This is a genomic window from Pseudomonas sp. TE12234, assembly GCF_054061835.1.
Genome location: NZ_JBSSEP010000020.1, coordinates 55,511 through 112,502, shown reverse-complemented (window position 1 = coordinate 112,502; position 56,992 = coordinate 55,511). Strand labels below are relative to the sequence as shown.

55 protein-coding genes (1 of these 55 only partly in view) are annotated in these 56,992 nt (G+C 58.6%); 27 read left to right on the top strand and 28 right to left on the bottom strand.

Translation table 11 applies throughout. From position 1 onward, the window contains the following. Window positions 1–4: 4 nt before the first annotated feature. The 6 genes from ACVWYU_RS25545 to ACVWYU_RS25520 all read right to left on the bottom strand — a co-directional run bounded on the left by ACVWYU_RS25545 (window position 5) and on the right by ACVWYU_RS25520 (window position 5,480). A complete protein-coding gene (locus tag ACVWYU_RS25545; RefSeq protein WP_457374010.1) occupies window positions 5–724 on the bottom strand; it encodes a hypothetical protein in 720 nt (239 codons plus the stop codon). 75 nt (window positions 725–799) lie between these two features. After that, window positions 800–1,480, bottom strand: a complete 681-nt coding sequence (locus ACVWYU_RS25540; protein WP_457374009.1) for an alpha/beta hydrolase — start codon at window positions 1,478–1,480, stop codon at window positions 800–802. Window positions 1,481–1,781: 301 nt separating this feature from the next. Beyond that, the gene (locus ACVWYU_RS25535) at window positions 1,782–2,120 is read right to left on the bottom strand and encodes a hypothetical protein (protein ID WP_457374008.1); all 339 of its coding nucleotides are present in this window, start codon (window positions 2,118–2,120) and stop codon (window positions 1,782–1,784) included. Between the two features lie 238 nt (window positions 2,121–2,358). After that, on the bottom strand, window positions 2,359–3,123 hold the full coding sequence (locus ACVWYU_RS25530; protein ID WP_457374007.1) for an alpha/beta fold hydrolase: 765 nt from the start codon (window positions 3,121–3,123) through the stop codon (window positions 2,359–2,361). Between the two features lie 259 nt (window positions 3,124–3,382). Beyond that, window positions 3,383–4,489, bottom strand: coding sequence for an alkene reductase (locus ACVWYU_RS25525; RefSeq protein WP_457374006.1), 1,107 nt, complete (start codon window positions 4,487–4,489; stop codon window positions 3,383–3,385). Window positions 4,490–4,724: 235 nt separating this feature from the next. Continuing rightward, the gene (locus ACVWYU_RS25520) at window positions 4,725–5,480 is read right to left on the bottom strand and encodes an SDR family oxidoreductase (protein ID WP_390955641.1); all 756 of its coding nucleotides are present in this window, start codon (window positions 5,478–5,480) and stop codon (window positions 4,725–4,727) included. 313 nt (window positions 5,481–5,793) lie between these two features. On the opposite strand from ACVWYU_RS25520, the gene ACVWYU_RS25515 reads away from it, so the two are divergent. Beyond that, window positions 5,794–6,681, top strand: coding sequence for a LysR family transcriptional regulator (locus ACVWYU_RS25515; protein WP_390959917.1), 888 nt, complete (start codon window positions 5,794–5,796; stop codon window positions 6,679–6,681). A 2-nt stretch (window positions 6,682–6,683) separates the two neighbouring features. Here ACVWYU_RS25515 and ACVWYU_RS25510 read toward each other — a convergent pair whose 3' ends face one another. Next, a complete protein-coding gene (locus ACVWYU_RS25510) occupies window positions 6,684–7,904 on the bottom strand; it encodes an MFS transporter (protein WP_457374005.1) in 1,221 nt (406 codons plus the stop codon). A gap of 224 nt (window positions 7,905–8,128) precedes the next feature. On the opposite strand from ACVWYU_RS25510, the gene ACVWYU_RS25505 reads away from it, so the two are divergent. Next, a complete protein-coding gene (locus ACVWYU_RS25505) occupies window positions 8,129–9,232 on the top strand; it encodes a Gfo/Idh/MocA family protein (RefSeq protein ID WP_457374004.1) in 1,104 nt (367 codons plus the stop codon). A 137-nt stretch (window positions 9,233–9,369) separates the two neighbouring features. Here the strand turns inward: ACVWYU_RS25505 and ACVWYU_RS25500 are convergent, their stop codons facing one another. Together ACVWYU_RS25500 and ACVWYU_RS25495 are read right to left on the bottom strand one after the other, a co-directional pair. Further along, window positions 9,370–9,774: a nuclear transport factor 2 family protein gene (locus ACVWYU_RS25500; RefSeq protein WP_390955638.1), complete on the bottom strand. Its 405-nt coding sequence runs from the start codon at window positions 9,772–9,774 to the stop codon at window positions 9,370–9,372. Between the two features lie 524 nt (window positions 9,775–10,298). After that, window positions 10,299–10,625, bottom strand: a complete 327-nt coding sequence (locus ACVWYU_RS25495; protein ID WP_457374003.1) for a hypothetical protein — start codon at window positions 10,623–10,625, stop codon at window positions 10,299–10,301. Here ACVWYU_RS25495 and ACVWYU_RS25490 point away from each other — a divergent pair. The 3 genes from ACVWYU_RS25490 (at window position 10,624) to ACVWYU_RS25480 (ending at window position 14,110) form a co-directional block, all read left to right on the top strand. Next, entirely contained in the window at window positions 10,624–11,283 is a 660-nt protein-coding gene (locus ACVWYU_RS25490; RefSeq protein WP_090327402.1) for a carbonic anhydrase, read from the top strand. The genes ACVWYU_RS25495 and ACVWYU_RS25490 overlap by 2 nt on opposite strands. Before the next feature lie 574 nt (window positions 11,284–11,857). Further along, window positions 11,858–12,211, top strand: coding sequence for a hypothetical protein (locus ACVWYU_RS25485; protein WP_247256818.1), 354 nt, complete (start codon window positions 11,858–11,860; stop codon window positions 12,209–12,211). Window positions 12,212–12,430: 219 nt separating this feature from the next. Further along, the gene (locus tag ACVWYU_RS25480) at window positions 12,431–14,110 is read left to right on the top strand and encodes a SulP family inorganic anion transporter (protein WP_457374002.1); all 1,680 of its coding nucleotides are present in this window, start codon (window positions 12,431–12,433) and stop codon (window positions 14,108–14,110) included. 26 nt (window positions 14,111–14,136) lie between these two features. Here ACVWYU_RS25480 and ACVWYU_RS25475 read toward each other — a convergent pair whose 3' ends face one another. After that, window positions 14,137–14,580, bottom strand: coding sequence for a potassium channel family protein (locus ACVWYU_RS25475; protein ID WP_457374001.1), 444 nt, complete (start codon window positions 14,578–14,580; stop codon window positions 14,137–14,139). A gap of 903 nt (window positions 14,581–15,483) precedes the next feature. On the opposite strand from ACVWYU_RS25475, the gene ACVWYU_RS25470 reads away from it, so the two are divergent. Further along, on the top strand, window positions 15,484–16,287 hold the full coding sequence (locus tag ACVWYU_RS25470) for a transporter (RefSeq protein ID WP_457374000.1): 804 nt from the start codon (window positions 15,484–15,486) through the stop codon (window positions 16,285–16,287). 331 nt (window positions 16,288–16,618) lie between these two features. Continuing rightward, on the top strand, window positions 16,619–17,020 hold the full coding sequence (locus tag ACVWYU_RS25465; RefSeq protein WP_457373999.1) for a hypothetical protein: 402 nt from the start codon (window positions 16,619–16,621) through the stop codon (window positions 17,018–17,020). A gap of 96 nt (window positions 17,021–17,116) precedes the next feature. Here ACVWYU_RS25465 and ACVWYU_RS25460 read toward each other — a convergent pair whose 3' ends face one another. Beyond that, the gene (locus tag ACVWYU_RS25460) at window positions 17,117–19,399 is read right to left on the bottom strand and encodes a heavy metal translocating P-type ATPase (protein ID WP_457373998.1); all 2,283 of its coding nucleotides are present in this window, start codon (window positions 19,397–19,399) and stop codon (window positions 17,117–17,119) included. Between the two features lie 362 nt (window positions 19,400–19,761). Between ACVWYU_RS25460 and ACVWYU_RS25455 the strand changes: the two genes are divergently transcribed. The 6 genes from ACVWYU_RS25455 to ACVWYU_RS25430 all read left to right on the top strand — a co-directional run bounded on the left by ACVWYU_RS25455 (window position 19,762) and on the right by ACVWYU_RS25430 (window position 24,968). Further along, window positions 19,762–20,538, top strand: coding sequence for an ABC transporter substrate-binding protein (locus tag ACVWYU_RS25455; RefSeq protein WP_457373997.1), 777 nt, complete (start codon window positions 19,762–19,764; stop codon window positions 20,536–20,538). A gap of 91 nt (window positions 20,539–20,629) precedes the next feature. Continuing rightward, window positions 20,630–21,319: an ABC transporter permease gene (locus ACVWYU_RS25450; protein WP_247256812.1), complete on the top strand. Its 690-nt coding sequence runs from the start codon at window positions 20,630–20,632 to the stop codon at window positions 21,317–21,319. Window positions 21,320–21,332: 13 nt separating this feature from the next. Then, window positions 21,333–22,031, top strand: coding sequence for an ABC transporter permease (locus ACVWYU_RS25445; RefSeq protein WP_247256811.1), 699 nt, complete (start codon window positions 21,333–21,335; stop codon window positions 22,029–22,031). 9 nt (window positions 22,032–22,040) lie between these two features. Then, on the top strand, window positions 22,041–23,153 hold the full coding sequence (locus ACVWYU_RS25440) for a succinylglutamate desuccinylase/aspartoacylase family protein (protein ID WP_457373996.1): 1,113 nt from the start codon (window positions 22,041–22,043) through the stop codon (window positions 23,151–23,153). 18 nt (window positions 23,154–23,171) lie between these two features. Continuing rightward, complete coding sequence (locus ACVWYU_RS25435; RefSeq protein WP_090323132.1) at window positions 23,172–23,936, top strand: ABC transporter ATP-binding protein; 765 nt, start codon at window positions 23,172–23,174, stop codon at window positions 23,934–23,936. Between the two features lie 123 nt (window positions 23,937–24,059). Then, window positions 24,060–24,968, top strand: coding sequence for a MurR/RpiR family transcriptional regulator (locus ACVWYU_RS25430; protein ID WP_247256809.1), 909 nt, complete (start codon window positions 24,060–24,062; stop codon window positions 24,966–24,968). 59 nt (window positions 24,969–25,027) lie between these two features. On the opposite strand, the gene ACVWYU_RS25425 is transcribed toward ACVWYU_RS25430, so the two are convergent. Next, window positions 25,028–25,984, bottom strand: coding sequence for an AraC family transcriptional regulator (locus tag ACVWYU_RS25425; protein ID WP_457373995.1), 957 nt, complete (start codon window positions 25,982–25,984; stop codon window positions 25,028–25,030). A gap of 199 nt (window positions 25,985–26,183) precedes the next feature. Here ACVWYU_RS25425 and ACVWYU_RS25420 point away from each other — a divergent pair, with 199 nt between their 5' ends. Both ACVWYU_RS25420 and ACVWYU_RS25415 read left to right on the top strand, forming a co-directional pair. Continuing rightward, on the top strand, window positions 26,184–27,137 hold the full coding sequence (locus ACVWYU_RS25420; RefSeq protein WP_457373994.1) for a hypothetical protein: 954 nt from the start codon (window positions 26,184–26,186) through the stop codon (window positions 27,135–27,137). Window positions 27,138–27,216: 79 nt separating this feature from the next. Beyond that, entirely contained in the window at window positions 27,217–27,639 is a 423-nt protein-coding gene (locus tag ACVWYU_RS25415; protein ID WP_457374023.1) for an MAPEG family protein, read from the top strand. On the opposite strand, the gene ACVWYU_RS25410 is transcribed toward ACVWYU_RS25415, so the two are convergent. Then, entirely contained in the window at window positions 27,627–28,595 is a 969-nt protein-coding gene (locus ACVWYU_RS25410) for a GlxA family transcriptional regulator (RefSeq protein WP_457373993.1), read from the bottom strand. The two genes, ACVWYU_RS25415 and ACVWYU_RS25410, sit on opposite strands and share 13 nt — an antisense overlap. 115 nt (window positions 28,596–28,710) lie before the next feature. Here ACVWYU_RS25410 and ACVWYU_RS25405 point away from each other — a divergent pair, with 115 nt between their 5' ends. From ACVWYU_RS25405 to ACVWYU_RS25385, 5 genes are all read left to right on the top strand, one after another. Then, window positions 28,711–29,712 (top strand): SLAC1 anion channel family protein, encoded by a 1,002-nt coding sequence (locus tag ACVWYU_RS25405; RefSeq protein WP_090323142.1) that lies wholly within the window; start codon window positions 28,711–28,713, stop codon window positions 29,710–29,712. Between the two features lie 65 nt (window positions 29,713–29,777). After that, complete coding sequence (locus tag ACVWYU_RS25400) at window positions 29,778–30,104, top strand: DMT family transporter (protein WP_457373992.1); 327 nt, start codon at window positions 29,778–29,780, stop codon at window positions 30,102–30,104. 340 nt (window positions 30,105–30,444) lie between these two features. Beyond that, on the top strand, window positions 30,445–32,097 hold the full coding sequence (locus ACVWYU_RS25395) for an arylsulfatase (protein ID WP_457373991.1): 1,653 nt from the start codon (window positions 30,445–30,447) through the stop codon (window positions 32,095–32,097). A 96-nt stretch (window positions 32,098–32,193) separates the two neighbouring features. After that, complete coding sequence (locus ACVWYU_RS25390; protein WP_457373990.1) at window positions 32,194–32,922, top strand: hypothetical protein; 729 nt, start codon at window positions 32,194–32,196, stop codon at window positions 32,920–32,922. 47 nt (window positions 32,923–32,969) lie between these two features. Continuing rightward, window positions 32,970–33,668, top strand: coding sequence for a potassium channel family protein (locus tag ACVWYU_RS25385; protein ID WP_247256807.1), 699 nt, complete (start codon window positions 32,970–32,972; stop codon window positions 33,666–33,668). A gap of 46 nt (window positions 33,669–33,714) precedes the next feature. Here ACVWYU_RS25385 and ACVWYU_RS25380 read toward each other — a convergent pair whose 3' ends face one another. Further along, window positions 33,715–34,173: a winged helix-turn-helix transcriptional regulator gene (locus tag ACVWYU_RS25380; protein WP_390959909.1), complete on the bottom strand. Its 459-nt coding sequence runs from the start codon at window positions 34,171–34,173 to the stop codon at window positions 33,715–33,717. A 100-nt stretch (window positions 34,174–34,273) separates the two neighbouring features. Between ACVWYU_RS25380 and ACVWYU_RS25375 the strand changes: the two genes are divergently transcribed. Continuing rightward, window positions 34,274–35,554, top strand: coding sequence for an MFS transporter (locus ACVWYU_RS25375; RefSeq protein WP_457373989.1), 1,281 nt, complete (start codon window positions 34,274–34,276; stop codon window positions 35,552–35,554). A gap of 193 nt (window positions 35,555–35,747) precedes the next feature. Here the strand turns inward: ACVWYU_RS25375 and ACVWYU_RS25370 are convergent, their stop codons facing one another. The 3 genes from ACVWYU_RS25370 to ACVWYU_RS25360 form a co-directional block, all read right to left on the bottom strand. After that, window positions 35,748–36,845 (bottom strand): acyltransferase family protein, encoded by a 1,098-nt coding sequence (locus ACVWYU_RS25370; RefSeq protein ID WP_457373988.1) that lies wholly within the window; start codon window positions 36,843–36,845, stop codon window positions 35,748–35,750. A 310-nt stretch (window positions 36,846–37,155) separates the two neighbouring features. Continuing rightward, a complete protein-coding gene (locus ACVWYU_RS25365; protein ID WP_457373987.1) occupies window positions 37,156–37,569 on the bottom strand; it encodes a cupin domain-containing protein in 414 nt (137 codons plus the stop codon). An 82-nt stretch (window positions 37,570–37,651) separates the two neighbouring features. Further along, complete coding sequence (locus ACVWYU_RS25360; RefSeq protein ID WP_457373986.1) at window positions 37,652–38,413, bottom strand: SDR family oxidoreductase; 762 nt, start codon at window positions 38,411–38,413, stop codon at window positions 37,652–37,654. Window positions 38,414–38,672: 259 nt separating this feature from the next. Here ACVWYU_RS25360 and ACVWYU_RS25355 point away from each other — a divergent pair, with 259 nt between their 5' ends. Then, on the top strand, window positions 38,673–40,268 hold the full coding sequence (locus ACVWYU_RS25355) for a winged helix-turn-helix domain-containing tetratricopeptide repeat protein (RefSeq protein WP_457373985.1): 1,596 nt from the start codon (window positions 38,673–38,675) through the stop codon (window positions 40,266–40,268). Between the two features lie 68 nt (window positions 40,269–40,336). On the opposite strand, the gene ACVWYU_RS25350 is transcribed toward ACVWYU_RS25355, so the two are convergent. The 11 genes from ACVWYU_RS25350 to ACVWYU_RS25300 form a co-directional block, all read right to left on the bottom strand. Next, window positions 40,337–40,915 carry a DUF4337 domain-containing protein gene (locus tag ACVWYU_RS25350; protein ID WP_390955613.1) on the bottom strand — a complete coding sequence of 193 codons (579 nt, stop codon included), beginning with the start codon at window positions 40,913–40,915 and terminating at the stop codon, window positions 40,337–40,339. Between the two features lie 316 nt (window positions 40,916–41,231). Further along, window positions 41,232–41,384: a hypothetical protein gene (locus ACVWYU_RS25345; RefSeq protein WP_390955612.1), complete on the bottom strand. Its 153-nt coding sequence runs from the start codon at window positions 41,382–41,384 to the stop codon at window positions 41,232–41,234. Window positions 41,385–41,598: 214 nt separating this feature from the next. Beyond that, complete coding sequence (locus ACVWYU_RS25340; protein ID WP_457373984.1) at window positions 41,599–42,315, bottom strand: class I SAM-dependent methyltransferase; 717 nt, start codon at window positions 42,313–42,315, stop codon at window positions 41,599–41,601. Window positions 42,316–42,535: 220 nt separating this feature from the next. Continuing rightward, a complete protein-coding gene (locus tag ACVWYU_RS25335) occupies window positions 42,536–43,948 on the bottom strand; it encodes an aldehyde dehydrogenase family protein (RefSeq protein WP_457373983.1) in 1,413 nt (470 codons plus the stop codon). Between the two features lie 4 nt (window positions 43,949–43,952). Continuing rightward, the gene (locus ACVWYU_RS25330; RefSeq protein WP_457373982.1) at window positions 43,953–45,002 is read right to left on the bottom strand and encodes a homoserine dehydrogenase; all 1,050 of its coding nucleotides are present in this window, start codon (window positions 45,000–45,002) and stop codon (window positions 43,953–43,955) included. Window positions 45,003–45,385: 383 nt separating this feature from the next. Beyond that, complete coding sequence (locus tag ACVWYU_RS25325) at window positions 45,386–45,823, bottom strand: Lrp/AsnC family transcriptional regulator (RefSeq protein ID WP_457373981.1); 438 nt, start codon at window positions 45,821–45,823, stop codon at window positions 45,386–45,388. A 22-nt stretch (window positions 45,824–45,845) separates the two neighbouring features. Beyond that, window positions 45,846–47,225, bottom strand: a complete 1,380-nt coding sequence (thrC, locus tag ACVWYU_RS25320; RefSeq protein ID WP_457373980.1) for a threonine synthase — start codon at window positions 47,223–47,225, stop codon at window positions 45,846–45,848. Between the two features lie 16 nt (window positions 47,226–47,241). Then, complete coding sequence (locus tag ACVWYU_RS25315; protein WP_457373979.1) at window positions 47,242–48,132, bottom strand: LysR substrate-binding domain-containing protein; 891 nt, start codon at window positions 48,130–48,132, stop codon at window positions 47,242–47,244. A gap of 60 nt (window positions 48,133–48,192) precedes the next feature. Next, the gene (locus ACVWYU_RS25310) at window positions 48,193–49,623 is read right to left on the bottom strand and encodes an amino acid permease (protein ID WP_457373978.1); all 1,431 of its coding nucleotides are present in this window, start codon (window positions 49,621–49,623) and stop codon (window positions 48,193–48,195) included. Between the two features lie 151 nt (window positions 49,624–49,774). After that, window positions 49,775–51,052: a cystathionine gamma-synthase family protein gene (locus ACVWYU_RS25305; RefSeq protein ID WP_457373977.1), complete on the bottom strand. Its 1,278-nt coding sequence runs from the start codon at window positions 51,050–51,052 to the stop codon at window positions 49,775–49,777. A gap of 179 nt (window positions 51,053–51,231) precedes the next feature. After that, window positions 51,232–51,828 carry an eCIS core domain-containing protein gene (locus ACVWYU_RS25300; RefSeq protein WP_457373976.1) on the bottom strand — a complete coding sequence of 199 codons (597 nt, stop codon included), beginning with the start codon at window positions 51,826–51,828 and terminating at the stop codon, window positions 51,232–51,234. Window positions 51,829–52,281: 453 nt separating this feature from the next. Here ACVWYU_RS25300 and ACVWYU_RS25295 point away from each other — a divergent pair, with 453 nt between their 5' ends. From ACVWYU_RS25295 to ACVWYU_RS25275, 5 genes are all read left to right on the top strand, one after another. Next, a complete protein-coding gene (locus ACVWYU_RS25295; RefSeq protein ID WP_457373975.1) occupies window positions 52,282–53,133 on the top strand; it encodes a sugar phosphate isomerase/epimerase family protein in 852 nt (283 codons plus the stop codon). A 14-nt stretch (window positions 53,134–53,147) separates the two neighbouring features. Next, entirely contained in the window at window positions 53,148–54,218 is a 1,071-nt protein-coding gene (locus ACVWYU_RS25290) for an isopenicillin N synthase family dioxygenase (RefSeq protein WP_457373974.1), read from the top strand. A 46-nt stretch (window positions 54,219–54,264) separates the two neighbouring features. Continuing rightward, a complete protein-coding gene (locus ACVWYU_RS25285) occupies window positions 54,265–55,059 on the top strand; it encodes an ABC transporter substrate-binding protein (RefSeq protein WP_090323182.1) in 795 nt (264 codons plus the stop codon). A 64-nt stretch (window positions 55,060–55,123) separates the two neighbouring features. Beyond that, window positions 55,124–56,671 carry an amino acid ABC transporter permease/ATP-binding protein gene (locus ACVWYU_RS25280; RefSeq protein ID WP_457373973.1) on the top strand — a complete coding sequence of 516 codons (1,548 nt, stop codon included), beginning with the start codon at window positions 55,124–55,126 and terminating at the stop codon, window positions 56,669–56,671. A gap of 42 nt (window positions 56,672–56,713) precedes the next feature. Further along, on the top strand, window positions 56,714–56,992 hold the 5' end (the start) of the coding sequence (locus ACVWYU_RS25275) for an SDR family oxidoreductase (RefSeq protein ID WP_457373972.1). It continues 510 nt past the right edge of the window; 279 of the gene's 789 nt are visible here — the first part of the coding sequence; it begins with the start codon at window positions 56,714–56,716; its stop codon lies off the right edge, out of view.

The following is a 56,992-nucleotide window of genomic DNA, read 5'->3' as shown; positions in this document are numbered from 1 at the left end:
CCGATTAGCTGAAAATGAGCTTGCTGAAGTCCAGCGACACAAGCAGAGGCTCGGGGATTTTTTGCCCAGCTTCGTCGTAGGCGTAGATACGGCGTTTTGTCGGCATCATCAGCCCCTGTACCTCGCAGTAATCACTGACGTAGTTAGCGCCGGTAGCTCCGCCAAGAATGTCGACGGTGTAATCATGGCGGCGCATCAGGCCATCCGGCCCGAAGTGGGTGATCTGCTTGCGGGTATGGCTCTCGATATGATCAGGAAAGGTGACTTCCAGACGCCGCCATACTTCGCCGTTTTCCTTCCATGGCTCGATCTCCCTGGATTCGAAGCCGGGGTAGGTGTAGAGAAAAGGCGAAGTCAGGTAGGTCCACAGCGCTTCGCTGGCAAAATAGGCCACATGCAGCAGGTCCCAAGGGCTTTCCAGGGTATGACCAACGAAGGAGTCGGCGGGCTGGTCGCGTTGTTCGACGATGATTCCATCGAGGGTTTCCAGGGTCAGTTGACCTGGTAGGAGCACGCTGCGTTGGTTCGGTCCGGCGAAGGGGGTGATGCTCAGGCGCTGGGTCTGGGTCTCGATATCCAATTCTTTATCGAACAGCTGACCCGGCTGCTGCTTAAGGTGCCAGATGGCACCATCGATCGAAACGTTGGCTTGCAGTCTTGCGAAGCTATTCCAGCGATCCAGGCCACCGTGGGCCTCAACGGCGAAAGCGAGTAGATCATTCATCAGGCGTGCTCCGAAAAGAGGTTTTATATCGATGCGATAGGGTTCGGTAGTGATTCACCGAGTCGGACCGGCGACTCAGAGTGCGGCGCGAAGCACCAGTTCAGCGACTGCGCCAGGCTGGGAGAGCATCGAGCAATGCCCAGCGTCCACCGTGGCATGCACGGCTCCGATCCTGGTCACAAACATTGATTGAAGTTCAGGCGGGATGGCGTTGTCTTGTGTCGCGAGCAGATACCAGCTTGGCTTGCTGTGCCAGGCGGCCTCGGTGACCGGGGTGGATAAAGCCTCGGCAGAGGTTGGCCGCTGGTTCTTGAACAGGGCAACTTTCTCCTGTTCAGAGACGTCCTGGGCAAAGCCTTCAAAGACACCCGTGTGGGTCAAACTGAGGAAACCTTTTTCGTCCGGGCGCAATTCCGCACTCATTGGTGATGGCGCAACAAGGGCTGTCAGGCCAAGTGCCGACTCGCCGACATCAGGAACGAATGCATTGATGTAGACCAATCCCGCGACGTTCTTGTGGACACCCGCCTGGGTAATCACCGCGCCACCGTAGGAGTGACCAACCAGCAACACTGAGCCGCTTTCTGCATCGAGTGCCTCTGCGACCGCAGCCACATCTTCGCTGAACCTTGTCAGGGGAAGATGCACCACGCTGGTCGCGACACCACCGGCTTCGATCAACGCCCGGGCTTTGTCCCAGCAGTCACTGTCAGCCCAGGCGCCGTGGACAAAAATGGCTTTCTTGATATCGGTCATATTGAACTCCCAACGGGATAGCGATGTTGAAATGGGTGGTGAAGTACCGCAGGAAAGAAGCAGTAACTTCTGGCCGAGGCTCACCGTGAGTAGTGCGGAACTCCAACTGCTCTGCGCTGCTGAAGTATCTTGGGCTGTATCGGTTTGGGACATCAGTCGAAAAACCGTCATTTCAAGCCATTGTGCGTTGACCGAAAAAGTCGCTTTTTTGGGGCGCGAGCCAAAGCGCCGCAGCGACCACAAGTGTCGCTGAAACGAGAGGGAAGGAAGGGATGGAGACTAACGCCACTGTGACGCGGCTTCAGACGGTAAGGCCCTGACAGCTGAATTCCATCCGGTAGACAAACGATGAACGCAGATAACCGATCAGCGCCTGCAAGAGGGCCGATTCAAAGTGCTCGGCCATCGCCAGAGGACAACTCCAATCACCCTGAATCAGCAGGGTGTGACGATCGGTGGGATGCGGAGCGAGCGCATAACGAAAGCAGTTTGGTAGTGCAGCCATGCTGTCGACAAAACCGCTGATCTGTTGGGCGATGTCGGACGGGCGTTCGCGCCGCAACTCAACAACGATGAGGTTACTCGCTTGGGTCTGCTGACCAGCGTGTAGGGCGTCGTTATTCTGAAGATGAGTGATCATCGGTTAGCTCCTGCTGGTTGTTGTCCATGATCGGTATCGGCACCTGACTTCCCCGGCGAATTTACCGGTGTCGGCGGCGCCATTTCCCTACCCTCCTCTTCCCAGTGCCTCGCAGGAGCCTGATGTCTTGCAAGAGTGCCGGGGGGCAAGAGGGCCAGCGGTCTGCCGCACGGCAATAATGCCCTGCTGCGTTTGCAACAAGGCCTTGAAGAGTCATGCCGGGAGTGACGTGGGACTGTTACTTTGGCAGGGCTGCCAACGCCGCTTTTTCGATCACCGCAGCCACTTCCTTCGGGTGCGAGATATACACTGCGTGGCTGGATTTGACTTCTGTCACCTGAGCCGCGGCACGGGTGTACATGAAGCGTTCCAGATCAGGATTTATCGCCCGGTCCTGGGTGGCGACGATGGCCCAGCTCGGCTTCGACTTCCAAGCCGGCGAGGTAATCTTCTGGCCGAAGTTGGCGCCGTTGGTCAGCACCTGAGACAACGCCATAAAGTGGGTGAGCTTTTCCGGCAGGTCGGCGGCAAAGTCGGCGCGAAACTTGTCCGGCGCCAGGTAAACGAAACCGTCCGCCGTCGGGGTAATCGCCGTCGAGGCCGCCGGCATTTTGTGCAGCAATTCGCCCGCCGCTTCACCCGTGTCCGGGGCGATACCCGCGACGTATACCAACGAGGCAACCTTCGGATCGGCACCGGCCTGGGTGATCACCACACCGCCATAACTGTGTCCGACCAATACCGCCGGACCATCCTGCAAGGCCAGCGTACGCTGGACCGCTTTTACGTCGTCATCCAGCGAGGTTTCCGGCTCTTGTACGACCGATACATGAAAGCCGTCCTTTTCCAAAATCTGCGTGACACCGCGCCACCCGGAGCCGTCGGCGAAGGAGCCGTGTACCAGCACAACGTTGTGCATCGCGGTAGCCGGCGTAGCCGCCATGGCGTAGCAAGACGCAACGGTGGAAGTTGCCATTAACAGTGCAGCGGATAGAAACTTCATCGATGATTCCTTTTATCAAGTGTGGGTTAAAGATGTAGCGTGCTTGTTCACGCAGGCGCGTCGAGCGATGACGCTGAATGTGCCATGGGTCCATATTAGGGAGCGGCAGCAAGGCTCACAGGACGAAATACCGGCATTTCGAGCCATGTTTTGTCCTTTTTTGCCGGGCTCATCAGAGCTCGTGTACAAACCAAAAAGCCCCCATGAGGGGGCTTCGTTTGGTCTCTACGCTACAGTCGTTCGCGCTCGGCGAAAGACGTTACGCAGTCGCTTCTTCTTTATAGAACTCGTAGTCGGTGTAACCCACTTCGGTACCGCCAAAGAAGGTCGGACGGTCATACGCGTTCAGCGGCAGGTTGTGGCGCAGGCGCTCCGGCAAGTCCGGGTTGGCGATGAAGTGGCGACCGAAAGCCACCAGATCGGCGTCGCCAGCCTGAAGGATGGCCTCGGCGGATTCGCCGTCAAAGCCACCGGCAGCAATGATCACGCCTTTGTAGTGTTTGCGCATCAGTTGGGCAGCGACCGGCGCCGGGTCGGCATTCTCGTCCTCGATGTTGCCCAGGATGCGCGGCTCGATCAGGTGCAGGTAAGCCAGGTTCAGCGGCGCCAGTTGTTGCGCGACGTAGGTGAACAGGCCTTCTGGATCGCTGTCGCCCATGTCACCCCAGGTGCCGCTCGGGCCGACACGTACTGCCACCCGATCGCTGCCCCACACCGAAATCAGCGCGTTGGTCACTTCCAGCAGAAAGCGTGCGCGGTTTTCGAACGAGCCGCCGTACATGTCGGTGCGCTTGTTGCTGTTGTCCTGCAGGAACTGGTCGATCAAATAACCGTTGGCACCATGCAGTTCCACGCCGTCAAAACCGGCTTTCACGCCACGTTCGGCAGCAGTGCGGAAGTTTTCTACCAGGCCTGTGATGTCTTCGATGGTCAGGGCGCGGTTCGGGGTATTGGGTACCCAACCTTCGGTGGTGTAAGCAACGCCGCCGTGCAGGACTTCCGATGGGCCGACAGGGATGCTGCCTGCAGGCTGCACGTCGACATTGGATTGGCGACCGGCATGATAAAGCTGCAGAAAAATCTTGCCGCCTTTAGCGTGCACGGCGTCAGTAACGTGTTTCCAGCCCGCGATCTGGCTGTCGTCGAACAGGCCAGGTGCGCCGAGATAGCCGTTGCCGTTTGGCGCGGCGATGGTGGCTTCACCGATCAGCAAACCGCCTTCGGAAGTGCGCTGGGCGTAGTACTCGGCCATCAGGGCGCCAGGACGAGCGCCCTCTTCGGCACGCATGCGGGTCAGCGGTGCCAATACAATGCGGTGGGCGAAGGTGAACCGCCCGACTTTAACTGGGGAATGAAGTTTGGACATGGTTGCCTCGATTGAAGTGTATGTGTAGAGCGATTGGATATCTGCCCGGGTCGATAGCCATGTGGGCTTTCGGGGTTGGGGCGCTTGGCATCAGTAAAGGTGATTTTCCGGAGTGAATAAATGGGCCGTGTTTCCCAACACTTCGGACTTTTTGGCTGTAATGCTGGCGATCATGGAGATCGAACTGTCGATGTTCGGATAACGGCGCCCGCACTCATGCAAGCGCCGCAGGTCCTCACTGGGCGTAGAGTTCCAACACCTGCGTGTTGAACTCAGTGACAAAGGCGTGTTCATCCGCCCCGGCATTAGCGCGCATTGGCTTGGCCCGCTCGACCAGAACTTCCACCGCGTCCGTGCCCAGCACCGCTATCGTCTCGGCAATAAACTCATCTAATGGCATCGCCAGTTCGACTTCGGAGCTATTCATCAACTCGGTACGTACCCATGGCGGCGCGATTTCCAGCACCTTGACCGAGGTATCGCGCAGCATGAAGCGCTGAGACAGTGCATAAGAATGCAGCGCCGCCTTGGTGGCGCTGTACACCGCCGTCAGCGCCATGGGCACGAAACCGAGCACTGAGGAGGTGTATGCCACATAGGCGTCATCGGCTTTTTTGAGGTGCTCGATCAGCGCCGAAGTCATTCGAATGGGGCCCATCAGATTGGTGGTAACGGTCGACACCAGCAATTCGTCATCCACTTGGCCGGCCGCAGTGTCCGGCAACATGATCCCGGCGTTATTGATCAGCACATTGAGCTGCGGGAATTCGTTGATCAACTGTTTCGCGACCGCGGTAATACTGGCTGGATCGGTAATATCCAGTTCGACCGCGTGCATGCCCGGGTTGGCCGCAACGACGGCTTCCAGATGGCCCTTGCGCCGACCTGAGATAATCACGTGGTTTCCCAGTTTGTGCAGTGCTTCGGCCAGCCCACGGCCGATACCAGAGCCGCCGCCGGTAATGAAGATGGTGTTTTGAGTGAGTTTCATGGGTGAGTCCTCTGAGATTGCGCAAATGCAAAGCGTGAATGATTGAGAAAAAGGGCGGGTTGCCCGTGCTGTGAATTCAGGGTCTATGCTAGGCACGAACAAAAAAGCACATGGGTCGAAATACCGACGTTTCAGGCCATTCGCTGGCTGCACGATTGGCAAACTCAAATGCAGAGCGTGCAGCCAGACTGGGCCGTCACTTCAGGTTCATGAAAGTTACCGGCCCCCATGAATAGCCGGTGTCCCTTCCCAATTCCCCCGCCCGCCTCTACTCTGCATTGACCTTCCCTGCGCACCGAGCACACCTCAAATGATGGACAGCCTCAGCGGCATTACTGCCTTCATTCATGTGGCCGAAACCCGCAGCTTTACCGAAGCCGGTCGACTTTTGGAAATCTCCTCATCCGCAGTGGGCAAGAGCGTGGCGCGGATGGAAGAACGCCTGGGTGTGCGGCTGTTCCATCGCAGCACCCGCAGCGTCACCCTGACCACCGAAGGCGAGCTGTTCCTGGACCGCTGCAAGCGTATCCTCAGCGAAGTGGAAGCGGCAGAAATGGAATTGCTGGAACTGTCCGCCACCCCGCGCGGCAAGGTGCGCATCAGCGTGCCGATCCAGAACGTATTGATCATGCCGGTACTGGCCGGATTCATGCGTGCCTACCCGGACATCGAGCTGGACGTGGACATGTCCGACCGCATGGTGGACGTGATCGAGGAAGGGTTCGACGCGGTGATCCGCACGGGCGCGCCGCAGGATTCGCGGCTGATGGCGCGCAAGCTGGGGGGTTATCAATTGCAGTTGGTGGCATCGCCAGCGTATCTGGAGCGCCATGGCGATCCGACACACCCGGACGATTTGATCCGCCACGTGTGCCTGCTGCACAAGTTTCCGGCCACCGGGATGATCGAGCGTTGGCCGCTACGCGTCGACGATACGCACATCGAGCCGAACCTGACGCGGGCGTTGACCTGCACCACGATGGACCCCCTAACGTACCTGGCGATCGATGGGGTGGGGATTGCCTGCCTGCCGGATTTTTCAATCCGTCAGCCGTTGGCCGACGGCAGGCTGAAAGTGGTGCTGGAGGACTACACCGACCACACCGGCAACCTGTGGATGCTCTGGCCTGCGTCGAAGCAGACGGCACCGAGATTGCGAGTGTTGATCGACTACTTCAAGGACAACATTCTCAAAGCCTGAACTCAGCGTTGCAGCGCCTCGGCAATCGGCGCTTTGCCGAGACCGAAACTGAGCATCACCGCCAAACCGAGCACACCGATGGCGGCGCCCAGCCACAACGCCGAAGACACGCCGGCGTGATCAACCATCAAGCCGCCAAACAGTGAACCCGAAGCAATCGCCACCTGAAACGTGGTCACCAACATGGCGGAACTGGCTTCCGGCAATTGCGGCGACGTCAGTTGCATCCAACTGCTCACGCCCAGCGGAATTGCGCCGTAGGCAACACCCCACACCAGCACCGCCAACGTCACGCCCCAACCCTGCAACCCGGGCAAGGCCAATTGCGCGATCACCATCAGCAACACCACGGCGCCCAGTGACGCACGCAGGTGCGTGGTGATGCTCCCGGCCATGGCGAAGTTCGCCAGCATGCCGACCAAGCCAAAGCCCAACAGAATCGCAGTGATCGCACTCGGCGAGAAACCCGCGTCATGCCCAAGGAACGGCGCAATGTAGGTGTACGCCGTGAAATGCGCCGCCACCACCGTGCCCAGCAACAACATGCTGCGCCGGGCATTGCTGCGGGACAGAAACGCCAACAGCGCACGCGCCTGCAAGCCCTCGCGGGAAGGCAGCGAGGGTAGCGTCAGCCATTGAGCAACCAGCGCCAGCAACGCCAATCCTGCGGTCACGGCAAACGACATCCGCCACGAAAACAGCGTGCTGACAAACGTACCAAACGGCACACCGAACACCGTCGCCAAGGTAATCCCGGCAAATATCAGTGCCGTCGCTTTCGCCGCTTTTGACTCGCTGACCAACCGCCCGGCAGCCGCAATCGCCACCGCCCAGAAACCACCCAGCGCCACCCCCAACAAGCCGCGCCCCAACAACATGATCGGCAATGACGGTGCCACCGCCGAAACGACGTTGGACGCCACCAGCAACAAGGTCAACAGCAGCAACAGGTGTCGCCGATTCATGCGCCCCGCGCCCAGCATGATCGCCGGCGCCGACACGGCCGCTACCATGCCCGGCACGGTCACCATCAACCCGGCCACACCATCGGTGATGCCCAGGCTATTGGCAATTTGCGGCAGGACGCCGACCGGCAGGTATTCGGTGGTGACAAAGGCAAAAGCGCCCAGGGCCACCGCGTACACCGACAGCCAGTCGCGCCAGGAGGACGGCTGCGCTGGCGCGAGCGCAGCGGTGGCCGGTGATGCAGACAGATCGTTCATGGCAAAGCTCCACAATAATGAGTGGCGCCATACTAGGTATCCGAGCCCTGCGGAAAAACGGTGCGCGGCTCCGATCACTGCGGATCAATCGTTCCGTAATTGAACCGGCGCACAGGCCATTAGCGCCTTTCCTGTCCGCAGTGTTCGGCCCTTTGGCCGGTTTTTCCGCGGGGCTGCGCTCCCTAGACTTCACCTCGTCAGCCAAACCCTACGAGGACATTCCCATGACAACTGCACACTCCCCTATTCGCGTCGGCATCATCGGCGTCGGTAACTGGGCTCGCCACGGCCACCTGCGCGTGCTCACTCTGCTGCCGCAATATCACCTGCAAGCGGTTTACAGCGAACGCCGCGAACGCGCCGAATCCGCGGCCAGTGAATACGCCATCAGCCAGGTCGCCGACTCGGTCGACGCGTTGGTCAACAACCCTGAAGTCGACTTGGTCGTGGTGCTCAACACCGCCCCGCAACACGAAAAAACCGTGCGCGCCGCCATCGCTGCCGGCAAAGACGTCTACTGCGAATGGCCGCTGACCACCACCACTGCAGACTCCGAACAGTTGCTGCACCTGGCCAAGGACGCCGGCGTGCGCCACATCGTCGGCTTGCAACGCCGCCACGCGCCACACAACCGCTACCTGCAAGACCTGATGCAACAAGGCTACGTCGGCAAGGTGCGCTCCGTGCGGATGCACGTCAGCATGAATTACTTCCAGGCCTTGCGCCCCAATGCCCTGCGCTGGACTGCCCCCGAGGAAAACTTCTCCAGCGTCATCGCCATCTATGCCGGACACTTCCTCGACATGCTTTTCACTGCTACTGGCTGGCCAGTAAGCGTCTCGGGGTTGATGGTCAACCAGTTCCCGAAAGTGACGATCAAGGAAACCGGCGAAGTGCTCGACAGCACCGCCCCCGACCAACTCGTGCTCAGCGGCATGCTCGAAGACGGCGGCGTCATTTCGATCCACATCGAAGGCGGCAAACGCAACGGCTCGGGTGTGCAGATCGACATCACCGGCGACCGGGGTGACCTGAAAATCACCAACCGTTCGGCGTTTGGCGATGTCGGCGACGACTATGTCGTCGAGGGCGCGCATGGCGATAACCTGACGCTGGAAGTGTTGCCCGTGCCTGAGAATTATCAGCGCCTGCCGGCCTCGTCATTGCCGTCAGCCGTGCTTGAACTGGCAGAGCTCTATCACGTGTATGCACAGGATGTTGCCGAAGGCACCCATGCGGCGGCGACGTTCAACGATGCATTGCGCCTGCATCAGTTGCTGAATGCGACAAAGAGCGGGACTCAAACTCCCCTGAAATGGATCGTGTGACGACTCATGCTTGTGAAATCCCTCGATATTGAACTATCGAGTATGAAACCTCGTTGGCGCAGCCGGGGCAGACACATACCCGCCCCGAAGCGCCATTTAATCTCAGGGGCCATTGTTGGATCGTCGCAGCCCCCCTTTTACTCAATTGAATCCGGGAAACGTACGCCGAACATCGGTAAGCCGCTGGCAGAACTGACTGTGGTGGCCTCGTCCTGGAGCACGTCCCAGTGTTCGACCAGAATGCCATTTTCGAGACGCACGATGTCTACTGCGATGAGCGCAGTCGGACTACCGTTTCCAGAGAAACGGCCATGAACCATCACTTTGTCATCCTCTGCCATTATTACGCTGGGTTCATAAGTCAGTGTATTGGGCAGACTTTTGATCAAGTCAAATAAACCCTGCCGTCCTGGAGGGATAAGCGCACTGTGCTGAATATAGTCCGCAGACCAATACTCCTCGGCTGCATCGTAGTCACGTTGATTGAATAAAGCATCGAAAGCTTTAAGTACGATAGATTTGTTTCTTACTTCAATATTCATAGTTGCTCCTGATCGTATGTTGAGACTTGGGGAAATAGAACGCAGACCATTCGAGTCCTAATGGGCAGTTACAACGACAGGGTTGGTCTCTCGAGCGCTTTCAAATTCCGACAAGTCCGGTTGTGAAAGGGCGAACAAAGGACAACGCATCAGAGTTCCGCGCGCTGTAGGCAATACATCCTAGCCCTGAGGTTTTAAGCGTATAAGCCGAAAAACCGACATTTCATGCCAAACCGTTCACCCTGACCGAGGACTTTCCATGCGTAAGTCGTCGTTGTTAAGAATGAGGAGCAACCGCAGATCTGAGTCCACGGCGGGCGCTAAGCCGCCTTTCATAATTTACGAGTATTGGTTAAAGGCTTCCTCGTGATCCTGCGCGTGTACGAAACGACAAACGCATTTTTCAATAAAGCCTGAAATCTCGATGATTTGCAGAAACAATAACGGGGGAGATCACACTGCGACATTTCCGCGTTCATAGCCGGCTATCGGACGATCTTTGATGCCAGCCAAGGGTCGATTTTTCAGGACTTCGCGACAAGCAGGAAATCGGCCATAAGCAGCCATTCGCGAAGGGCCACAATGGGTCGATTGCTGCCCATCGCGACAGGCAACAACCGGCCAGATGCGGTCATAGGGTGTTTATAAATACCGCGGCAATTCACCACCTTTCCGGCCAGTGAAAGATAAATGGCAGCTGCCAAGGTGCTTCGCACATCCTCCGCGTGAGTCTCGGCTCGGAGTCCACCGTTGATCGAGTACAGCAAATTGCGCTTGAGGTCTGCGATACTAATGGCCACGGTGGCACGAGTACGTGCCTTCATTCGGCACTTGGGTTTGGAGATTTCCATGCGTGACATTATTGACGGCTTTCTGCGTTTTCAGCGCGATGTCTATCCGCAACGCGTCGAGCTTTTTAAACAGCTCGCGACGACACAAAATCCGAAAGCGTTATTCGTCACCTGCTCGGACAGTCGTGTTGTGCCTGAGCTCCTTACGCAGCGCGAACCGGGTGAGCTGTTCGTGATTCGCAACGCCGGCAACATCGTGCCGTCGTATGGTCCCGAACCGGGCGGCGTATCGGCTACCGTCGAATATGCGGTCGCAGTGCTCGGCGTACAGGACATCGTGATCTGTGGCCACTCGGACTGCGGAGCGATGGGCGCGATTTCACGCTGCACGTGTCTGGACCATCTTCCGGCTGTCGCTAACTGGCTACGTCACTCGGACGCCGCGAAGGCGATTAACGCGGCGCATCAGTTCGACTCGCCTCGCGCGAAGCTCGATGGCCTCGTGCGCGAAAACGTCATCGCGCAACTGGCGAATCTGCGTACCCACCCATCGGTGGCACTCGCGCTTGAGCAGGGTCGAATGAATCTGCACGGCTGGGTCTACGACATTGAGGCAGGTTGCATCGATGCGCTTGATGGCGCGACACGACAATTCGTTTCACTTGCTGATTCCCCGACCACCGTGGCGGTTGCTGCGCGCAACGACAGACAGATGTAATGGCGAAAGGCATGTCAGGGAGGTCGCATTACTCCCTGAACATTTCCACCCCCGCTAAAGCCAGAGAAGTTGCATTGTCTATCGAACAGGTCCGAGGAGTACGCACTTCGATTTTTTGGCGGTGTTTTTAAACCGCCTGGCCCCAAAGCGGTCGGTCACGAATGCAGCAACGGCAAAACGCGCATCGTCGCATCTGTCCAGCGTCAGCAGGATTCGGTCATCGATGACATAAATGGATGTGTATATGGAAAGCATGCCGACTGGAAATTGAACGCGTTGCGTATCAAGAGTTTTTAATTCTTTGGGAACGCATCGATGCGTTTATTGGGAATGTTTGATTTTACTCAAGTCTATGGCACGAATTCGGCACAGACTTCGATGCATGACGATGCCATCCTGCACAACGATCCTCCCGAACAAGTTGACCCAGTTAGCTGAGGAGCACCGGATTAACCGGGTGCTTTTTCATATGTTGTTAGCAGCGATTGGGAAACTCATGTTTGCCGGCTTTGAATTTGCGCAGGATGCTTGAACCTACCACTCTGAAGTCACAGCCTGGAGGAGAGGAAAAATCATGCGGATTTCAATAGGGTGTGTGGTGTTGATGCTGTTGGCGGGGTGTATGGCGCCGACAGTGAATGAGGTGCGTAACGAAGGTCCGCGCAAGGTTCTGTATTCAAAAAAGACCGATGAAGTCCTCGCAAAATGCGTCGAGTCCAAATGGCAGAGCCAAAAGGAAATCGGAGGAGAGCCGGGAGCGTCGCAGCAACCAGGCAAGGATAGGGGCTACACGGTGTTCACCGCTCACTCGGCGTACTTTGTCGATATTCAGCCAGAGGCATCAGGTTCGGTCGCCAAGTACTACGCCCTGGTGGACAACAACTGGTTTTACGAAAAACACCTGAACGCGTTACAGAGCTGTCTGTAATTTTTAGCAGTATCGAAGCTCACTTCGGCGTGAAGTTTTTTGTTTCCGCAAAAGGCGTTTCCGAGGAGAGAGAACGTGAAGGTTCACCAAGAGCATGAGCTGATCAAAGGTCCGCGTTGCACCGGCCTTTCAAACAAGCTTGCGAGTCAGTCCCGCCTCAGCGCGAATGCCAAGCGTCTTTGGGCGTTCTAGGCAACAGAACTCATCAGGAGCGGCCGTGTGAAACTGCATCTGAAAGCCTCAAACACAGCTCGCTCTGACACGGCGTCACTTCGCCTCAACGTCGTATCAGGGCTCACGGCCGCGGCTGTCGTACTGCCCAAGGCAATGGCCTACGCAACTGTCGCCGGCTTGCCTGTTGCCGTCGGTCTGTATACGGCCCTCGTCCCGATGTTGATTTACGCATTCCTGGGCTCGTCGCGGGTGCTCAGCGTCAGCTCCACCGCCACGCTGGGGATTCTGGCTGGTGCACAGATCGGCCTGGCGGTCCCCGATGGGGACCCCGGGAAACTGATCACGGCCACGGCAACACTGACCGCACTGGTGGGCGCCATGCTGCTGTTGGCGCGGCTGATACGCCTGGGATTTCTCGCGAACTTCATTTCCTCCCCGGTGTTGAGCGGCTTCAAAGCAGGTGTCGGCCTTGTGATCGTGTTGGATCAGGTACCAAAACTCCTCGGCATCCACATTGCCAAACAAGGGTTTTTTCTCGATCTCCTCAACATTGTGCATCACGTGCCCGGGAGCTCTCTGATCACGCTCGTGGTTACTGCAGCGGCGTTCCTGATCCTCATTGCAATGGGACGCCTGTGGTCACATTCGCCAGCACCGCTTGTTGTGGTGGCAGGGAGTATCGCCGCCTCATGGTACTTCGGCCTGCAGGCTCTCGGCGTTTCGACAGTCGGCTTGATTCCCCAAGGGTTACCCCCATTCACGCTGCCCGATCTCACATTGGTTGAACAAATGGCACCGGGTGCGCTCGGGATCGCGCTGATGAGCTTTACCGAAACGATTGCGGCAGGTCGTGCCTTTGTCCGGCCAGGCGACCCCCCGATCAATGCGAACCGCGAGTTGATCGCTACCGGACTGGGTAACCTCGGGGGCGCACTGCTGGGCGCGATGCCCGCTGGGGGAGGTACTTCGCAGACGGCGGTTGTACGCGCCACGGGAGGACAGTCTCAACTGGTCTCGATTGTCACTGCCGGCATGGCTTTCGCCACGATGCTGCTGCTTTCCGGAATTCTCGGGTATCTGCCTCACGCCACATTGGCGGCTATCGTCATCTACTACTCGGTCGGGCTGATTCAACCACGAGAATTCCTGGCTATTCGCAAAGTGCGCCCGATGGAGTTCCACTGGGCGCTCGTCGCCACGTTGGGTGTGCTGTTGTTTGGCACGCTGCAGGGCATTACGGTGGCAATCGTCGTATCACTGGTCAGTTTGGCCTATCAGACCGCGCGTCCGCATGTGTACGTCCTTGGTCGCAAACGCGGCACCGACGTGCTGCGGCCGTTATCGGATGAACACCCCGATGACGAGACTTTCCCGGGGCTGCTGATCGTGCGACCGGAGGGACGTCTGTTTTTTCTTAACGCGGACTATGTGAGGGAGCAGGTCATCGCGCTGGAGGCGCAGTATCATCCACATGTGGTTGTCTGGGACATGAGCGCCGTTCCCGACATCGAATACTCGGCACTGCAGGCACTGATTGAAGGCGAAAAAAACCTGGGCGAACTCGGTGCCAGTCTCTGGCTGGCGGGATTGAACCCTGGTGTACTTGAAATGGTACGACGTGCCGGGCTCGACGAAAAACTTGGAGGTGAGCGTATGTTGTTCACCGCCCACGCAGCGATCGAGCGCTATCAAGCTAATGAGCCAACCCTGATCAGGGCCACATAGTAGTCACGCCCTGGGTCCGCAGTACCCTAGGGTTTTTCGCCACCGTCGTTGTTTGTATGAATCAATTGGTAAATATGATTGACCTCGGCGAAAAACACACCCGTGGATAAGCCGCACATGATGATGCCCGTCAACCCCTCCATCAGCCCAAACAGACGCCAGGGTTTCACCAGCACCACATCACCGTAGCCGATGGTCGCGTAGGTCACTCCAGAGAAGTAAAACGCCGTTTCGAAATCAGGCAGAGATCCCTGCCACACATAGAATGTCCCCCAGATCGAGATGGCGATCACATGCAGCATGATCATGTAGCAGACAATCCATACCAACCGCGTGCTAATAGCGCCTAGTTGCCTTAAAAGTACATTTTTTCTGCGGGACAGAAACCTTAGCATCAAGGCCAGACCGACGGCATGCACGACCACGGTAATGGCCGTCAGCCCCCATGCGAAAAAGATGCTCGAATACATCAGTACTCCTTCCGGACGTTAGCCCGACAGGTAGACATCCAGTCTTGAGAGGGTATGACCCATATACTGCCTTTCGGGAAACAGGTCTAACCTGCTACGAATTGCTATTGCTCAAGCAACGCTTCTATTCGACCAGAGTTGACAGCGTCAGTCAGGGTCAAAAAATCCCGAGGTTGTTCGGCTTTTTCGTGGATGCCAAACCGTGTATCTACGGGTTGATCTTCTCTGTATGCCCCGACGCCCTTGGGTAAAGAGTTTCGACGAACGCAGGTAGGCGGACTTGATAAATATCAAGTACCCCCTTCGTACCTGCCGGGGGTGCGTCCACCCATTAACTGTCCTTATGAGGTGCATTGAAACTCGACGGTATGAACACGGGATTGAAATCCACGTCTTCTCGCGGCGGTGGGATGGCGCGTCAAGCGCAATGGAATTCAGTGCTAATCCCATCCGGCGACGGCATGTTGATCGATGAGACGTTCCCTACCAGGAAAACAAGACGCTTAGGTTGGTGTCGTAAAAAAGGAAATAAATCTTCGATTGTGGAAAGGCCTCGAATCATTGGCTAGCCTCTCAGGACTACGAGTGGCCAATTCGGGACTCGCATTTCTTGAAATGCCGAGAGGAGATTGTTCCATGTACTTACCCCGACAGACTGGCTTGCTTGGGTTGCTTTCACTGTCAGTTTTTGCGGTGCACGCTGCGGATAAGTAGCCCAATATCCTGGTCATCAGGGGTAATGATATTGGTCGTTTTAATATCAGCGCCCACAACATGTGGATGATGGGCTACAGACACCGAGTATCGACGGCATCGCCTATTGGCAAAGCGGCGAATCAATTCAAGGTTGGGACTTAAACTTACAGTCTGCTGCAGGGCTATGTTAACCAAAGAGGCCAACCCATGCCGATTATCCGTTTCTTGCCTGTGTTAATAAGTTTGGCTCTTGTGTTTCCGCCAGGTTATGTATTAGCTGAAGAATCACAAGCTGAACTGGCAAAAAAACTGAACAACCCAGTAGCAAACCTGATCAGCGTTCCCATACAGTACAATCACGATAGTGGTCTGGGACCCAATAATGCCGGACGCAATATCACCAATATTCAACCCGTATTCCCGATTGAGCTGGATGCGGATACGAATATTATCTCTCGCACTATCTTGCCCGTAGTCAATTACCAATCAGTCATGCCTGGCGACAATGGGGCATCGGGAATTGGTGACACCCTGCAAAGTTTTTTTTACTCGCCCAAAGCGCCCTCGGAAAATGGCTGGATCTGGGGGGCAGGTGTCGCTGTGCTGATACCCACGGCTAATAAAGAAGAGCTTGGTTCGGGAAAATGGAGTGCGGGGCCAACGGCCATTTTGCTCAGACAGCAAAATGGCTGGACGTACGGCGCCCTGGTTAACCACCTCGATTCTTTTGCCGGGCAATCTGGTCGCCAGTATGTCGACTCTACCTATTTGCAGCCGTTCCTCTCCTTTACGACCAGTACCCATACCACCTATGCCATCAACAGTGAATCTACTTATGACGGTCAAATCAAAGAATGGACAGTCCCGCTGAATTTTATGGTTTCCCAACTTGTAAAAATTGGTAACCGTCCTGTGCAGTTTCAAGTGGGCTATCGTAAATACGTCACCAACCCCACTGATACACCAGATCATGGCATACGCGCCGCAGTAACATTCCTGTTCCCTAAATAGAGGGATCGATAGTTCAACAAAAGGCCGATAGCTACTGCAAATGAAGGACAGCCAAGGGTCGATGCTGTTGAAAAAGTCGGATTTTCAGATCACATGAACTCAGACACGGCCTTTAGCGGAGAACCTGCTCACCACTTTGAGTGGTTTCTCGGCCAACAGAATAGGTCGACGGCTCCCCTTCCAGACAGGCTCAAACCGGCCAGAAGCGGACAGCCTCCCCCGCCGCTTTTCGTCGTGATGAATGAACACAGATAGCAAAAGATCAGAAACCCGCTATTACGTTAGTAATTGCCACTTCATTCATCGCAGGTCGTCACAGGTGCGCCCCACCATGGGAAATCCACTTAAGCATTCGAGCGTTCGTTTTGGCTTTTTACTGGGTGTTATCTCAATGGGACTGACCGCTTGCAGCAATCACGAGACCGCATCTACCAAGGAAGTGACTCGACCACCTATCGATGACAGCGCGACTTCGTCCGTGCGAGTCACTACCAGTTGGCTACAACACTCACTTAGCCAAACGGGATGCCTGGAACACGCCACGGCGGCTCTTACAAAGGCGAGATATTTTGTTGAGGCAGGAGACCGATCCGTCTATGGGTTGCGCGAAGGCATGACTTTTGCGATTCGCTGCGACTACGAAGGCGTTGCTTTTTTCGCAGTCGCTTATCGCCACAGGCCAGATACTCAAACCCAGGATCGGGTCTTGAATGAAATCACCAGGCTATTTTAAGAACTACGGGTGAGAGATATAGGGGCTCGCCCGCAGATAAGCCAATGCCGGTCCTCTTCTCTCCCGGCGATGACGCCAAAATGTCCGCCAGGCCCTTCAGCGCCTGTCCAGATAGCGGAACAGTTCCTCCTCCTGGTCGAAGTGCAACTGCACCAGGGTATCCAGGCGAATTAACTGATGCTGAATCTCTTCGGCGGGCACAGTGGTCGGGTCGGCGCTGAAGTCGTTGCTCATGCGCGTCAGCAAATGGATGCAGCGAAAAATCTCGCGGTGTCCGTAGCTCAGTGCCGACAAGGGGTCTTCGCCCGGCATGCTCAGGGTCAGCAGCGGGTATAGCGTGTTTTCATCGTCCCGTTCATGGCTGGCGAGCGAGGCTTGCAGTTTGTCGACCAGTTCCAGCAGATCGGTCTGCGCTTGCTCAAGCGGTCGCCGGGCGAAATCGCCGGCCAGTTGGTGCAGATCACTCAGCACTTTGTTGAGTTGGCGGTGTTCATCCTGCAGTCGATCAATGTGTTCGCCGGCCAGTCGCCGCAGGCCCGGTCCTGGCGACGCCCCCAATGCACGCAAAGCATTGAAGATGATGACCACATCTATGACTTCCTGAACCACGGCGCCGGCGAGCGGTGGCAGGTAACCGAGGGCGGCCACCGTCATGGCCAGCAACGACAGTCCCATGCCGGCCAGCACGCCTTGCACAGCGATATGGCGTGTACGGCGGGCAATCTGCAGTGCCTCGACCAGACGATCCAGACGATCCACCAGCAGCACAACCCCCGCCGCTTCCGCGGAGGCCGTGGCACCACTGGCCCCCATGGCCACGCCGACGGTGGCCGCCGCCAGCGCGGGTGCGTCGTTGATGCCGTCGCCGACCATCAGCGTGCTGGCCCGCGTGCAGCCCTCCTGTACGGCACGCACCTTTTCTTCCGGGGTCAACCCGGCACGCAATTCGTCGATGCCGGCGGACAGCGCAATCATTTCGGCCGTTTCCAGGCGATCCCCCGTGAGCATGACGATCCGCTCGATGCCGTTGTTGCGCAGCCGGCGAAGGGTTTGTGGGGTTTCCCGACGCAGGCTGTCCGAGAAAACCAGCAGGCCGGCAAGGGCCCCATCCACTTCAACGAAGCTGCCACCGCAGGCCAGGTAGTCCATATGGCGCAACATGGCTGTGGCCCAATCGCTGACCGACGCCTCGGTTTGAGCAAAAGACAGCGTGCCGAGACGCACTCGCTGGCCCTCTATCAATCCGCAAAGACCGGAACCCGGGCTTTCTGCCACCTCTTGCGGGGCGCTGAGTGGCAATCGGCGCTGGCGCGCGGCTTCGACGATGGCCTGGGAGATGGGGTGCACCGAGGCCTGCGCCAGCGAAGCGGCCAGGCCCAGCAGATGCAGTGGATCGACCTGGCCATTGACCTCAACCGACTGCAGGCGGGCGTGGCCACTGGTGAGGGTGCCGGTCTTGTCGAGAAACAGCTGTTTGGCTCCTGCCAGCGCTTCCAGGGTGGCGCCGTCCTTGATGAGGATGCCGCGCCGCGCCGCCCTGGAGATACCGGACATGATCGCGATCGGCACTGCCAGGATCAAAGGACAGGGCGTGGCCACCACCAGCACCGCCAGCGCCCGCAAAGGATCGCCACTCCAAAGCCAGGCCAGTCCGGCCATCAGCAGCGTCAGCGGAACGAAGAGCAAGGCATAACGGTCGGCCAGGCGCACGAAAGGCGCGCGCGAGCGTCGCGCGGCCTCGGCCAGCCGCACGACCCCGGCGTAAGTACTCTGCGCTGCCGTCTGCGTCGCCATTAACTGGATCGGCGCGCCGGCATTGGCGACGCCACTGCGCAACGGCTCGCCTTCCCGACGGGTGACCGGTAACGACTCACCAGTGAGCGCAGACTCGTCCAGCGTTGCCGTGGGGCTCAGTAGACGGCCGTCGACGGGGACCACCTCGCCCAGACGTACAAGCAGCGTCTGACCCGGCTGGATCTGCTCGACCGGTATCTGGCGCAAGTCGTTCAGCTCCTGCAACCAGGCAAAGCGTGGCGCCCGATCGACCAGTGCACGTAGCTCACGCTCGGCGCGTTGCGCAGTGAAGAATTCCAGGGTACGCCCGGAAGCCAGCATCAACGCAATGACCGCCGCCACCAGCATCTGCTCAAACACCAGGGCCGCACCGATCGACAGCAGAGCGATCAAGTCCACACCGGCCTCGCGCCGGGCCAGGCGCCTGACGATCTCCACCAGCAGCACCAGGGCCATGACCAGGCTTCCCGAGAGCCAGCACATCGCCGCCCACTCAGGCCTCTGAGCAAATTGCGCAATGCCACCCGCCAGCAGTGACAGGGTAGTCAGCAGCAATAGCGCCGGATCCAGCCACTTGTTGAACATCGTTTTGGGTTCCTCAAAAGGGATCGCGCGTTGCAAAGAACCTGCCGTACGTCGGCGTGCCTGGTCACTGCGTCCCCTTGATTCTAGTGACTTCGCAGCAATCGTTTTTTTAATGCCATGGGCATAAGCCGAAAGCCTCGCAGAACGGCAAGCCGCCGGGGCCGGCCGCAACCCCTGGGCACGCCATCAAACGGGTTTTAACGCCTCTTGCCACGCCTCAATCTGATATGTTTTTTTTCAGTAATGTTGATTATGGATTTTTTATATGTCATTTATAGCCTCGCCGATCACAGGACTGATCCACCGCGCCAACCCGGATGGCGGGCACCCGTCCCCCAAATGCCCTCCAAGGAGTCAACAAGATGAACAAGACAGAACTTCTAGGTGCTCTGGCGCTGTGCGCTTTCAGCTTCCTGGCACATGCCGACGAAAACAGCCTGCGCATCGGTATCGAAGCCGCCTACCCGCCCTTCTCCTTCAAGACTCCAGAGGGCAACGTCAGCGGATTCGACTACGACATCGGCAACGCTCTGTGCGAAGAAATGAAGGTCAAATGCGAGTGGGTCATTCAGGAGTTCGACGGCATGATCCCGTCGCTCAAAGTGCGCAAGATCGATGCCGTGCTGTCGTCGATGTCGATCACCGAAGACCGGATGAAGTCGGTCGACTTCAGCAAGAAGTACTACCACACGCCGGGCAAGTTCGCGATGAAGGCCGGCAACGTGATCAATGACCCTTTGGTGGACCTCAAGGGCAAGAAAGTCGGTGTGCAACGTTCCTCGACCTACGACCGGTTCGCCACCGAGCAACTGGAAAAAGCCGGCGTCGTCGTGGTGCGTTACGGCTCACAGAATGAGGCATTCCTCGACCTGGCCTCGGGCCGTCTGGACGCCACTCTCGCCGACATCGTCGCCACCGACGAGAGCTTCATCAAGACACCGGCGGGCCAGGGCTTCGCGCTGGTCGGGCCGGACATCAACGACCCCAAATACTTCGGCCGAGGCGCCGGGATCGCCGTGCGCAAGGGCGACACCACCAACGTTGCGCGCCTGAGCGCCGCGATTGATGCCATTCGCGCCAATGGCAAGTACCAGCAAGTGATGGCCAAGTACTTCGCGTTCGATATCTACGGCGAATAAGCCTTACCCCCAGCCCCGGCGCCTGCACATTGCGGGCGTTTTTCGGGGCATGTCTTGCGCGCCTCGCGGCGCTCGCTTGAGGAATTTCATCATGCTCCACGGCTATGGATCGAGCATTCTCGATGGCGCCTGGCTGACCATAAACCTGGCCCTGACGTCCATGTCCCTGGCGATTGCCCTGGGCCTGATCGGCGCGGCCTTTCGCCTGTCACCGCTCAAATGGCTGGCCATGCTCGGGGAAAGCTACACCACCCTGATTCGCGGTATTCCTGACCTGGTGTTGATCCTGCTGATCTTCTATGGCGGCCAGGATCTGGTGAACCGCATGGCATTGGGATTGGGTTACACCCGCTACATCGACATCAACCCTTTCATCGCGGGCGTTTGCACCATGGGTTTCATCTTTGGTGCCTACCTCTCGGAAACCTTTCGCGGTGCCTTCATGGCAATTCCCAAGGGTCAGGCCGAAGCCGGCCTGGCCTACGGCATGAGCGGCGTGCAGGTGTTCTGGCGGATTCAGGTGCCGCAGATGATCCGTTTCGCGATTCCCGGCTTCACCAACAATTGGCTGGTGCTGACCAAATCCACCGCCCTGATCTCGGTGATCGGCTTGCAGGACATGATGTTCAAAGCCAAGAACGCCGCAGACGCCACCCATGAGCCGTTCACGTTTTTTATCGTCGTCGCGGCGTTGTATCTCATGCTCACCAGCCTGTCCTTGCTGGGACTGCGCTCACTGGAAAAACACTACTCGGCCGGCTTCAAAGCCGCCGAATTGTGAGGGGAACCGGTCCATGCTGCTCGACTACAACCTGATCTGGGAAAACCTGCCGCTGTATTTCAACGGCGCCTTGTTGACCCTCAAAGTCCTGCTGATTTCCCTGGCCCTGGGCCTGGTCCTGGCAGTTCCACTGGCGCTGATGCGGGTGTCGCGATCACCGCTGATCAACTTCCCGGCCTGGCTCTACACCTACGTGATTCGCGGCACGCCTATGCTGGTGCAATTGTTCCTGATCTATTACGGCCTGGCGCAATTCGAAGCCGTGCGTCAAAGCGCGCTCTGGCCTTACCTCTCCAGCGCGACCTTTTGCGCCTGCCTGGCCTTCGCGATCAACACCAGTGCCTACAGCGCAGAGCTGCTGGCCGGCAGTTTGAAATCCACCCCGCAGGGCGAGATTGAAGCCGCCCGGGCCATGGGCATGTCACGCCTGACCCTGTATCGGCGCATTCTCCTGCCGTCGGCCTTGCGCCGGGCATTGCCGCAATACAGCAACGAAGTGTTGATGATGCTGCAAACCACCAGCCTGGCCTCCATCGTCACCCTCGTGGACATCACCGGCGCCGCCCGCACGGTCAGCTCACGTTTCTATCTGCCCTTCGAGGCGTTTATCACCGCCGGGCTTATCTACCTCGCCCTGACCTTCATTCTGGTGCGCCTGTTCAAGCTGGCCGAGCGCCGCTGGCTGGCGTATCTGGCACCGCGCAAGCACTAAGGAGCTGCTATGGAGCACATTCAATACCTGTTGCCGTGGAGTGCCTCGGGCACCGAACGAACGCTGTCGCTGTTGCGCTTCGGCAGCGGACCGCGCAAGGCCTACATCCAGGCCTCGCTGCATGCCGATGAACTGCCGGGCATGCGCGTCGCCGTCGAACTCAAGCGCCGCCTGCTGGAGCTGGAAGCACAGGGTCGCCTGACCGGGGTGATCGAACTGGTGCCAATGGCCAACCCCATCGGTATTGCCCAAATGTTCCAGGCCACCCATCAGGGGCGCTTTGAGTTCTCCAGCGGCAAGAACTTCAATCGCGACTTCCCGGAGTTGGTCGATGCCGTTGCACCGCTGCTCGAAGGCCGATTGGGCGACGATGCCGACGCCAACATCGCCTTGATCCGCCGCGCCATAACGGATGTCCTCAACGACCTGCCGGCAGCGACCTCGGAACTCGACGGTCTGCGGCGAGTGTTGCTGCAACACGCCTGTGACGCCGATGTGGTGCTGGACCTGCACTGCGATTTCGAGTCGATCATGCTGCTTTACACCATGCCGCAACACTGGCCGCGCTTGCAGTCACTGGCTGCGCGCCTGGGAGCCGGGGTCACGCTGCTGGCCGAGGGTGCGGGTGGCAATGCTTTCGACGAGGCGTGCGCGATTCCGTGGTTACGCCTGAGCGAACGGTTTCCTGATGCCAACATTCCCCTGGCGTGTGCCGCCGCCACCATTGAATTGCGTGGCATGGCGGACACCGAACGCGAGCAATGCGTCGAGAATGCCGAGGCCATTCTCGGTTATCTCGCCGAGCAAGGCCTGATCAGTGGTGAATGGCCCGCAGCGCCACCGTCCCGGTGTGAGGCGATGCCCTTCGCCGGCGCGCAGTACGCCTATGCGCCACATCCGGGCGTAGTGAGCTTCCTGCAACCGCTGGGCGCGCGGGTCAAGGTCGGCGATCCACTGTTCGAAGTCATCGATCCGCTGAACGACCGCCATAGCGTGGTGCGTGCCAGCACCGACGGCATCCTCTATGCCCGCGAGCGCCTGCGTTTTGCCCAGCCCGGCTTGTGGCTGGCCAAGGTCGCCGGTTCCACCCCTATTCGCCAAGGCCGCTTGCTCAGCGACTGATGCCAGAGAGTTCCAACCATGTACAAACTTGAAATTCAGGACCTGCACAAAAGCTACGGCGCCCACCAGGTGCTCAAGGGTGTGTCCCTGCAAGCCCGGGCCGGAGACGTGACCAGCATCATCGGCTCCAGCGGCTCGGGAAAAAGCACCTTCCTGCGCTGCATCAACCTGCTGGAGCAACCCGACGCCGGCAACATTGTGCTCGATGGCGAACCGCTGAAACTGGTGACCAACAAGCTCGGCGGGCTGAAGGCGGCCGAACCCAGGCAATTGCAACGCATGCGTTCCCGGCTGTCGATGGTGTTTCAACACTTCAACCTGTGGTCACACATGAGCGCCCTGGAAAACGTCATGGAAGCCCCGGTGCACGTGCTCGGCCTGGGCAAGAAAGAGGCACGGGAAAAGGCCGAGCATTACCTGAACAAAGTCGGCGTGGCCCACCGCAGTAACGCCTGGCCGGCGCATATGTCCGGTGGCGAGCAGCAGCGTGTGGCCATTGCCCGCGCACTGGCAATGGAACCGCAAGTGATGTTGTTCGATGAGCCGACCTCGGCCCTCGACCCCGAACTGGTGGGCGAAGTGCTTAAAGTCATGCAGGACCTGGCGCAGGAAGGCCGCACCATGGTGGTGGTGACTCACGAAATGGGCTTTGCCCGTGAGGTTTCGAACCAGTTGGTGTTCCTGCACAAGGGCGTTGTCGAGGAACGCGGCGATCCTCGTGAAGTGCTGGTCAACCCGCAGTCCGAACGCCTCCAGCAGTTTCTGGCCGGGAGTTTGAAGTAAGGCCGGCGCCCACCCACTGATCGGCGCTGCCCCGACAGGGTTTGCTTCGGATACACTCAAGCCAACCTTGTCAGGGCATCAGGCACAGCCCTTCTCCCACCCTCAGGAACCGTTGAGCCGGATATGCCCACCCCATCGAAAGACACCACGGTCTATGCCGCGCCGGTCATGCGCAAGCTGACGGAAATCGTTTCCGAGCTGCCGCCGTCATTACGCAAGGTGGCGGACTTCATCCTGCGTCACCCACTCAAAGCCGCGACCTTGACCATCGAGGAAATGGCCCACGAAACATTGACCTCACCGGCTGCCGTCAACCGCCTGGCCAAGGCACTGAACCTCGGTGGCTACAGCGGAATGAAAGCCGAACTGGTCACCACCTTGCAGCAGATGGTGTCGCCGGTCGACAAACTGCGCAACGAACTGGCCCATCGCCCGGGCGGCGTATTTGGCCTGCATGAACAACTCCAGAGCGCCGGCAGCAACCTGGCCACGGCGGCGTCCAACAACCACGCCGACACCTTCGAAGCCTTCATCACGCGCCTGACCACAGCGCGCAAAATCTACATCCTGGGCTTCGGCAACAGTGTTTACTTCGCCGGCCTCGCCGCCTCGACCCTGATGCCCTTCTGTGCCGACGCCACGGCCATCAGCATGGAAGGTGGCAACGAAAATGCCGCGTACCGACTGGCCGCGATCGATGAACAGGATGTGTTGCTGGCGATCTCCCTGCCGCGCTACTCCATCGACACTTTGCAACTGGCACGCTTCGCCAATGAACGTGGCGCGTCGGTGCTGGCCATTACCGACTCACCTGCCTCGCCGCTCACCGGCATTGCCGAGCACACGTTGTTTGCGCCTTGCGATCACCCGGTGCTGACCAGTTCCAACATCGCCGTGCTGGCCCTGATCGAAGGCCTGGTCGCCGGCGTGATGGCGCGCAATAAAGAAGCGGTCAAGCTGGCAACCGAACTGACTGAAAGCGTCATGTCGTACCTGCACACCCCTGCCAGCCGTAAACCTGCGAAAAAGTGATGCCGTTGCGGTGTTTGCCTGAGTGGCGAGACTGGCCCGCAGGGGTGATCTTCGTCTGTTCAGGCTGATTGCTTGCGCCAGGTTCCGGGGGATGTGCCGAACTGGCGTTTGAAGGCGCGACTGAACGCGGCTTCGGATTCGTAGCCAACGGCAAAGCCGATTTGCGCCACATTACCGTGACCTTCGCGCAGCTGTTGCGCCGCCAGGTGCATCCGCCAGAGGGTCAGATATTGCATCGGCGGCTGTCCGACCAATGCCGTGAAGCGCTCCGCGAATACCGAGCGCGACATGCCCACTTCCAGGGCCAGCGCTTCTGCCGTCCAGCCCTCGACCGGACGCGCATGGAGCAGCGCCAGTGCACGCCCGATATGCGGATCGCGCAAACCCGCCAGCCACCCGCGCCGCTCGGCCGGGAGGCTCGCGACATACTGGCTGACGGCTTCGACGAACAGCAATTCCGATAGTTTGGCAATGACCGTTGTCGAGCCGACGCGCCCTGCCGCGATCTCACTGACGGCAAAACGGAATGAGCTTTCGATCCAGGCGCCGGAAGCCGTCGCGCGCAGGTCCAGTTTCAACAAGGATGGCAGCGACGAAAGCAGCGGGCTGAAGGCTGTTTCGGAACCGAGGAATCCGCACAACAACTGCGTCGCCTCGCCGCCACCACCGTACTTGATTCGAGAAATGCTGCCGGCTTCTGGCGGTTGAATGATTTCGCCCGCAGGCATGGGTGCCATGCTCAGGTCACTGCCAAAGGTATGAGCGTCATTGCGCGCCAGCAGAATGAGTTCGCCTGCCCGCACGTCGATGGTGTCATCACCGTCGATCCGCAATTGCATGTGCCCCGAGACGACAAAGTGCGAAGCAATGATATGTCGAGGTGCCGCCAGGAACGGCTTGCAGGCGTCGGCAGAGATTCGGCCGTTGATGCACCAGGGCGCCGTGAATTCCGACTCGAGGAAGACCCCGCCAGACAAGCGAATCACACGCAAGACATCAGAAAACGCATCCAGCAATTGCCTGCCCTCCTTTCCGGAGTCCCGAGCAAGTAATCAGGCGGACTGATCATTAACCGCCTGGACCGCGAGGCCTAGATTAGCACCAACGCGGACTCAGTGATCGAGATGATCCCCCAGGTGTTTCACCCTTGATCACGAGCTGCGTGAGCAACCGTTTTGCCCCATTCCAATTCGACGATGGCAGCAGGAGATCTGTATGAATACCGTCGCTACCCTACCCGGCGCAGAGTCGGGCAACGCCGCCCGTTATGCGCAAATGGTCAAGTCATCGAAAAAAGCCGAATGGCAGATCGATCGCGATTTGCTGCAGGACCGGCGTTTCGACTTTTCGCGCAAATTCTTGCCCGACGGGCTGTCACGGGTCGACCGCCTGACCTTTCTCGCCGCGGACGAGGCGCGCCTGCTCAGCCAGATTCAGGGCCGAACCTATGCGTACCTGTTTGGCCTGGTCGAACGCTTTATCAGCGCCAAAATGCTCGATCAAGGTCGCGCCCATGTCTTTGACGATCAGTTGGCACTCGAAGCGCTGGTGCGTTTTTCCAACGACGAAATCAAGCATCAGGAGCTGTTCCGGCGCATCGAAACGATGATGGGTTCGCAATTGCCTGCCGGGTATCGTCAAGTGGCCGATCCCAACGAAGTGGCGCGCGCGGTACTGGCGGCCAGCACCTGGTCGGTGCTGGCGCTGACCTGTCATATCGAGCTGTTCGTTCAAACCCACTACGCGCAAAGCATCGCCCCGCGCGAGGAGTTGTGCCCGCTGTTCAAGGACGTCTTCAAGTTTCACTGGATGGATGAAAGCCGGCACGTGGTACTCGATGAACTGGAATGGAAGGCCGAGCACGCGAAGCTCTCCCCGGCCGAATGTGACCAGGCAGTGAACGATCTGATTGCGCTGGTGGCGGCTGTCGACGCAATCCTGCAGGCACAATCGGCAGCCGACGCCGACTACTTCACTGGACAGCTTTCACGATCGCTCAGTGACGATCAGACAGCGCAAATCAAAGCCTGCGTGCTGAGCGCCTATCGCTGGCAATACATCATCTCTGGCGTGCAGCACCCGCACTTCGGCCGGCTGCTGACGCACATGACAACGCCGGCACAGATGGCCAGGATCCAGACTGCACTGGCCCCCATCATGAGCCATTGATCGACCGCGCGCGGCCGGCAGCCCGCCGGTCACGGGCGGCGGGCTGATGCCCTGAAATGATCCATTGAGGATGGCTGCCATGACGATACCGATGTGGATGCTGCTCGGGTTTGCGGCCTGGACGTTGCTGCTGTTGATGGCAACCGTCGGGGTCTATCGCTGGGTCGCCATCCTGTTCTCGAATGTTCCCATTGCCTCCTTCCGCAGCGATCAGCTCGAAGGCCAGGATTGGTATCGACGCGGGACAAGGGCACACGCCAACTGTGTGGAAAACCTGCCTGTCTTCGCCGTGATTGTGTTCGTGATTTCAGCCCTGGGTCTCAACGGCCCGGCGGTGAACGGCTTGTCCATACTCGTCCTGATCGCCCGCGTGTTTCAGTCTCTGGTGCACGTGTCCCATGTGCAGACCAACAGGTTCGTGGCGGTGCGATTTACCTTCTTCAGCATTCAGCTGGCCTGTTTTCTCGCGCTGATGGTCATAGTGGCTTGTCACGGCGTTTGAGTGCCGGATGAAAAGCGCTTTCGATAATCACTCGGCCCGACCCCGAGACGCCGCATGAACGCCCTTCTGAATCCGTCCGTATTGGCATAGCCCACGTTATCGGCCAGACGTTTGAGTGACACATCCGAATCCTCGATCATCCGTCTGGCCGCATCGATGCGGGCCAGCTCGACGAACTCGGCCGGCGTCGAGCCGGTTTCAGCCTTGAAGGTGCGAGCAAAGTTGCGCTCGCTCATGCCGGCGCGTGCGGCCAGGGTGGGCACGCTCAAGTCGGCCTTCAGGTGTTCGACAACATAGTCCTGCACATTTCGGATGACACTGCGCTCGGCGGTTTGCGCGGCCAGTTGCGCACTGAATTGCGATTGGCCGCCAGGTCGCTTGAAGAACATCACCATCTCACGGGCGACGCTCAGCGCCAGCTCCCTGCCGTGATCCTCTTCCACCAGTGCCAGCGCCAGGTCCATGCCGGCGGTGACACCCGCCGAGGTGTAGACATTGCCGTCCTTGATGAAAATGCTGTCGGGGTCGACGTGGGTTTGCGGGTGTTCCCTGGCAAGTTTCGCGCTGGAATTCCAGTGCGTCGTGACATGGCGTCCATCGAGCAGGCCAGCGGCGGCCAGCAGGAAAGCACCGCTACAGACCGAGCCGATACGCCGCACGGTTTTCGCCTGCCGGCACAGCCATTGCTGCAACTCGGGGTTCAAGGCGATTTCCTCGATGTGCGGGCTGCCGGCCACAAGCAAGGTGTCGATCCTGCCTTTATAGGTTTCGAATGTCTCGTCGATGCTGAGCTTCAAACCGCTGGAGCCCTTGATCACCCCTTTGTGGGTGCCGATCACTTCGACCCGGTAGGCCCGTGGATTGCCCAGCTGTTTAGCCGCCTCGGCGAAGACATCTGCTGGGCCCACCACGTCCAGCAGCTGTACACGAGGGAATGCCAGCAGGGTGATGCGCATGATGTCTGTCCTCGTCGAATCATTGGCTGAATACGTCGCTATGCGACTATTTCAGCCACAACCTATTTGGCTGAAAATAGCTCCAACAGCAAATTCAGTCAAACGGGAGACTGCCATGAACACTGCATACACCCCTACCATCGCTGCAACTCAATCGGTCACGCGTGGCACGACATCCATCAAAAACCTGCCCATCAATCTGTTCGGTTCAGTCATGGGCCTGGCAGGCCTGGGTCTGGCCTGGCGCTTGAGCGGTCAGTTCTACGGCGTTGGTGGCCTGTTGGGTGAAGCGATTGGTGCGTTTGCCGGCCTTGCATTCGTGCTGCTGACCCTGGGTTACCTGACCAAGTGGTGGAAGCACCCTGAAGCGGTACGGGCCGAATTCAATCACCCTATCGCCAGCAACTTTTTCGGCACCGTTACCATCGCACTGCTCCTGCTTTCCGCCGTAGCAGCACCCCACAGCCAATGGCTCGGACAGGCATTGTGGATACTGGGCAGCGTACTGACTGTGTTGCTCGCCGGCCTGGTGGCTTCACGCTTGTTGTCGGGTGGCCAGGATCCATCGAATGCGGTACCCGCCTGGCTGATCCCTGGCGTTGCCACCCTCGACATCGCCGTAACCGGTGCGCACATGCCCATGGCCTGGGCTGCGGAGTTCAACCTGTTTGCCCTCGCCGTGGGTGTGGTGCTGGCACTGGTTTTCTACACCCGGATCTTTTCGCGGCTGGTGCATCAAGCCGCCCTGGCCAAAGGCATGGTGCCTTCGCTGATGGTGCTGATTGCGCCCTTTGAAGTCGGCTTCCTGGCGTACACCAACGTGTTCGGCGAGATCGACCGGTTTGCCAGTGTGTTGTTCTACTTCGGGTTGTTCCTGTTCGTGGTGTTGAGCTTCAAAGTGTTCCGTCGCGATGTGCCCTTTGCCCCTTCGTGGTGGGCCATCAGCTTTCCCATCGCGGCCCTGAGCAATGCGGCACTGAAATATGCCCATGCCCAGGACAACACCGCACTGATGGTCATCGCGGCTGCGATCCTGCTGTTCCTCACTGCGGCACTGAGCGTGCTGACCGTGAAAACCCTGGCCAGTCTGTTCAAGGGCAAATTGTTGGCCAACTAACGTTTACCTCCCTTTGGCGAGCCTTCATCGGCTCGCTTTTTTTTTGCCACCACAGGTCTTGTCGAATGACTTACACCACTTCCTGGTTACTCTTGATCGCCGCCGGATTCCTGGAAATCGCTTTTGCCATCGGCTTGAAATCCGCAAATGGCCTGGAACGGCCCTGGCTGCTCGCCGCAACCTTCGTGGTGCTGGCTGGTAGTTTGTATTTATTGACGATGGCATTGCGGGTTCTGCCGGTAGGCACCGCCTATGCCGTCTGGACCGGCATTGGCGCTGCCGGCACAGCCATCGTTGGCATGTATTGGCTGGGTGACGGAGTGTCGTTCTGGCGATTTTTCTGGATCGGTTCGATCCTGCTGAGTGTCGCCGGGCTGCGCTGGGCGGCCTGATCGGAGTGGTTAGCTGATTTGTGGCTTGGTTGAATCGATGACAGGAAGCAGCCAACAGCGGTCACTGACAAACGGCTTCCAACACGCCCCAACGTTCAAGCAGAGCGAACGGTGAGCGACAAAGTCGACGAATGACTCCAAAACGCCATACCAGAAGATTCCATTCGTACTAGGCTTCGACGTTAACCCTGAATAGTGTGCGGGAATTTCTATTTCGACGTTAGCGAGTCTCCAGAACTGTCCAGGCTGTTGATTGGGTGGTCCCTCGCAGGGTCCTTGGCTTGCACTCATCGCATTGTTGGGTGAGCAAAGGATCGACTTTTGAGAAAGGAAACCAGACATGAAAAGGCATCTACATCGCCCTGGATTTTACGTTATGTGTTCGTTGCTGATGGCACTGAATGGCTTTGCCCAGGCCGCACAAAACGAAAAACCAAACATCCTGTTCATCGTCTCCGACGATACGGGCTACGGTGACCTGGGCCCTTATGGCGGGGGTGTAGGTCGAGGCATGCCGACGCCCAACATTGATGAACTCGCCGCCGAGGGAACCACCTTCTTCTCCTTCTATGCGCAACCCAGTTGCACACCAGGCCGGGCCGCCATGCAAACCGGGCGCATCCCCAACCGCAGCGGCATGACCACGGTGGCCTTTCAGGGTCAGGGTGGTGGCTTGCCGGCGGCGGAATGGACACTGGCCTCGGTACTCAAAACCGGTGGTTACGACACCTATTTCACCGGCAAGTGGCACTTGGGCGAAGATGATTACGCCCTGCCCAATGCTCAAGGTTACGACGTGATGAAATACGTCGGCCTGTATCACCTGAACGCCTACACCTACGCGGACCCTACATGGTTCCCGGACATGGATGATGAAACCCGCGCGATGTTTGCCAAAGTGACACGGGGCGCACTGTCGGGAAAAGCCGGTGAAAAAGCGGTAGAGGACTTCAAGATCAACGGTCAGTACGTCGACACGCCGGTTGTTGATGGCAAACCCGGTGTGGTTGGCATTCCGTTCTTCGACAACTATGTGGAAAAAGCCACGATGGAGTTTCTCGATACGGCGGCCAAATCCAATAAACCCTTCTTTATCAACGTCAACTTCATGAAGGTGCACCAGCCGAACATGCCGGCGCCGGAGTTCGTTCACAAGTCGATCTCCAAGTCGAAATACGCCGACTCCGTGGTTGAGCTCGATACCCGCATCGGCCGCATCATGGACAAGCTGAAGGCACTGGGACTGGATAAAAACACCCTGGTGGTTTACACGACCGATAACGGTGCGTGGCAGGATGTGTACCCGGACGCTGGCTACACGCCTTTCCGTGGCACCAAGGGTACGGTGCGCGAGGGTGGCAACCGGGTTCCGGCCATCATGGCCTGGCCGGGAAAAATCAAACCGAACGTCAAAAATCACGACATCATCGGTGGCCTCGATTTGATGGCGACCTTCGCTTCTGTGGCCGGCGTCAAGCTGCCGGAGAAAGACCGCGAAGGTAAACCGATCATCTTCGACAGTTACGATATGACCCCGGTGCTGCTCGGCACCGGCCCTGACCCGCGTAAAGAGTGGTTCTATTTCACCGAGAACGAACTGTCGCCCGGTGCCGCGCGTGTCGGTAACTACAAGGCAGTGTTCAACCTGCGTGGCGACGATGGCGCCGTGACAGGCGGGCTGGCCGTCGACACCAACCAGGGCTGGAAAGGCCCGACCAAATACGTGGCGACGGTGCCGCAGGTGTTTGACCTGCTGCAGGATCCTCAGGAGCGCTACGACATTTTCATGAACAACTACACTGAGCGCACCTGGACTATGGTGCCTATCAGCACAGCAATTACGAAACTGATGAAAACCTATGTTCAATATCCACCACGCAAACTTCAAAGCATGGGTTATGACGGCCCGATCGAAATTTCCAAGTACCAGAAATTCCAGTCGGTACGGGAGGACCTGGAGAAGGAAGGCATCACCATACCTATGCCTAACTAGTGATACCGCGGCAGCCTGATCCAGGCTGCCACTCCCCTTCCTTCCGGAGCCGCCCCTTGATCACTGGGCGCGGCCTCTATCTTGAGAGCCGCACCGATGAAAAACCTGGGTGTACAAACGATTCTGGCCGCCCTGGTGACTTGTATGCTGGCGTTTACCGCGATCGGCGCGCCGTCCGGGGTCACCGCCATCGACATCCTCCTGGAGCCCGACAGCACGATGCTCAAGCACTCCGACGCCAATAACGCCCGACTGCTCGCCGTGTTTCCGAAAGGTTTCGCCCTGGATGCCGAACACCGGCCGCACATCACGCTGGTTCAGCGTTTCGTCCGCACGGAGGATCTGGACAAGGTCTATGCCGCCGCGGAAAAGGTTCTCCTGAGCGCCCATGTGAGCGCCATGAAACTGGAGGCGTTCAAATACTATTACGCGCCCGCTGGAGCGCTCGGGGTCGCCGGCATTTGCGCGAGGCCAACGCCGGAAATCATCAAGTTGCAAGAGGACATCATTGCCGCGGTTGAGCCTTTCACCGTAGAAAGCGGCCCGATTGAAGCGTTCACCGCGGCGCACGACGATCCCCGCAATGACGCGGCGCTCATCCAGTACGTATCGACATTCGTCCCGAAAATGTCTGGCGAGCATTTCAATCCCCATGTGAGCACGGGAGTTGCGCCACGTGACTATCTCGACAAAATGAATGCCGAGCCATTCCAGCCATTTGTCTTCTCACCCGTCGGCGCGGCCGTTTACCAACTGGGGCCTTTCGGAACCGCGGCAAAAAAACTCAAGGCATGGGATCTGAAACCTCAAAGTGCTGAAAGGTAGCCGTAGCTAGAATCCACCATGGGTCATGACCTCTCGGGGAAACCGGTATGACAGATTCGCAGGATAAAGCCGAAACCGACGCGGACCTGGCTCAGTTGCTGATAGGGCAAGGGCCCTGCACCTATCTATTGCTGCTCTTACTGGGATTGATCCTGCTGTTTCCCTTTCTTGAGGAGGGCATATTTGCGCGCACGTTGCTCGGCATTGTGTCTTCAATCGTGCTGCTCGTGGGTGCCTTTGCTGCCAGGCAGACTCGGCGGGGAGTCATCCTCAAACTGGGCCTGGCGTTGCTTGGGGTCGGTCTTCTATGGGCAGCGTTGTGGACTGAAAGCATCAAGATTCTTGATCTTGCCGGGATCGCTTATACGGTGTCTCTTACCGTCTCGTTCAGCAGCGTGATTCGCTATGTTCTCAGGCGCGGGCCCATAACCGCCGACAAGCTGCATGGCGCGCTTGCGGGTTACATCATGCTGGCCTTCGTCTGGTCCTTCATCTATGCCCTGGTCGAGATATCCAGCGCGGGTTCATTCGGCCCTGGCCGCCTCGACTTCATGCAGCCCGGTACGTTCTTCAAACTGATCTATTTCAGCTTCACGACGCTCACGACCACCGGTTACGGAGATGTCCTCCCATTGACCAACCACGCTCGTTCACTGGTGATGGTCGAAGAGTTTTCAGGCGTTTTTTACGTGGGCGTCGTGATTGCGCGGCTTGCCGGTCTTTATCCATCGAATCAGGTCAAATGAAGCTCGATTTGCCTGACGATCAGTGGGAGGCGGGTCGGCTGTCGATTCACGACTCGCCGCCCACCCGTCTCACTCTGTGGCAGTCAGACGGGCCCAGCTTCTGACCGTTTGCTGAGCGGACATCTATCGGCATCAGAGGCTGGCCGGACTGGTTGTCCATCAACACCGAACGCGTCTCCTGCGGCTTGAACAGGTAACGTTCGCCCCATTGCCGCAGGCTGACCACCACCGGAAAGATTTCCCGTCCTTTTTCCGTAAGGACGTACTCCTTGTAGGCGCTGCCATCGGACGCCGGTCGCACATCGAAAACCCCGACCTCAACCAACGTCTTGAGTCTCGATGCCAGGATATTTTTCGCCACGCCCAGGCTCTTTTGAAATTCGCTGAAGCGGCGAATGTCATCAAAAGCGTCGCGGATGATCATGAGCGACCAACGATCCCCGATGGCCTCCAGTGCTCTGGCTACCGGGCATTCGTTGCTCTGTGGTGAGACGTCTTCTTCCATCTTATTGACCTTGAACAATGTGGTTGCAATTAAAAACCAGATGCCGCAACAATGGAATCCAGTTTTTAATTGAAACCAGTTTAACGCCATGGAGGTGTACATGACAGCAGATGCCGACTCAGCCACCAAACGGTTCTCCACACAGCCTGCGCGATTGCCGCCTTCGGATACCGGCGACAGCAGCAGGTCCGACCGGTATCCAGGGCTTTCGCCGTCGCTCACGTTATTGTTTTCTGTCACCTGCGCACTGGCAGTCGCCAACGTTTACTTCGCACAACCGTTACTCGACTCCATGGCCCGGAGCCTGAACGTGGCCTCATCGATGATCGGAGTCGTGGTGACGGCCACTCAAGTCGGTTACGCGTTGGGGTTGCTGTTCATAGTCCCGCTGGGCGATTTGGTAAACCGTAAACGGCTGATTCTGACGCAGGTACTGCTGTCGGCGGTGACGCTCGCGGCGGTCGGTGCAGCACAGCAATGGCTGGCCCTGTTGGCTGCCATGATCATGATGGGCCTATTGGCAGTGGTCGTTCAGGTATTGGTGGCCTACGCCGCCGTGCTGGCAACCCCCTCACAACGCGGGCAGGCAGTCGGGACGGTAACCAGTGGAATTGTCCTGGGCATTCTTCTGGCGCGGTTTACCTCCGGCCTGATTGCGGATATGGCGGGCTGGCGCGCCGTTTACTTCGTGTCCTCGGGATTGATGCTGACCATCGCGGCGGTGCTGTGGAAAGTGGCGCCTTTCACTGCGCCGCCAAAGCACCAGGACACCTACCTGGCGCTCATGCGTTCGCTCTTCAAACTGTTCATCACCGAACGCACTTTACGCGTCAGGGGCCTTCTGGCCTTGCTGATCTTTGCCGCTTTTTCCGTGCTATGGACATCCATGGTGCTGCCGTTGAGTGCCCCGCCGCTGTCGCTCTCACACACTGCCATCGGCCTGTTTGGACTGGCCGGCGTCGCCGGTGCCCTTGCGGCCAGTAGAGCCGGTCGCTGGGCCGACCAAGGCCTGGGGCAACGAGTGACCGGTATTTCGCTGGGGCTGCTGACGCTGTCCTGGTTGCCCATTACGTTTGCCGAGATATCCCTGATCGCACTGGTCTGCGGCGTCGTGTTGCTCGACTTCGCGGTGCAAGCGGTTCACGTCACCAACCAGAGCCTGATTTTTGCTGCACGACCCGACGCCCAAAGTCGCATGGTCGGCGCCTACATGTGCTTCTACTCGGTCGGTAGCGCGCTGGGGGCCGCCGCCGCGACCCAGGTTTATGCGCTATGGGGCTGGATGGCGGTAAGCCTGCTGGGCGCCTTGATCAGCGCTACCGCCCTGATTCTGTGGTTTCTCACGTTTTATTTTTCAACGCGTGATGTAACGGCCAACTAAGCATGCTGTCGATGAGCCTGGAAGGCTGCATCGGTTGTGGCTGTTTAACCGCGGGAGAGTGTCCAGTGTTTAATCCAAAAAAATGTGTTGGGGCAAAACCCACTCCGGCCCGATGATCTTTGATCAAGTGGTTTAGAAAGGACTGAAAACATAGCCCCCCCTCTTGGCGCAGTGACGACTCACATGCCCGTCGTTATTCGCTGGGTCTACGAACCGTCACCAGCGTCGCCTCTGCATTGGCTTCACGGCTACTACGCGCAGCAAAATGCCGACCTAACTGGCGACCATAGCGGATACAGGGCTTTTCAATTACGAACCAGGAAATACTGGCCAACGCGAGAGATGCAGCGATCGTAACAACCTGATTTGCATGAACGCCGAAATTCGGGAAAACAGCGGCCATGACCTGTTGTATTGGCCATCCGAAGACATAAACACCATACGAAAAGTCGCCTGGAAGCCGCAACGCCTTGATTGGCTCGGTGGTCATCAGCCAAAGCGCCGTTATCAAAAATGCCGGATAAAACACAAACTGGAACGCCGACCCATGCCGGCAGATCCAGGCAAAGAGAATTAAACCGGAAACGATACGGATATTGATACTTGCCTGATCTTTGTAAAGCGCAAGAAGAGCGCCAAAGGCAAAGAAGGCCGGGAGGCGACCGCCAATATTGACGTTCATCAGGCCAATCATTTCAACTTCTTCCGGGAAAAACATTGAAATGGCAAGTATTGAGATTAGAACCACCGTTGCGAAGAGCTTATGACGGAATACTCCGCAGAGCCCTGCGGCCAGCAACATGGCGTACATGATGAGTTCATATCGGATCGTCCAGATAGATCCATTGGTCAGCGGGTTGTTGCTATGTTCAAACACGCCGGGCAAAGAATATTCGACATAGGGGTGACGAAATATTGCTGTAAAAACGGTGCTATTGGAAAAATAACTATTCAGCGGCAGTGTGGTGAGCATCGGCCCAAGCAGTAACACGCAAGCGGCCGCGCTGACGAGGACGGCCGGGAACACCCGAAAAAACCGTGCCAATATAAAATTAAGGGGTGAACTATTGTTTATCCAGCTATTCGTTACAAGAATACCGCTCAAGAAAAAAAAGAATTCAACGGCCAGCGATCCCGAATAGTCAAACCCAAGTAACTGCCCTATAGGCTCTGTCGTCGTAGACCCTGGAACCAGCGCGTAAGCATGCCCCCAAATAACAGCGCAAGCCGCTATAAGACGCAGTAAATCCGCATTGTTATTATCCCTGTGCAGAGCGTCATTCAGTTTCATTGAACTGCTCTCGGAGTATGTGCGCAGTGGCAGGACCCGATAACTATCACCGCAACTTGCCGGTTGCGGCAGGTGTGTCTTATAGGGTCTGAGTGTAGACGGCGCTTCAACGCGACTGCTGAACATGAAGAAAAAGTCATGTTGCCTGTTCGGGTCATTTTGTATGTCCAACCCCATGCCGTCATACACGCTTTGCCTCTGTTTCTTATCCCCCGGCACCCTTCCCAAAACCAGGACAAAGGAATGCCAGGGCGGCACTGGTCTGCCGCCCTGGCGCTGCTGTCGAGCTTCTATGAGCGCGTTGACCCGCTCACTTCTTGATAGGCGTGACCAGCGTCTGTTCGCCGGTGTCGAGAACGAACACCGCCAACAGGCGTGCAGGCTCGGTGTCGCTGGCGTTGGCGCTGACTTCGTGCACGGAGCCCGGCTCCTCTACGAAGTTTTCGCCGACGTGGTAGATCCTTTCCGGCTGGCCTTTGACTTTGATGCGAAACGCCCCCTCCAGCACCGTGGCATAGATGAAGGCCGTTTTCGGATGGGTGTGGGATGGCGATGCGGCACCCGGCCCATACTCGACGACCACCCCCTTCATGCTCTTGCCGGGGATATTGGGAATGGGACGGTCAAACACGACGGTCACCTTGCCGGGGGGCGGCTCAGTGGCCGACGCTGTGCCGATCGACAGTGCGGCGAAAGCCGCAGCCAATAGAAATCGGGCAACCATGACGATACTCCTTCTTGGGTAGGTGTGATGACGGCGCGCCCCATGATCGGGGCGACGCCTTCCTGAGCTGTCGCTGGAGGCTTCAGCGGCTTGCTTGCGCCATTGACCGGTTGAGCCAGTCTTCGAAACGGATCGTCCCCAGGCGCGGGTTGTGGCCGGGGGTCAGCGATTGATCGTCAAGCACGGCGCCGTAATAGCGCGCGTGTACGTCCGGTACGACCCGGCGAGTATCCCGAGTGGCCCGCAGAAAGCGCCTGATCAGCTCGTCAATCGGCATGGCCTCGGGCCCCGCGACTTCGACCGTGCCATTGAGCGGCGCTGCCAGCACGACGTCGGTGAGTGCCGCCACCACGTCGTCGGACGCCAACGGCTGGATCAGCGCTGGCGAAACGCAAAGTTCTTCGCCGACGGTAAACGAATCGGCAATGCCGCCGACGAATTCGAAGAACTGCGTGGCACGCAGAATGGAGTAAGGAATGCCGGACGCCTTGATCAGGTTCTCCTGTGCAACCTTGGCCCGGAAGTAGCCGTTTTCGGGCAGCCGCTCGGTCCCGACAATCGACAGCGCGACGTGATGCCGGACCCCGGCAGCCGCTTCGGCGGCCAGCAGGTTACGGCTCGAGGTTTCGAAGAACTCAAGGACGGCCTGGTCCTCCCACGACGGCGCGTTCGCCACGTCGACGACGATATCGGCCCCGTCCATCGCCTCGGCCAGGCCCTCGCGGGTGATGCTGTTGACGCCCGTGCTGGGGCTGGCTGCGAGCACGTCATGGCCGCGCTCGCGCAGGTTCTTCACAAGTTTTGATCCGATGAGGCCGGAGCCTCCGATGACGACGATCTTCATGGGCTTTCTCCACGTGTCGACTGCAACCATTGCGTCGGTGTAAGAGAAGGTTGCCTGCGTGGATGAACGAAGTCCTTGTGCCAGCTGTGGGTTTCCCTCCACTCAGGCTTGGATTTTCGTCCAAAGATGCCGCAGCCCGAGGTTGCCTCGGCCGCAGACGGTGCGGCGGGTTTTGCGCTGCCGTATCATCAATATCCACTACTAATCGTCAGCCGCCTGGGACACGGAGTTGAGGGCGCTTCGCCAGGGGATCCCCACTTTGCCATTCGTGTTTGAAGACTACCTGCTCGATGAGGAGCGCCGGGAACTCACCTTGCGCGGGCAAGTCGTGACCGTCGGGCCGCAGGTGTTCGATCTGTTGCTGCTGTTCGTCAACAACCCCGATCGCGTTCTCAGCAAAGACGACCTGCTCAAGGCGGTATGGAACGGCCGGATCGTCTCGGAGTCGACGATCACCAGCCACATCAATGCGGTGCGCAAGGCCATTGGCGATACCGGTGAGGAACAACGCCTGGTGCGCACCGTCGCCCGCAAGGGTTACCGCTTCGTCGGCCAGATCAAGGTCGGCGGGAACGGTGAAGCGCGGCAGCCTGACCGGCCTGCCATCGACCAACGCTCGCCCACGACGCCGAAGGAAATGCCCTCCTCGCTCGTCCTCCCGGACAAACCTTCGATTACCGTCTTGCCCTTCCAGAATCTGAGCGGCGATCCGGAGCAGGAGTATTTTGCCGACGGCATCGTGGAAGACCTCATCGCTGCCCTGTCGCGTATCCGCTGGCTGTTCGTCATCGCGCGCAATTCGAGCTTCACCTACAAGGGGCAGACGGTGGACGCCAAGGGCATCAGCCAGGCGCTGGGCGTTCGCTACCTGCTCGAAGGCAGCGTGCGCAAGTGCGGAAACAGGGTACGCATCACCGGGCAACTCATCGATGCGACGAGCGGGACGCATATCTGGGCGGAGCGTTTCGAAGGCGCGCTCAACGACCTCTTCGAGCTGCAGGATCAAATCACCCAAAGCGTCGTCGGTGCCATTGCACCGCAACTCGAACGGGCAGAAATCGAACGCGCCAAACGCAAACCGACGGAAAGCCTGGACGCCTACGACTACTATTTGCGCGCCATGGCAAAACTGCACAACGGTACCCGGGAAGCCCTCGACGAGGCGCTGCCGTTGTTCTACAAGGCCATCGAGCTCGATGGGGAATTTGCCTCGGCCTATGGCATGGCCGCCTGGTGCCACTTCTGGCGCAAGATCAATGGCTGGATGACCGATCAGGCGCAAGAGATCGCTGAGGGCGTACGGCTTGCGCGTCTGGCGGTGGCGCTTGGCCGGGATGATGCGGTCGCGTTGACCCGAGGCGGTCATGCATTGAGCCATCTCACCGGTGATGTGGACGGCGGCATTGCCTTGCTCGACAGGGCACGCCTGCTCAATCCCAACCTCGCCCCGGCCTGGTTCCTGGGCGGCATCCTGCGCGCACTGCGTGGTGAAACAGACGCCGCCATCGAGCACCTGACCCATGCCGTCCGCTTGAGTCCGCTGGACCCGGAAATGTTCAGGATGCAGGTCGGGATGGCCCTGGCGCATTTCTTCGCCGGGCGTTTGGATCTCGCGACGGATTGGGCGGAAAAGGGCTTGGGCAATCTGCCCAGTTTCCTGCCCCCAGTGGCCCTGCTGGCGGCCAGTCATGCCCTCAGTGGACGAATGGATAAAGCGAGGTTGGCAATGCAGCGGCTACGGGAGCTGGATCCCGCCTTGCGCCTTTGCAACCTGAAAGACTGGTTGCCGATCCAGCGTCCCGAGGATTTTGCACGCTTCGCCGATGGACTGCGCCTGGCCGGGTTGCCTGAGTGACCGTGGATCGCGTCCATGCGTTCGAAATCCCCGGGAATATTCAGCCAGCGAACGGCTGATCACCGCGCTTAGATATGCAGCCAGGCCATCGAACCCAACAAAACGCCAACGCCGGCGGCACCAAACGAGACCCGTTTGAGCCATTCCTTACGCGTCAGCAAGGTAATGGCCGCCAGCGAAATGGCGATTTGAATCGCCGTCATTGCCTGGGCCCAGCGGTGATGCTGATGCAGCACCTGCTCTGACTTCTCGTCCCACTCGCGTGCCGCTTGTTCGAATGTTTCAGCCTTCTTGCGCGCCTCTTCTTTCTGTTCCCCGTACCGCCGCGCCTCAGCGGCATAGTGGGCGGAATCCAGCCCCGGGAGATGGCTCGCCAGGTCCGACAGGTTCTGCCGGCTGGACTTGGCCTGGTAGTAATTCCACTCGTTGGCGGCTTCGGTCTTCTGGATGGCGGCGTTGTTTTTGTCCATGGCCGCCTCACTCTCCGTTGAGCCGGCCTGGTAGCTCATCAAGGCACCGACGGTCGCCATGATGGCTGTCATCACCGCAATCTTGCTGGCAAAGCCGTCGCCTTGTGCATGCGCATGATGGGTAGTGTGCTCAATATGCTGCTCATGTGGGCTGGGAACTTCGAACTCTTCAGGCATGGGTGTCGATCTTGGAGGAATGAGTGGTGGTAGACAGGCAGTATGAATGGCCCTTGATCCCGTAGACACAGATCAATGGCAGTCAAGGTTCGATTTTATTGAAAAAGCGGCCCTTCTGTCTGGCCTGGGGCAAAAATCTTCATGTGGGCCAGCAGGGAAGCAGGATGGGACGGGGTGCAGCCCATTGCATCGGGTGCCGATTGATCAAGCGGCGCCATTCTATCTGTCAATGCGGAGGTCTGGGTGGTCAGGACGAACCTGGTTAACCCACCCGATCCTCTTTACTTGCGCACCTTGATCCTGATGCGCAGACAGGCTAATTACGGTGGTACTCCTGACCGCCCCGCTCGCCACCATAGTAGCGACCATGATCATGGCCGTGGCCATCATGATCATGCCAGTAAGGCCAGCAGCCACCGAGCAGCAGGGTGGTTGATAACGCCAGAATCAATGCAGTTGTACGTTTCATTTGATCCTCTCCAGACAGGCAAAACCTGACACTGTACGGGTTCGATTGCGCCTGATTTGAGAGAGTTCAAACGGTCTGATCATCGGCTGCGAAGTGCGCTCCACTTGCCGCCTGCTTGCTTTGCTTCTGAGCCGCGACTGCATCGGATTTGACCGACACGCGTTGTAACCACGATTGGCTGTGCACGGCTGGTCACTGCCTCTCACCCCTCTGTTCAGACTGTTTTACACGTCAACCAGGCACTCCAGAACAGACTGCTGAAAAAACGGGTAGCGTCCCCGAATCCCGCGTCATGCAACAGCTTTTGAACCGCCGCCTCAGAATGTGGGGGGTCGGCGCCTTGAAGAATTTTCCCCAGTTTGACTTTCACTTCATCCGGGCTGGCTCCGTGCTGCCGCCAGCGTTGCCCCCAGGCAGCGAGGAGTAGCGGCTGGCTGGCATAGGCATATTGATTGCCTGCGACGATCAGCGGAGCCCCTGGTTTCAGACGAGCTTGAATGGATCGTAAAATTTGTCCTTTGGCATCATCGCCATCGAGATGATGGAGCACACCGATCAAAGTGGCTGCGTCGTAGGACTTATCTGCCGCCAAATCTTCAACGTGCCCAAGATGCAGATCCGTTCTTTCCAGCAGGTTGTTTGCGGCCAACTGCTGTTTCGCGGCTTCAAGCATCGGCCCTGATGGATCAACGGCGGTGAAGCGCCACCCCGGCTCAAGCCCGGCCATTGCAATGATCTCCTGCGCCGTACCGCCAACGCCGACAACCAGTATTTTTGCAGAGCTTCTGCTACCAAGGCTTGCCGCGAGCATGCACGCCGCCAAGTCCTGACAGGCGTCATAACCTGCCAGCGCGATACGGCTCTGTCGTCCGTACTCACTGGCCCGTGTGTTATCAAACTTTTCGGCTGAGTTGAGTGGTAATGATTTCAAGGCGGTTCTCCATGTCCTTGAATCAACTTAGGTCATGAAAAGCGATAATAAAAATTCATTAATTTTATACATTGCATTCCTGTCGGGAATGCATGCCTGCTCGGAGTTCTTGCTGCCGCGGCGCTACCGCCTGCCCCCGCTCCCGCTAAATAAAAAAGCGTCGGGCAGGTGACCAAACCTGCCCAACGCCCTACGACCTGACCAGACCTTTCTGAATCGCCTAACCCAAGGTGTTCAAGCACACCACCTTGGGCTGGGTCATTTCCTCATAGGAAAAACGCACCCCTTCCCGGCCCAGGCTGCCGTACTTCGAACCGCCAAACGGCATCGCATCGAAGCGGTAATCGGAAGAGTCGTTGATCATCACCCCGCCGGCTTCGATCCGCCGTGCGGCGCTCATCGCCGTCGCCAGATCATTGGTGAATATCCCCGCATGCAAGCTGTATTCGGGTTCATTGGCCAAATCGATGGCTTCGTCGAACGATTCAAAGCCCTGCAAGACCACCACCGGAGCGAACACTTCATTGCACCAGAGCCGGCTGGAATGATCGACATTTTCCAGCACAGTCGCGGCGTAGCACGATCCCTGGCGCCGATGGCCGCAAAGCAAAGTCGCGCCCGCTTGCAACGCCTCGTTCACGACTTGCTCGGCATTCTGCGCCGCTTGCGCCGTAATCATCGGCCCGATATCGGTATCGGCCAGCAAGGGGTCGCCAACCACCAGCGCTCGGGCCTTGCTGACGAAACGCTCTCGAAAGGCTTCATAAATCGATGCCTGAATCAGCAAGCGCTGAGTGCCTATGCAGTTCTGCCCCGCCGCCCAGAAGGCGCCGGACAGGCAACTCTCGACGGCAGCCTCCAGGTCGCAGTCTCCCATGACGATCACCGGCGCATTGCCGCCCAGGTCCATGGCCAGTTTCTTCAATCCGGCCGTGCGGGCGATCTGCTCCCCGGTGACGAAGCCGCCGGTAAAGGAAATCATCCGCACATCACGGGAAGCGACCAACGCCTTGCCCAGCTCCGCCCCACCGGTGGCGACCGTCACCACTGTTTCCGGCAAGCCCGCCGCGACCAGACAGGACACCAGCTTGATGGCCGACAACGGCGCAAGCTCCGACGGTTTGAGAATCACCGCATTACCGCCCGCGATGGCCGGACCGAGCTTGTGCGCCACCAGATTCAACGGATCGTTGTACGGCGTGATCGCGACGATCAGGCCCAACGGCTCGCGAGAAAACCAGCCCTGACGCGATTCGGACCCTTCATACGCATCGAACGGCACCACCTCGCCGGCATTGCGCTTGGCTTCCTCGGCCGACAACTTCAGGGTGTTGATGCAGCGCTTGACCTCTTTTTCCGCCTGTTTAAGAGTCTTTCCGGCCTCGGCGACGATCAGCCTGGCAAACGCGCCGGCCTCATGCTCGATGTTGATGGCCGCTTGCTCGAGAATGCGTGCCCGACGATGACGCGCCAGCGCGGCGCAAGCCCGGGCACCCTGACGCCCGGTCTCCAGCAACTGTGGAACCTGCGACGCGCAGACATTGGTTACGCTGCCGATGACAGAGCCGTCAAACGGGTTCAAGACTTCAATGGGCGGCTCCACGATATCCAGAGCCAGGCGCGATAGTTTCACAGGCTTACTCCTGATTGTGTGCACGGGATTGATGGATGCTGATGATGTCCGACAGCAACGCGAACGCTGTTTCCGTGCGCCCGGCCCCCGGCCCCGAAACCGTCACGGCGCCGAGCAGCCCGGTGCTAAAAGACACGGCATTGGTCGCGCCACAAACACTGGCCAACGGATGTTCGTTACTCAAAAGACGCGGCTCGACACTGGCACTGATCGAACCGTCGGCTTGGCGTTTCGCCGCGCCGATCAGCTTCCAGCGAGCGCCGTCCTGCCGGGCCTGTTCGATGTCGCCAAGGCTGAGGGACGAAATGCCGCTACAGGTGACGTCGCTGACAGTGAGCTTGGCGTCCAGCAGTTCGTTGGCCAGGATCACCACCTTGAGGCGCACGTCATGCCCCTCGACATCGGCAGTCGGGTCGGCTTCGGCGTAACCCAGCTCCTGCGCCTTGGCCACGGCCTCGGCGAACCCGAGACCACCTTCCATGGAGGTCAGAACGAAGTTGGACGTGCCGTTGAGAATCCCTTCGAAACCGACAATGGAACTGCCCGCCAGCGCCTGCCTGGCCAGGCGAATGACTGGCGTGCCACTCATCACCGAACCTTCGTATTCGAAGGCGACGTTGTTGCGTCGGGCCAATGCCTTGAGCTCGCTACCGTGCAAGGCAATGGGCCCCTTGTTGGTGGTGACGACATGCTTGCCGCCCTCCAGCGCCCAACGGCAGAACGACGTCGCCGGCTCACCGTCTACCGGGTTGGTGAAGGTGGCTTCAACAACGATGTCCGCTCCCGAGTCCTTGATCACCGCTTCATTAAGAGCTGTGACTTCACCACCCGGCAGCTGCGCCAAAGCACCCTTGGCGGCTGGCAATCGGGCCAGCACGCCGGCGTCCAATCCTTCACGGCCAATGATCGAGCCGAGAAACAGGTCAGTCACGCCAACAATTTTCAAGGTGAAACCCAGCTCGGTTTTCCACTGTTCGTTGCGTTCGGCAATCAGTTGAGCCAACGCCCGGTTAACACCGCCAAAGCCAACCAGCGCCAATTTGTATTCAGTCATTTTGTTATGCCCCCTGATCCGGGTGATGGGTTGTTGAGCACTAGGTTAGGGGTCAGGCCAGGGCAGTGAAATAGGCCAATTTGCTCTATTTTGTGGGCGTTTTGACCAGCGCCAGAGCAAAGCTTCAGGCATGAAAAAAGATCCTCGCGCAATCCCGGGAAACACCAATAACGCAATCCCTGTAGGAGCGAGCCCGCTCGCGATGGACTCCAGTGCGCCGCGTTTAACCAGGCCACCCGCATCATCGTTAACGACCATCGCCAGCTGGCTGGCTCCTACACAGGAATGTAGCCACGCGCAGGTAACGCAAAACCTGAACTGCAAATTGATGAAGGCATAAAAAAAGCCAACACAGGTTGGCTTTTGGCAGCACGAAAAACGGGTTATACGACAGACGACAATACGAAGGACGTCACGGTGTTTTCCACCCCTGGCAATGCGGCGATTTCAGTCCAGACCTTGTGTACCCGTTGCGGGCTCGACGCGCCGACTCGCAGCATCAAGTCGAACTCGCCGCTCATCACATCGCACTGGAGGACTTCCGGAATTGCCCGCAGCGCCTGCAGTACTTCCTGGCCGCGCATCCGGTCGTAGCGGTACACGAAAATCACCGCGTTGATGTCCGAAGCGGCCTGTCGCCCCTCCCCGGTTTTCACCGTATATCCCTGTATGACACCGTCACGTTCAAGTCGCTCGATGCGCTGGCGCACCGCATTGCGCGACAGGTTGACCTTGGCCGCCAACTCGGCGTGCGCGGCCCTGGCATTGAGCCGTAGCTGCGCGATGATGTGTTCGTCGAGAGGGTCCAGAATTCGCTTCACTTGGCCTCCTGTTGCCGTGTCTTCACAGCGCGTTCAGCAGCGCATGGATGGTATCGAGATCGTCCGGCTCAATCCGGTAAAGCTGCGCCTGCCCTTGGGCCGCGACCTCGCGTTGCGGCATCGGCAGGCTGATGCCCAGTTCACACAGCAGCGCCGCTGACTTGACCGGTGAGATTTCCCCCAGGGTCACCATGGGCGCGACCAGGCTTCGACGATACAACCTGGCCGCCAGGACGCCGGTGGCGGTATGCGGGTCGATGACGTAACCGGTGTCGCGATACAGCGAAGTGATTTCCTTCAGCGTCTGCTCATCACTGACCGAATAGGAGTCAATGATCATCCGTGCCTGCAACCAGAACTCGTTGGCAATGACCATCTCGCCGCTGGACTCGAAACCTGACATCAGGGCATTCACCGCCTGATCGTCATGCCCGTAGAGCTCCCAGACAAACCGTTCCAGATTGGCAAAAATCGACAGATCCATGGCCGGCGACAACGTCTTGTTGGCCCGCGACCGGCTGTAGTGGTTCTTCTGAAACAACTGATGCAGCGCGTCATTCTGGTTGGTCGCCACGATCAACTGGGTGATCGGCAGACCCATTTTTTGCGCGATGTAGCCGGCATACACCTCGGCAAAACTCGCGGCTGGCACGCTGAAACCGATTGGTCGTTGACCGCCTCCCAGCTGCAATACCGCATGGAAATAAAACACCAGTTGCGCCAGCACACTGACCCAGTTGCTGGAATTGAAACTGATCGCTTCGTGCTGCGCATTTGACCACTGCCGCAACAGCCGGGTGACGATGGTCTGGCACTCGTCGAAGCTGCCATTGACGGCAAACCGATGAACCCGCGGGTGGGCCACGGCCTGCAGATCCCGGAGCTGGTCCTGGGGCACGCCCGCCTCGGGGTAAAACACCATCACGGTGGTTTCTTCGCAGTGCTTGAACGCTTCGATGGCCGCCAGCCCGGTATCGCCGTTGGTGGCACCGATCACCACCCCGCTACGCCCGCGCTGACGCAGAAAGTGCTGCACCAGCCGTGCTTGCAACTGAGCCGCGAAATCCTTCGAGGAGCGGGTCGGCCCATGGAACAACTCCAGCACCCACTCGTTACGGTCGACCTGGTGCAACGGTGCAAGGGAGCGATGACGGAATTGGCTGCCGGCCTCTTTGAGCAGGCGCTTGAGGTCGGCTTCGGCGATCGCCTCACCCACAAACGGGCTGATCACTCTGTAGGCCAGCTCGTCATAGGACAGGGTCGACCAATTGGCAATGTCCTGTGATTCAAACAGCGGCAATTGGAGCGGCACGAACAGCCCGCCTTCCTCGGCGACTCCCGACAACACGACCTTTTCGAAATCGACCTGCACGGCCGAATTTCGGGTGCTTACATAACGCATGGTTGGCTCCGGCCATTCATTTGAAACGATGTGCCTGCTCGACCAGCCAGGTGGAAAATATCGCCGCGTCAGGGTGCTGCTCGGCCCCGGAATCGCGTACGAGGTAAAAAGACTCGCTGGCTTCGATCCGCTGGACAAAGGGCTCGACCAATCGTCCATCGCGAAGCATGTCATCGACCATCGAGGAGCGCGCCAGGGCGATCCCCTGCCCTAACTCGGCCATGCGCAACGTGGAGATCAACGTGTCGAATTGCATGCCGGTCGAAAAGTCGACGCCGTGTGCACCGACCATGTTCAACCAGTAACCCCAACCCTCTTCGTAACCCAGCACATGCAGCAATGGATGGTTCGATACATCCGCAGGGACGGTCAGCGGCGACTTCGCCATCAGCCCCGGCGAACAGACCGGGAACAGCGTGTCCCAGGTCAGGCGCTGTGACACCAGGCCAGGCCATTGACCGTGGCCCCAGCGAATTTCCATGTCGTCCTCGCCATCCAGTTCCTTGACCCAGATATTGCTGATGTAACGGATATCCACATGGGGATGAGCCTGGCTGAACGCCTGCAGCTTGGGCGCCAGCCAGTGCACGAAGAACGCCAGGCTGCCGCGCACCTTGATCGGCCGACGTTTGTGCTGACCGAAAATTTCGTTGGTCCCCACGGCCAGTCGGGTGATTGCGTCCTGCACCACCGGCAGATACGCCTGGCCTTCCTCCGACAGTCCGAGGCCACGGGGCAGGCGCTTGAAGAGCGCCACCCCAAGATGGCTTTCCAGTTGGCGGATCTGCTGGCTGACGGCGCCCTGGGTCAAACACAGTTCTTCGGCAGCATGGGTGAAGTTCAAACAGCGGGCAGACACCTCGAATGCCCGCAGCCAGTTCAATGGGGGTAGCGTCTTTTGTTTCATGGCTTGAACCTCTTGGACGCCCCCTCCACCGAGCACGCTTGCCCATCCCGTCGACGCGAACTAGAACGCATCGGACGGTTGTGCCAAGGGGGCAACCGACAAGCGTCGCTCGCGGCTTTTGCGCGTAATGTAATACACGAAGTAGCACCAGGCGATGAAGGGCAAACCGAAGTACAACGCCACCCGTTGCTCAGGATCGAAGGCAATCCCGACACAGGCCAGAGTGCAGCAGACCAGCGCTCCCAACGGCACCCACGGATAACCCCGGACACGGAATTTCAGGTCGCGGATATCACCGCCATTGGCCACATAGTGACGGCGGAACGCAATCTGGCTCGCCGCGATACTCATCCACACCACCACGACCGCCAACCCGGAGATCGACACCAGCGCCAGATAGATGGTATCGGCAGCAAACACGCTACTGAGCAACGACGCTGCGCCACCCGCCATGCTGACGATAATCGCGTTGAGCGGCGTGCCCATGCGAGTCAGTGCCGAGAACTGCTTGGGCAGGTGCCCTTGGTCACTCAACGTCCAGAGCATCCGTGACGCGGCATACAACCCGGAGTTGGCGGCCGACAGCAAGGCACTGATGATCACGAAGTTCATGATGTCGGCCGAGTATGGAATCCCGATGTAGGTGAACACCGTCACGAATGGACTCTCGACCAGACCGGCCTGTTCACGAGGCAACAGGGTCGCCAGAACGAAAATGGTCCCCACGAAAAAGATCGCCAGACGCAGCACGGTCGTGCGAATGGCACGCGGTACGTTGCGTTGTGGATCTTTGGTTTCGCCTGCGGCAATACCAATCAATTCAGTGCCGGAGAACGCAAAGGATACGGCCAGCAATGTCATCGCAATCGGCATGAATCCGGTCGGAAAAAGCCCTTCACGGGTGAAGTTGCTCAAGCCGATGCTGTGGCTTTGCTCGATGTGCAGCAGACCGAGAATCGCGCCGCCGCCAATCATCAAGAACACGATCACGGTCACCACTTTAACCAGCGACAACCAGAACTCGGTCTCAGCGAACAGGCGCACCGAAATCACATTGGTCAGAAACACCAGACCGGCAAACAACGCACTCCAGATCCACACGGGCGTGTCCGGGAACCAGCGCACCATTAAAATGCCGGCGGCGGTGAATTCAGAACCGATGGCCACTGTCCAGGTCAGCCAATACAACCAGGCCACCGTATACCCGGTACCAGGCCCGAGAAACCGGGTGGCGTACGTACTGAACGAACCGGTTTCCGGCATCTGCACCGCCAACTCGCCCAGGCACATCATCACCATGTAAACCATGAGTGCGCCGATGATGTAAGCAATCACCGCGCCCAGGGGACCGGCCTGGTTGACCGTATAACCGGACGTGAGAAACAGCCCGGTACCAATGACGCCACCTAATGCCAACATGACAATATGGCGCGTCTGCATTTCCTGTTTAAAACCCGAGCGAGTATCAAGTTGTTGTTCTTTTATGGACATGGTTGTTCTCATGAAAGTTATCAGGGCACGAATTAGCGTCTGCGATAATTAACTGGGCAGAGTTAAAATAAGGCGCCATCAGGTTTTATTATTATTCCACTTCATGAACTCCCCACTTAAATCCTTGCAGTGAGGTATTAACGTTAAATCTTCAACCTGCTATCCCTGCACACGTTTCATTAATTGAAAGTTGTGTGTTTTCCAGTACCGCTGAGTTGCCCGAACTTCTGACAAAAGCGAAGGCCTGTTTCAGGTCGTCGAGCAGGTCGTCGGTGTCTTCGATACCGACGGAAATCCGCACCAGCCCTTCGGAGATGCCCAGGGCCAGTCGCTCCTCCAGCGTGTTCTCGACATGGCTGGTGGTCCGGGCCGGGCCATAAATGGTTTCCACCGCACCGAGATTGCCTGCGCAGTGGGCGAAACGCAGGCGTGGCAAGAGCACCTTGACCGTGTCCATGCCGCCGCTCACTACAAAACTGACGATTGCACCAAAGCCGGACATTTGCGCACACGCCACCGCGTGATTCGGGTGGCCGGGCAAGCCGGGATAATTGACCGACTCCACCAAGGGTTCGGTGCACAGGTACTCTGCCAGGGCGCGGGCACTGCGTTGCTGCTGACGCATGCGCAGCACCAGGGTTTTCATGCCGCGAATGATCATGTAGGCGGAGAACGGGTCGAGCGTTGCACCGTTGATTTCCCGGTAGTGACGCACCTTGGCCATCAGCACTTCACTGCCGCACACCAGGCCGCCCAGCACGTCGCCGTGCCCGCTGAGAAACTTGGTCGCACTGTGAATGACCACGTCCACACCCAGCGCCAGCGGGTTCTGGTTCAACGGCGTGGCGAACGTGTTATCAGCCACCACAATGGCACCGACACGCTTGGCGGCGGCCACCAGACGCTGGATATCCAAGACCTTGAGGGTCGGGTTGGTGGGCGTTTCCAGGTACACCAGTTGGCAACCCTTGGCGATTTCACGTTCGATTTCTTCGTGATCGAACGTCTCGCACAATGTCACGCTCACCCCGGTGCGCGGCAGGAACTCTTCGAAAATCTTGTTGGTGCCGCCATAGCTGTCCTTGGTCGACACCACCCGATCGCCATGGGCCAGGAAGGTATAAAGCACACTGCTGATCGCCGCCATGCCGCTGCTGAAAGCCACGGCAGACTCGGCCAGTTCCAGCTCGCGAATTTTTGCCTCGAGGGTCTCGACGGTCGGGTTGCCCATGCGGCTGTAGATGAAGCCTGGCGCCTTGCCCAGAGCGACGTCGTACCAGACGTCGATGTCGTCGTAACCATAGGCGGCACTGACGACAATCGGGGTTTGAGTGGCATTGTAGGGATGCCTGACTTGTTCTCCGCCCCAAACTGCCCGGGTCCCGGAACCCGCATTGACCAACGCTGCGCTGCCTGGTTTTTTATTCATGAAGACTACTCGCACTGAGGGCGGCGAGTGTTGAGTCACTCACCGGATCTGGCGGCCAATATATTGAAAAGCCGTGCCCCCGAGAAACGATGTTATCGGTGCCTGAGGGCTGCTTTTTTTAATGGCTCACGTGATGTGGGGACAGGTCGATCCGGTGGTCAGACAGCCCCCCCAGCCCTTCAGTCGGTCCCTTTGCGCACCGCGCGCCTGACCTCAGCCTGAATCGCATACGCCGGCGCCTCCACGACATTGAAATCCTGTGTGTAGCGCTGGGCGAATCCATCGACGCCCCATTCCTGATACTGCTGCACATGCTTGAGTTCGTGCGCCCACAGCGCGAAGTTCTGTTCGGCGTCTTGAGCGTCGCGGAAGAGGATGATGTCAATCAGCGTCACGGCGCCGACATCGGGGTTTTGCAGCATGGCGTTGGCGGCGTTCAATTGTTCACTGTCGCTGACCGTGTAGCGCGCGGCATCGAGGACGCCGGGGTCGTACCAGCGCAGCAGTTTCTCGCGGATGTTCGGTGGAAGGGGTTGGGTGCCGGCATTGGCGGCTTCAGTGCGGGCCTGGGTCAGCCACAGTGCCAGGGCAGGTGCGGCGATCTGGAAGACGCCATCTGGCACCGGGCCAATCAGTTGTTCCAGGTCTGGCAGGCAGGTGCAGCCATCCAGGCACACTTGTTTCTCGCCGTCGGGGCAGACATTGCTCTGGGCTGTCACTTCAAGCGTCAGGCACAGAACCAAAAGCGCCACCAGGCGCGTGGTGATGGATGACATTGGGCGCTCCCGGGACGGATGCAAGGCGAGCGTGGGTCCCCCTTGAACGACGATCCGCCATTTTCAGCGTAGTCGCGAACCAGACGCTTCCCGAGCTGATCGGCGTGGTCCGCTGTCGCTTGGGACTCTTCAAAATGATGCCTCAACAGTGGCACTTTGCACCAATAGCGAGCGTAGACACCTGCCCATCGACAAAATGCCGCCTGAAAATCGTGGTCATTAGCTAGCTATTTGTTGACGAAACTCTGAAGTATTCATTTGAACTTTCAGATTCTTTCGCGCCGCCGCCTGTGCCTAACATCGGCCCCACAGCGAACAGGCCACGGCAGCGCTGAGTGGGAGCCATCACGCAGAGACCCGACTCGAAGATCCTCTGTCGTTGCCGGCCCTTGATTGCCGTCCGGCTCCGCTGAAGTGCAGTTGCAGCAGGCCCAGGATTTTTGAGGATCACCAATGAAGCTGGAAATTTTCCGCACGCTGTGGGGCTACACCGCCAGCAAGGCCCAGGCGCTTGAAGAGCTGCTGCAGGCCGGCTTTGACGGAATGGAAGCACGCCTGCCACTGGACGCCCGGGAACGGGCCGAGTTCGCCGCTTTCCTCCAGGCCAATCGCGTCGGCTACATCAGCACCGTCTTCACCGCGTACGACGTGCTGCCGGACCAATCCGCGACGCCGGCCGTTCACCTCAATGACCTCGAGCAGAAACTCGCCTGGGCCGCCGAGCTCAGCCCACGTTTCGTCAACGTGCTGGCCGGCAATGATCGCTGGTCCCTGGCACAACAAGTGGAGTTCTTCGGTCAGGCACTGGAACTGGCGCGCAAGCACGGCCAGGTCTGCAGTTTCGAAACCCACCGCTCGCGCTCGCTGTTCAACCCCTGGGTGACCCTGGAGTTGATCCGGCAACTGCCCGACCTTTTGTTCACCAGTGACATCAGCCATTGGGTGGTCACTTGCGAGCGCCTGTTGAATGACCCGGCCGATGATCTGAGCGCCTTCATCGAGCGGGTTCACCACATCCAGGCCCGGGTCGGCTATGACCAGGGCCCGCAAGTCCCGCACCCGGCGGCGCCGGAATATGCCAAAGAACTGGCCTTTCATCAGCAGCACTGGGAAAGCATCTGGCGCTCGCAACAAGCCCGCGGTTACCAGGTCAGCACCCTGACCCCGGAATTCGGCGCCGACGGCTACCTGCATCACTTGCCCTTCACCAACGTACCGGTCGCCGACCTGTGGTCGTTGAACGTGTGGATGGGCAAGACCGAGCGTGAACACTTCAGCCGTTTCAGCCACTCAAGCCATCCTTAGGGAGCCGATGCGTCATGCCTGACAATAAAAACAACAGCGTTAGCACTGACACACAGACAGCCAATTTCAAGCAGATCCCGGTGGTCAATATCGCCGGTCTGTTCAGCTTTGAGCTGGAACACCGCCTGGCCGTGGCCGAACAATTGGGGCGCGCCGCCAGCGACGTCGGGTTCCTCTACATCACCGATCACGGTGTCGATCCGCAGCTGATCACCAACCTGCGCAAGGCGGCCAAGGACTTCTTCGCCCAGCCCTTCGACACCAAGATGCAGCACTACATCGGCACCTCGAAAACCCACAAGGGCTTTGTCCCCGAAGGCGAAGAGGTCTATTCCAAGGGCAAGCCGGACCACAAGGAAGCCTTCGACGTCGGCTTCGAAGTCCCGGCCGATGACCCGCTGGTGCTGGCCAGGACCCCATTGCTGGGGCCCAACGACTGGCCAGCGCTGCCAGGCTTCAAGGCGGCGGTACAGGCCTACTATGAAGCGATCTTCGCCTTGGGTCGGCGTCTGTTCGGCGGCTTCGCCCTGGCCCTGGGCCTGGAAGAAAACTATTTCGACAGCCTGGTCACCCGCCCGCCGTCCAAGCTGCGCCTGATCCACTACCCCTTCGACGGTGCCGCCCATGACGCACCGGGCATTGGGGCGCACACCGATTACGAGTGCTTCACCATCCTCCTGGCCGACAAGCCAGGCCTTGAGGTGATGAACAATCTTGGCCAATGGATCGATGCACCACCGATTGCCGATGCCTTTGTGGTCAACATCGGCGACATGCTTGAAGTGATGACGGCCGGCGCATTCGTGGCGACGGCGCACCGGGTACGCAGCGTGAGCGAAGAACGTTATTCCTTCCCGCTGTTTTATGCTTGCGACTATCACACCCAGATCAAGCCACTGCCCGCCTTCGCACAGGCCGGCCAGGAGTACGAAGAAATCACGATAGGCGAACACATGTATGGCCAGGCGCTGCAGACTTATCAGTACCTGCGCCAGAGGGTGGCCAATGGAGAAGTACAAATGCCAGAGAAGGCACGCAAACCCGCCAGTTTCGGACATTTAAAAAATCAGGCCCAACCGTCCTGATCAACCTTTCCAGCCACACCCTTACCTACGCCGGAGTCTGTAAACAATGACAAATAATAAAAACACCCTGTTGCGCATGACCGTATTGGCAGCCGGCATGCTCAGTGCTTCGTTGAGCATGGCAGCAACAGACACCTTCAAGGTCGGCATGGAAATCACCTACCCACCGTTCGAATCCTACGACAAGGACAAAAACGTGGTGGGCTCGGACCCGGAACTGGCCACCGCCCTGGCCAAGCACCTGAACGCCAAGGTGGAGTTCGTCGACACCAAGTTCCCAAGCCTGATCCTGGGCCTGAACTCCGGCAAGTACGACGCCATCATTTCCGGCATGTACATCACCCCGGAGCGCCAGACTCAGGCCCAGACCATCGCCTATGCCAATACCGGCGCCGCAGTGATGGTGCCCAAGGGCAGCGAGATCAACGCGAAAAAGCCTGAAGACCTGTGCGGCTTGAAACTGGGCCTGGAACAGGGCACCACCTGGGTCAAGGAATTCAAGAAGCTCTCCGATGAGTACTGCGTGCCGAACAACAAAGGCGCTATCACCGTCAGCGAGTACCCTTCTGCGCCGGAAGTGACCCAGGCCCTGTTGTCGAAGAACATTCAGGCCCAGGTTGAAATCGCTGGCGCGGCAAAAATGATCGCGGAAAAGACCAATGGTCGCGTGGTGATCACCACCGAGCACCCGATCTATCAGCAGACCCTGGGCATCTTCGTCAAGAAAGGTAACGACGAAACCTTCCAGGCGGTGCAAAAAGCGTTCGAAGAAACGAAAAAAAGCGGCGAATACGCCGCTATTCTGAAGAAATATGGCTTGGAAGAACCGACTGCCAACTAAGTACGTGTCCTTGTAGTCCGGTCATCTGCCGCCCGCGCATTCGGGCGGCAGATTGAGGTGCCCTATGCAATTCGATTGGTCGTATTTTTTCTCCCTGTTCTCCCTGCCGGACTTCTGGAAGGCCTGCGTCACGGTCATCCAGCTCAGTGCCCTGGCCTGGTTCATCGGCATGCTGCTGGGCTTTCTCCTGGCGACGGCGAAGCTGTCACAGTCGCCCTTGGTGCGCGCTCCCGCGGCGGCCTACATCTGGTTCTTCCGCAGCATCCCGTTGCTGGTGCTGGTGGTCTTCGTCTACAACTTGCCGCAATTATTTCCCGGTAGCGGCCCGATTCTGTCCGACCCGTTCTACTCCGGCTTGCTGGCCCTGGTGGTCACGGAAGCGGCGTACATGGCCGAAATCCACCGTGGCGGCCTGATCTCCGTGGCCAAGGGCCAGAAGGAAGCCGGGCGCGCGCTGGGTGTCGGCCTGTTCGGCATGCAACGCTTGATCGTGATCCCACAGGCATTCCGTATCTCGCTGCCGACGCTGATCAATGAATACATCACGGTGGTCAAGCTGACGTCGCTGGTCTCGGTCATCTCCCTCACCGAGATTCTCACGGTCGGCCAACGCCTCTACGCGACCAACTTCCTGGTCATGGAAACCCTGGCGGCGGTCGGGGTGTATTACGTGCTGATCGTCACCGTGTTCGGCTATTTCCTGCAGCGTCTGGAACGCTACCTGGACCTCAACTTCCGCAAGCCGCACACCCTCGACGCGGCCGCCGTGGCCAAGCTCAAGGCCTGCGCCGAAGCCTTGCCCGACAACGCACCCAAGGCAGCCGGCAGCAACAACACGCCGATCCTGCAACTCAAGAACATCCAGAAGAGCTACGGCACGCACAAAGTGCTGCTGGGTATCGACCTGAATGTCGAATACGGTCAGGTGGTTTCGATCATTGGCCCGTCCGGTTCCGGCAAGACGTCGCTGATCCGCACGGTCAACGGCCTGGAAAGCATCGATACCGGCGACATTCTGTTGTTCGGTGAAAAATTCATCGAGCCGTCGGACAAGCCCAACAGCGCCCGCCTGCGCAAAGGCGTGCGGCACATCGGCATGGTGTTCCAGAATTTCAATCTGTTCCCCCACCGCACCATTCTCGACAACGTCACGCTGGCGCCGCGTTACCACGGCATCCCGGGCGAGCTGAGCGAACACCGTGCCTATGCGCTGCTGGACAAGGTCGGCCTGCTGGCCCATGCCCACAAGTACCCGCACCAGCTCTCCGGCGGGCAGCAACAACGCGTGGCGATCGCCCGCGCCCTGGCAATGGAACCGCAGATCATGCTGTTCGACGAACCGACCTCGGCCCTCGACCCGGAACTGGTCAACGACGTGCTGAACGTGATTCGCGACCTGGCCAAAGAAGGCATGACCATGGTGATTGTCACCCACGAAATGGACTTCGCCATGTCGATATCCGACCGTGTGGTGTTCATGGAGAACGGCAAGGTCCAACTGGATGCTGCACCTGAAACCATTCGATGCGATCCTGAAGGAGAGCGAGTGCGGCGCTTCATGGGCATCAGTGTCCAATCGCCGAACCTGGCTGCCGCCGTGAATCATGCGTAGGCAATCACTTACTTTGAGCTTCCTTCTTTCAGGAAAACACCTATGAATCTTGGAATAGCCGGACGCTGGGCGCTGGTATGCGCGGCCAGCAAAGGACTGGGCAAGGCCTGCGCACAGGCACTCGTCAACGAAGGCGTGAATGTGGTGATCACTGCCCGAGGCGAACAGACGCTGAATGAAACCGCCCGTCAGCTCAGGGCCAGCAATCCTGACGTGACGGTCATCGCCGTGGCCGGTGACATTTCAACGCCCGAAGGCCGGGCGACCGCGCTGCAGGCCCATGAGCATTTCGATATTTTGATCAACAACGCGGGCGGCCCG

Bases quoted from the DNA above. Each gene is read 5' to 3' on its own strand.
- ACVWYU_RS25545 (WP_457374010.1), bottom strand. From the start codon at position 724: ATGAATGATCTACTCGCTTTCGCCGTTGAGGCCCACGGTGGCCTGGAT.
- ACVWYU_RS25540 (WP_457374009.1), bottom strand. From the start codon at position 1,480: ATGACCGATATCAAGAAAGCCATTTTTGTCCACGGCGCCTGGGCTGAC.
- ACVWYU_RS25535 (WP_457374008.1), bottom strand. From the start codon at position 2,120: ATGATCACTCATCTTCAGAATAACGACGCCCTACACGCTGGTCAGCAG.
- ACVWYU_RS25530 (WP_457374007.1), bottom strand. From the start codon at position 3,123: ATGAAGTTTCTATCCGCTGCACTGTTAATGGCAACTTCCACCGTTGCG.
- ACVWYU_RS25525 (WP_457374006.1), bottom strand. From the start codon at position 4,489: ATGTCCAAACTTCATTCCCCAGTTAAAGTCGGGCGGTTCACCTTCGCC.
- ACVWYU_RS25520 (WP_390955641.1), bottom strand. From the start codon at position 5,480: ATGAAACTCACTCAAAACACCATCTTCATTACCGGCGGCGGCTCTGGT.
- ACVWYU_RS25515 (WP_390959917.1), top strand. From the start codon at position 5,794: ATGGACAGCCTCAGCGGCATTACTGCCTTCATTCATGTGGCCGAAACC.
- ACVWYU_RS25510 (WP_457374005.1), bottom strand. From the start codon at position 7,904: ATGAACGATCTGTCTGCATCACCGGCCACCGCTGCGCTCGCGCCAGCG.
- ACVWYU_RS25505 (WP_457374004.1), top strand. From the start codon at position 8,129: ATGACAACTGCACACTCCCCTATTCGCGTCGGCATCATCGGCGTCGGT.
- ACVWYU_RS25500 (WP_390955638.1), bottom strand. From the start codon at position 9,774: ATGAATATTGAAGTAAGAAACAAATCTATCGTACTTAAAGCTTTCGAT.
- ACVWYU_RS25490 (WP_090327402.1), top strand. From the start codon at position 10,624: ATGCGTGACATTATTGACGGCTTTCTGCGTTTTCAGCGCGATGTCTAT.
- ACVWYU_RS25495 (WP_457374003.1), bottom strand. From the start codon at position 10,625: ATGGAAATCTCCAAACCCAAGTGCCGAATGAAGGCACGTACTCGTGCC.
- ACVWYU_RS25485 (WP_247256818.1), top strand. From the start codon at position 11,858: ATGCGGATTTCAATAGGGTGTGTGGTGTTGATGCTGTTGGCGGGGTGT.
- ACVWYU_RS25475 (WP_457374001.1), bottom strand. From the start codon at position 14,580: ATGTATTCGAGCATCTTTTTCGCATGGGGGCTGACGGCCATTACCGTG.
- ACVWYU_RS25470 (WP_457374000.1), top strand. From the start codon at position 15,484: ATGCCGATTATCCGTTTCTTGCCTGTGTTAATAAGTTTGGCTCTTGTG.
- ACVWYU_RS25465 (WP_457373999.1), top strand. From the start codon at position 16,619: ATGGGAAATCCACTTAAGCATTCGAGCGTTCGTTTTGGCTTTTTACTG.
- ACVWYU_RS25460 (WP_457373998.1), bottom strand. From the start codon at position 19,399: ATGTTCAACAAGTGGCTGGATCCGGCGCTATTGCTGCTGACTACCCTG.
- ACVWYU_RS25455 (WP_457373997.1), top strand. From the start codon at position 19,762: ATGAACAAGACAGAACTTCTAGGTGCTCTGGCGCTGTGCGCTTTCAGC.
- ACVWYU_RS25450 (WP_247256812.1), top strand. From the start codon at position 20,630: ATGCTCCACGGCTATGGATCGAGCATTCTCGATGGCGCCTGGCTGACC.
- ACVWYU_RS25445 (WP_247256811.1), top strand. From the start codon at position 21,333: ATGCTGCTCGACTACAACCTGATCTGGGAAAACCTGCCGCTGTATTTC.
- ACVWYU_RS25440 (WP_457373996.1), top strand. From the start codon at position 22,041: ATGGAGCACATTCAATACCTGTTGCCGTGGAGTGCCTCGGGCACCGAA.
- ACVWYU_RS25435 (WP_090323132.1), top strand. From the start codon at position 23,172: ATGTACAAACTTGAAATTCAGGACCTGCACAAAAGCTACGGCGCCCAC.
- ACVWYU_RS25430 (WP_247256809.1), top strand. From the start codon at position 24,060: ATGCCCACCCCATCGAAAGACACCACGGTCTATGCCGCGCCGGTCATG.
- ACVWYU_RS25420 (WP_457373994.1), top strand. From the start codon at position 26,184: ATGAATACCGTCGCTACCCTACCCGGCGCAGAGTCGGGCAACGCCGCC.
- ACVWYU_RS25415 (WP_457374023.1), top strand. From the start codon at position 27,217: ATGACGATACCGATGTGGATGCTGCTCGGGTTTGCGGCCTGGACGTTG.
- ACVWYU_RS25410 (WP_457373993.1), bottom strand. From the start codon at position 28,595: ATGCGCATCACCCTGCTGGCATTCCCTCGTGTACAGCTGCTGGACGTG.
- ACVWYU_RS25405 (WP_090323142.1), top strand. From the start codon at position 28,711: ATGAACACTGCATACACCCCTACCATCGCTGCAACTCAATCGGTCACG.
- ACVWYU_RS25400 (WP_457373992.1), top strand. From the start codon at position 29,778: ATGACTTACACCACTTCCTGGTTACTCTTGATCGCCGCCGGATTCCTG.
- ACVWYU_RS25395 (WP_457373991.1), top strand. From the start codon at position 30,445: ATGAAAAGGCATCTACATCGCCCTGGATTTTACGTTATGTGTTCGTTG.
- ACVWYU_RS25390 (WP_457373990.1), top strand. From the start codon at position 32,194: ATGAAAAACCTGGGTGTACAAACGATTCTGGCCGCCCTGGTGACTTGT.
- ACVWYU_RS25385 (WP_247256807.1), top strand. From the start codon at position 32,970: ATGACAGATTCGCAGGATAAAGCCGAAACCGACGCGGACCTGGCTCAG.
- ACVWYU_RS25380 (WP_390959909.1), bottom strand. From the start codon at position 34,173: ATGGAAGAAGACGTCTCACCACAGAGCAACGAATGCCCGGTAGCCAGA.
- ACVWYU_RS25375 (WP_457373989.1), top strand. From the start codon at position 34,274: ATGACAGCAGATGCCGACTCAGCCACCAAACGGTTCTCCACACAGCCT.
- ACVWYU_RS25370 (WP_457373988.1), bottom strand. From the start codon at position 36,845: ATGAAACTGAATGACGCTCTGCACAGGGATAATAACAATGCGGATTTA.
- ACVWYU_RS25365 (WP_457373987.1), bottom strand. From the start codon at position 37,569: ATGGTTGCCCGATTTCTATTGGCTGCGGCTTTCGCCGCACTGTCGATC.
- ACVWYU_RS25360 (WP_457373986.1), bottom strand. From the start codon at position 38,413: ATGAAGATCGTCGTCATCGGAGGCTCCGGCCTCATCGGATCAAAACTT.
- ACVWYU_RS25350 (WP_390955613.1), bottom strand. From the start codon at position 40,915: ATGCCTGAAGAGTTCGAAGTTCCCAGCCCACATGAGCAGCATATTGAG.
- ACVWYU_RS25345 (WP_390955612.1), bottom strand. From the start codon at position 41,384: ATGAAACGTACAACTGCATTGATTCTGGCGTTATCAACCACCCTGCTG.
- ACVWYU_RS25330 (WP_457373982.1), bottom strand. From the start codon at position 45,002: ATGACTGAATACAAATTGGCGCTGGTTGGCTTTGGCGGTGTTAACCGG.
- thrC (WP_457373980.1), bottom strand. From the start codon at position 47,225: ATGCGTTATGTAAGCACCCGAAATTCGGCCGTGCAGGTCGATTTCGAA.
- ACVWYU_RS25315 (WP_457373979.1), bottom strand. From the start codon at position 48,132: ATGAAACAAAAGACGCTACCCCCATTGAACTGGCTGCGGGCATTCGAG.
- ACVWYU_RS25310 (WP_457373978.1), bottom strand. From the start codon at position 49,623: ATGTCCATAAAAGAACAACAACTTGATACTCGCTCGGGTTTTAAACAG.
- ACVWYU_RS25305 (WP_457373977.1), bottom strand. From the start codon at position 51,052: ATGAATAAAAAACCAGGCAGCGCAGCGTTGGTCAATGCGGGTTCCGGG.
- ACVWYU_RS25300 (WP_457373976.1), bottom strand. From the start codon at position 51,828: ATGTCATCCATCACCACGCGCCTGGTGGCGCTTTTGGTTCTGTGCCTG.
- ACVWYU_RS25295 (WP_457373975.1), top strand. From the start codon at position 52,282: ATGAAGCTGGAAATTTTCCGCACGCTGTGGGGCTACACCGCCAGCAAG.
- ACVWYU_RS25290 (WP_457373974.1), top strand. From the start codon at position 53,148: ATGCCTGACAATAAAAACAACAGCGTTAGCACTGACACACAGACAGCC.
- ACVWYU_RS25285 (WP_090323182.1), top strand. From the start codon at position 54,265: ATGACAAATAATAAAAACACCCTGTTGCGCATGACCGTATTGGCAGCC.
- ACVWYU_RS25280 (WP_457373973.1), top strand. From the start codon at position 55,124: ATGCAATTCGATTGGTCGTATTTTTTCTCCCTGTTCTCCCTGCCGGAC.